General features: G+C 59.6%; 53 protein-coding genes and 2 pseudogenes (2 of these 55 only partly in view). 36 read left to right on the plus strand and 19 right to left on the minus strand.

Going from position 1 to position 57,671, the window contains the following annotated elements:
- Together IB248_RS12120 and IB248_RS12125 are read left to right on the plus strand one after the other, a co-directional pair.
- Positions 1 to 385, plus strand: the end of a protein-coding gene (locus IB248_RS12120) for a Xaa-Pro peptidase family protein (RefSeq protein ID WP_192240885.1). 890 nt of this gene lie to the left of the window's left edge; the window shows 385 of its 1,275 coding nt (coding positions 891-1,275); the start codon falls outside the window, past its left edge; the stop codon is at positions 383 to 385.
- A gap of 58 nt (positions 386 to 443) precedes the next feature.
- Positions 444 to 938 (plus strand): DUF1643 domain-containing protein, encoded by a 495-nt coding sequence (locus IB248_RS12125; RefSeq protein WP_192240886.1) that lies wholly within the window; start codon positions 444 to 446, stop codon positions 936 to 938.
- 43 nt (positions 939 to 981) lie between these two features.
- Here IB248_RS12125 and IB248_RS12130 read toward each other — a convergent pair whose 3' ends face one another.
- Genes IB248_RS12130 through IB248_RS12145 form a run of 4 tightly spaced genes read right to left on the minus strand, consistent with a single transcriptional unit; the run spans position 982 to position 5,426 of the window.
- Entirely contained in the window at positions 982 to 1,932 is a 951-nt protein-coding gene (locus IB248_RS12130) for an electron transfer flavoprotein subunit alpha/FixB family protein (RefSeq protein WP_192240887.1), read from the minus strand.
- A 25-nt stretch (positions 1,933 to 1,957) separates the two neighbouring features.
- Entirely contained in the window at positions 1,958 to 2,719 is a 762-nt protein-coding gene (locus IB248_RS12135) for an electron transfer flavoprotein subunit beta/FixA family protein (protein WP_192240888.1), read from the minus strand.
- On the minus strand, positions 2,716 to 3,351 hold the full coding sequence (locus tag IB248_RS12140; protein ID WP_192240889.1) for a dimethylsulfoniopropionate lyase: 636 nt from the start codon (positions 3,349 to 3,351) through the stop codon (positions 2,716 to 2,718). Before IB248_RS12140 ends, IB248_RS12135 begins: the two co-directional genes overlap by 4 nt.
- A gap of 38 nt (positions 3,352 to 3,389) precedes the next feature.
- Positions 3,390 to 5,426 carry an NADH:flavin oxidoreductase gene (locus IB248_RS12145; RefSeq protein WP_192240890.1) on the minus strand — a complete coding sequence of 679 codons (2,037 nt, stop codon included), beginning with the start codon at positions 5,424 to 5,426 and terminating at the stop codon, positions 3,390 to 3,392.
- Between the two features lie 144 nt (positions 5,427 to 5,570).
- On the opposite strand from IB248_RS12145, the gene IB248_RS12150 reads away from it, so the two are divergent.
- The 9 genes from IB248_RS12150 to IB248_RS12190 all read left to right on the plus strand — a co-directional run bounded on the left by IB248_RS12150 (position 5,571) and on the right by IB248_RS12190 (position 15,397).
- The gene (locus IB248_RS12150) at positions 5,571 to 6,200 is read left to right on the plus strand and encodes a TetR/AcrR family transcriptional regulator (protein ID WP_169680433.1); all 630 of its coding nucleotides are present in this window, start codon (positions 5,571 to 5,573) and stop codon (positions 6,198 to 6,200) included.
- Positions 6,201 to 6,207: 7 nt separating this feature from the next.
- On the plus strand, positions 6,208 to 7,002 hold the full coding sequence (locus tag IB248_RS12155) for a pyrroline-5-carboxylate reductase dimerization domain-containing protein (RefSeq protein WP_192240891.1): 795 nt from the start codon (positions 6,208 to 6,210) through the stop codon (positions 7,000 to 7,002).
- A 68-nt stretch (positions 7,003 to 7,070) separates the two neighbouring features.
- Positions 7,071 to 8,072, plus strand: coding sequence for an ABC transporter substrate-binding protein (locus IB248_RS12160; RefSeq protein ID WP_192240892.1), 1,002 nt, complete (start codon positions 7,071 to 7,073; stop codon positions 8,070 to 8,072).
- A 99-nt stretch (positions 8,073 to 8,171) separates the two neighbouring features.
- Positions 8,172 to 9,059: a proline/glycine betaine ABC transporter permease gene (locus IB248_RS12165; protein WP_018856124.1), complete on the plus strand. Its 888-nt coding sequence runs from the start codon at positions 8,172 to 8,174 to the stop codon at positions 9,057 to 9,059.
- Positions 9,052 to 10,128 (plus strand): glycine betaine/L-proline ABC transporter ATP-binding protein, encoded by a 1,077-nt coding sequence (locus IB248_RS12170; protein WP_192240893.1) that lies wholly within the window; start codon positions 9,052 to 9,054, stop codon positions 10,126 to 10,128. The genes IB248_RS12165 and IB248_RS12170 overlap by 8 nt, the downstream gene beginning before the upstream one ends.
- Before the next feature lie 248 nt (positions 10,129 to 10,376).
- Positions 10,377 to 12,362, plus strand: a complete 1,986-nt coding sequence (locus IB248_RS12175) for an FAD-dependent oxidoreductase (protein ID WP_192240894.1) — start codon at positions 10,377 to 10,379, stop codon at positions 12,360 to 12,362.
- Between the two features lies 1 nt (position 12,363).
- Positions 12,364 to 13,413, plus strand: a complete 1,050-nt coding sequence (locus tag IB248_RS12180; RefSeq protein WP_192240895.1) for an Ldh family oxidoreductase — start codon at positions 12,364 to 12,366, stop codon at positions 13,411 to 13,413.
- A gap of 553 nt (positions 13,414 to 13,966) precedes the next feature.
- Positions 13,967 to 14,683 (plus strand): GntR family transcriptional regulator, encoded by a 717-nt coding sequence (locus tag IB248_RS12185; protein WP_051420092.1) that lies wholly within the window; start codon positions 13,967 to 13,969, stop codon positions 14,681 to 14,683.
- Positions 14,684 to 14,722: 39 nt separating this feature from the next.
- The gene (locus IB248_RS12190; RefSeq protein ID WP_192240896.1) at positions 14,723 to 15,397 is read left to right on the plus strand and encodes a GntR family transcriptional regulator; all 675 of its coding nucleotides are present in this window, start codon (positions 14,723 to 14,725) and stop codon (positions 15,395 to 15,397) included.
- Between the two features lie 11 nt (positions 15,398 to 15,408).
- On the opposite strand, the gene IB248_RS12195 is transcribed toward IB248_RS12190, so the two are convergent.
- The gene (locus tag IB248_RS12195; RefSeq protein ID WP_192240897.1) at positions 15,409 to 17,298 is read right to left on the minus strand and encodes a sugar phosphate isomerase/epimerase and 4-hydroxyphenylpyruvate domain-containing protein; all 1,890 of its coding nucleotides are present in this window, start codon (positions 17,296 to 17,298) and stop codon (positions 15,409 to 15,411) included.
- A 248-nt stretch (positions 17,299 to 17,546) separates the two neighbouring features.
- Here IB248_RS12195 and IB248_RS12200 point away from each other — a divergent pair, with 248 nt between their 5' ends.
- The 7 genes from IB248_RS12200 to IB248_RS12230 all read left to right on the plus strand — a co-directional run bounded on the left by IB248_RS12200 (position 17,547) and on the right by IB248_RS12230 (position 22,973).
- On the plus strand, positions 17,547 to 18,377 hold the full coding sequence (locus IB248_RS12200; protein ID WP_025661617.1) for a transporter substrate-binding domain-containing protein: 831 nt from the start codon (positions 17,547 to 17,549) through the stop codon (positions 18,375 to 18,377).
- 103 nt (positions 18,378 to 18,480) lie between these two features.
- A complete protein-coding gene (aroQ, locus tag IB248_RS12205) occupies positions 18,481 to 18,924 on the plus strand; it encodes a type II 3-dehydroquinate dehydratase (protein ID WP_192240898.1) in 444 nt (147 codons plus the stop codon).
- 9 nt (positions 18,925 to 18,933) lie between these two features.
- Positions 18,934 to 19,602 (plus strand): amino acid ABC transporter permease, encoded by a 669-nt coding sequence (locus tag IB248_RS12210; protein WP_192240899.1) that lies wholly within the window; start codon positions 18,934 to 18,936, stop codon positions 19,600 to 19,602.
- 9 nt (positions 19,603 to 19,611) lie between these two features.
- Entirely contained in the window at positions 19,612 to 20,253 is a 642-nt protein-coding gene (locus tag IB248_RS12215) for an amino acid ABC transporter permease (RefSeq protein ID WP_062369081.1), read from the plus strand.
- Positions 20,254 to 20,285: 32 nt separating this feature from the next.
- On the plus strand, positions 20,286 to 21,050 hold the full coding sequence (locus IB248_RS12220; RefSeq protein WP_281419712.1) for an amino acid ABC transporter ATP-binding protein: 765 nt from the start codon (positions 20,286 to 20,288) through the stop codon (positions 21,048 to 21,050).
- Between the two features lie 19 nt (positions 21,051 to 21,069).
- Entirely contained in the window at positions 21,070 to 22,146 is a 1,077-nt protein-coding gene (locus tag IB248_RS12225; protein ID WP_192240900.1) for a Gfo/Idh/MocA family oxidoreductase, read from the plus strand.
- Positions 22,143 to 22,973: a shikimate dehydrogenase gene (locus IB248_RS12230; RefSeq protein WP_025661611.1), complete on the plus strand. Its 831-nt coding sequence runs from the start codon at positions 22,143 to 22,145 to the stop codon at positions 22,971 to 22,973. Before IB248_RS12225 ends, IB248_RS12230 begins: the two co-directional genes overlap by 4 nt.
- An 88-nt stretch (positions 22,974 to 23,061) precedes the next feature.
- Here the strand turns inward: IB248_RS12230 and IB248_RS12235 are convergent, their stop codons facing one another.
- The 5 genes from IB248_RS12235 to IB248_RS12255 form a co-directional block, all read right to left on the minus strand.
- Entirely contained in the window at positions 23,062 to 23,706 is a 645-nt protein-coding gene (locus IB248_RS12235; RefSeq protein ID WP_192240901.1) for an Isoquinoline 1-oxidoreductase subunit, read from the minus strand.
- Positions 23,706 to 25,856: a molybdopterin cofactor-binding domain-containing protein gene (locus IB248_RS12240; protein ID WP_192240902.1), complete on the minus strand. Its 2,151-nt coding sequence runs from the start codon at positions 25,854 to 25,856 to the stop codon at positions 23,706 to 23,708. The genes IB248_RS12235 and IB248_RS12240 overlap by 1 nt, the downstream gene beginning before the upstream one ends.
- Before the next feature lie 4 nt (positions 25,857 to 25,860).
- Positions 25,861 to 26,316, minus strand: coding sequence for a (2Fe-2S)-binding protein (locus IB248_RS12245; RefSeq protein ID WP_025661608.1), 456 nt, complete (start codon positions 26,314 to 26,316; stop codon positions 25,861 to 25,863).
- Between the two features lie 202 nt (positions 26,317 to 26,518).
- Positions 26,519 to 26,842, minus strand: a complete 324-nt coding sequence (locus tag IB248_RS12250) for a DUF6665 family protein (protein ID WP_062369113.1) — start codon at positions 26,840 to 26,842, stop codon at positions 26,519 to 26,521.
- Positions 26,843 to 26,925: 83 nt separating this feature from the next.
- A complete protein-coding gene (locus tag IB248_RS12255; protein WP_062369075.1) occupies positions 26,926 to 27,234 on the minus strand; it encodes an MliC family protein in 309 nt (102 codons plus the stop codon).
- Positions 27,235 to 27,500: 266 nt separating this feature from the next.
- Between IB248_RS12255 and IB248_RS12260 the strand changes: the two genes are divergently transcribed.
- The 7 genes from IB248_RS12260 (at position 27,501) to fhuB (ending at position 36,805) form a co-directional block, all read left to right on the plus strand.
- On the plus strand, positions 27,501 to 27,746 hold the full coding sequence (locus IB248_RS12260) for a DUF3302 domain-containing protein (RefSeq protein ID WP_192240937.1): 246 nt from the start codon (positions 27,501 to 27,503) through the stop codon (positions 27,744 to 27,746).
- On the plus strand, positions 27,743 to 28,684 hold the full coding sequence (locus IB248_RS12265) for an efflux RND transporter periplasmic adaptor subunit (protein ID WP_192240904.1): 942 nt from the start codon (positions 27,743 to 27,745) through the stop codon (positions 28,682 to 28,684). Before IB248_RS12260 ends, IB248_RS12265 begins: the two co-directional genes overlap by 4 nt.
- A gap of 157 nt (positions 28,685 to 28,841) precedes the next feature.
- On the plus strand, positions 28,842 to 30,560 hold the full coding sequence (locus IB248_RS12270; RefSeq protein ID WP_192240905.1) for an ABC transporter ATP-binding protein: 1,719 nt from the start codon (positions 28,842 to 28,844) through the stop codon (positions 30,558 to 30,560).
- 73 nt (positions 30,561 to 30,633) lie between these two features.
- Positions 30,634 to 31,518: an AraC family transcriptional regulator gene (locus IB248_RS12275; protein ID WP_192240906.1), complete on the plus strand. Its 885-nt coding sequence runs from the start codon at positions 30,634 to 30,636 to the stop codon at positions 31,516 to 31,518.
- A 188-nt stretch (positions 31,519 to 31,706) separates the two neighbouring features.
- A complete protein-coding gene (locus IB248_RS12280) occupies positions 31,707 to 33,866 on the plus strand; it encodes a TonB-dependent siderophore receptor (protein WP_246779232.1) in 2,160 nt (719 codons plus the stop codon).
- Between the two features lie 61 nt (positions 33,867 to 33,927).
- Entirely contained in the window at positions 33,928 to 34,815 is an 888-nt protein-coding gene (locus tag IB248_RS12285) for an ABC transporter substrate-binding protein (protein ID WP_192240908.1), read from the plus strand.
- Positions 34,742 to 36,805 carry a Fe(3+)-hydroxamate ABC transporter permease FhuB gene (gene fhuB, locus IB248_RS12290; protein ID WP_192240909.1) on the plus strand — a complete coding sequence of 688 codons (2,064 nt, stop codon included), beginning with the start codon at positions 34,742 to 34,744 and terminating at the stop codon, positions 36,803 to 36,805. The genes IB248_RS12285 and fhuB overlap by 74 nt, the downstream gene beginning before the upstream one ends.
- Before the next feature lie 151 nt (positions 36,806 to 36,956).
- Here fhuB and IB248_RS12295 read toward each other — a convergent pair.
- From IB248_RS12295 to IB248_RS12305, 3 genes and pseudogenes are all read right to left on the minus strand, one after another.
- A pseudogene (locus IB248_RS12295) lies at positions 36,957 to 37,211 on the minus strand (DUF1236 domain-containing protein).
- Positions 37,212 to 37,299: 88 nt separating this feature from the next.
- On the minus strand, positions 37,300 to 38,607 hold the full coding sequence (locus tag IB248_RS12300; protein ID WP_112644457.1) for a hemolysin family protein: 1,308 nt from the start codon (positions 38,605 to 38,607) through the stop codon (positions 37,300 to 37,302).
- 286 nt (positions 38,608 to 38,893) lie between these two features.
- On the minus strand, positions 38,894 to 39,484 hold the full coding sequence (locus tag IB248_RS12305; protein ID WP_192240911.1) for a DedA family protein: 591 nt from the start codon (positions 39,482 to 39,484) through the stop codon (positions 38,894 to 38,896).
- Between the two features lie 222 nt (positions 39,485 to 39,706).
- Between IB248_RS12305 and IB248_RS12310 the strand changes: the two genes are divergently transcribed.
- From IB248_RS12310 to IB248_RS12335, 6 genes are all read left to right on the plus strand, one after another.
- Positions 39,707 to 42,778: an AAA family ATPase gene (locus IB248_RS12310; RefSeq protein WP_192240912.1), complete on the plus strand. Its 3,072-nt coding sequence runs from the start codon at positions 39,707 to 39,709 to the stop codon at positions 42,776 to 42,778.
- Complete coding sequence (locus IB248_RS12315; protein ID WP_192240913.1) at positions 42,765 to 43,976, plus strand: YcaO-like family protein; 1,212 nt, start codon at positions 42,765 to 42,767, stop codon at positions 43,974 to 43,976. Before IB248_RS12310 ends, IB248_RS12315 begins: the two co-directional genes overlap by 14 nt.
- A 9-nt stretch (positions 43,977 to 43,985) precedes the next feature.
- Positions 43,986 to 44,741 carry a TfuA-like protein gene (locus IB248_RS12320; RefSeq protein WP_169680460.1) on the plus strand — a complete coding sequence of 252 codons (756 nt, stop codon included), beginning with the start codon at positions 43,986 to 43,988 and terminating at the stop codon, positions 44,739 to 44,741.
- Between the two features lie 40 nt (positions 44,742 to 44,781).
- Entirely contained in the window at positions 44,782 to 45,960 is a 1,179-nt protein-coding gene (locus tag IB248_RS12325) for a hypothetical protein (RefSeq protein WP_192240914.1), read from the plus strand.
- Positions 45,961 to 45,982: 22 nt separating this feature from the next.
- Positions 45,983 to 46,561, plus strand: coding sequence for a hypothetical protein (locus tag IB248_RS12330; RefSeq protein WP_192240915.1), 579 nt, complete (start codon positions 45,983 to 45,985; stop codon positions 46,559 to 46,561).
- Positions 46,562 to 46,681: 120 nt separating this feature from the next.
- Positions 46,682 to 47,467, plus strand: a complete 786-nt coding sequence (locus IB248_RS12335) for a pyrroline-5-carboxylate reductase (RefSeq protein WP_192240916.1) — start codon at positions 46,682 to 46,684, stop codon at positions 47,465 to 47,467.
- 5 nt (positions 47,468 to 47,472) lie between these two features.
- Here the strand turns inward: IB248_RS12335 and IB248_RS12340 are convergent, their stop codons facing one another.
- On the minus strand, positions 47,473 to 48,021 hold the full coding sequence (locus IB248_RS12340) for a cupin domain-containing protein (protein WP_169680464.1): 549 nt from the start codon (positions 48,019 to 48,021) through the stop codon (positions 47,473 to 47,475).
- 142 nt (positions 48,022 to 48,163) lie between these two features.
- Between IB248_RS12340 and IB248_RS12345 the strand changes: the two genes are divergently transcribed.
- The 3 genes from IB248_RS12345 to IB248_RS12355 all read left to right on the plus strand — a co-directional run bounded on the left by IB248_RS12345 (position 48,164) and on the right by IB248_RS12355 (position 52,282).
- Complete coding sequence (locus IB248_RS12345; RefSeq protein ID WP_192240917.1) at positions 48,164 to 49,498, plus strand: aspartate aminotransferase family protein; 1,335 nt, start codon at positions 48,164 to 48,166, stop codon at positions 49,496 to 49,498.
- Between the two features lie 296 nt (positions 49,499 to 49,794).
- A complete protein-coding gene (locus IB248_RS12350; protein ID WP_348648596.1) occupies positions 49,795 to 50,367 on the plus strand; it encodes a dimethylsulfonioproprionate lyase family protein in 573 nt (190 codons plus the stop codon).
- A gap of 118 nt (positions 50,368 to 50,485) precedes the next feature.
- Positions 50,486 to 52,282 carry a PAS domain S-box protein gene (locus IB248_RS12355; protein WP_192240918.1) on the plus strand — a complete coding sequence of 599 codons (1,797 nt, stop codon included), beginning with the start codon at positions 50,486 to 50,488 and terminating at the stop codon, positions 52,280 to 52,282.
- Positions 52,283 to 52,311: 29 nt separating this feature from the next.
- On the opposite strand, the gene IB248_RS12360 is transcribed toward IB248_RS12355, so the two are convergent.
- Complete coding sequence (locus IB248_RS12360) at positions 52,312 to 53,019, minus strand: L,D-transpeptidase (RefSeq protein ID WP_192240919.1); 708 nt, start codon at positions 53,017 to 53,019, stop codon at positions 52,312 to 52,314.
- Between the two features lie 214 nt (positions 53,020 to 53,233).
- On the minus strand, positions 53,234 to 53,518 hold the full coding sequence (locus IB248_RS12365; RefSeq protein ID WP_018856081.1) for an acylphosphatase: 285 nt from the start codon (positions 53,516 to 53,518) through the stop codon (positions 53,234 to 53,236).
- A 202-nt stretch (positions 53,519 to 53,720) separates the two neighbouring features.
- Between IB248_RS12365 and IB248_RS31685 the strand changes: the two genes are divergently transcribed.
- Together IB248_RS31685 and IB248_RS12370 are read left to right on the plus strand one after the other, a co-directional pair.
- The gene (locus IB248_RS31685; protein WP_083929836.1) at positions 53,721 to 54,014 is read left to right on the plus strand and encodes a hypothetical protein; all 294 of its coding nucleotides are present in this window, start codon (positions 53,721 to 53,723) and stop codon (positions 54,012 to 54,014) included.
- Positions 54,015 to 54,111: 97 nt separating this feature from the next.
- Positions 54,112 to 54,783: a hypothetical protein gene (locus IB248_RS12370; protein ID WP_192240920.1), complete on the plus strand. Its 672-nt coding sequence runs from the start codon at positions 54,112 to 54,114 to the stop codon at positions 54,781 to 54,783.
- Position 54,784: 1 nt separating this feature from the next.
- Here IB248_RS12370 and IB248_RS12375 read toward each other — a convergent pair whose 3' ends face one another.
- The 3 genes and pseudogenes from IB248_RS12375 to IB248_RS12385 form a co-directional block, all read right to left on the minus strand.
- Positions 54,785 to 55,579, minus strand: coding sequence for an aldolase/citrate lyase family protein (locus IB248_RS12375; RefSeq protein ID WP_192240921.1), 795 nt, complete (start codon positions 55,577 to 55,579; stop codon positions 54,785 to 54,787).
- Between the two features lie 19 nt (positions 55,580 to 55,598).
- Positions 55,599 to 56,462, minus strand: coding sequence for a TIM barrel protein (locus IB248_RS12380; RefSeq protein ID WP_192240922.1), 864 nt, complete (start codon positions 56,460 to 56,462; stop codon positions 55,599 to 55,601).
- Positions 56,463 to 56,492: 30 nt separating this feature from the next.
- Positions 56,493 to 57,671: pseudogene (locus IB248_RS12385) on the minus strand (amidase); it runs 190 nt beyond the window's last position.

The following is a 57,671-nucleotide window of genomic DNA, read 5'->3' on the forward strand; positions in this document are numbered from 1 at the left end:
CTGCGGCCATGTGGCAATGAATGACAGGCAAAGGGAGCTTTATTCCGCAGCACTGGACCAGATCGAGCACAACCTGTCGATCATTCGTCCCGGCATGACATTCGTCGAATTCAACGAAAGGAGCTGGCGCATTCCTGAAAAGTACCAGCCTTATCGCTATACTCTGGCAGTGCATGGGACTGGAATGGCCGACGAATGGCCCGGCATCCTGCTGCACCCCGATTTCGACCAGAACTTCGGCGGTTTCATTGAAGAGAACATGGTTCTCAATGTCGAAAGTCTGATCGCGGAGGCAGGTTCGGAGAGCATCAAGCTGGAAACTCAAGTGCTTGTCACATCCCGTGGGGCGGAGCGGCTGGACTCTTTCCCCTGGGAGGACATCTGAAGCAGTGGGTGCGCCCGGTCTGGCAACGCATCAGGATTGGCAGATGACGGAAAGGCGAATGAGCGACTTCACCATCTCGTCTGCACTGTTTTCAGAGTGTGGCTGCTACCGCTACCGGCTGGAGCGGCAGTGGGACCCTCGGAAGGAAGCTGTTGGCTTCCTGATGCTCAATCCGTCCACCGCCGACGCCCACAGCATCGATCCGACGCTTCGCAGATGTATCGCCTTTGCAAAATCGTGGGGGTTCGGTGGTCTTGTTATCGGAAATCTCTTTGCTCTCCGATCGCCAAAGCCAAGACTGATCTACGAATGGGAGGACCCCGTTGGGCCGGAAAACGATCGTTACTTGCGTAAAATGTCCGTAAGCTGCGATTGCATCGTCTGCGGTTGGGGAAGGCATGGCGCCTACCTTGATCGAGCCTCCGGCGTTTGTCGAATGCTTGCAACATCGAAGCTCTACGCGCTTGAGGTCACGGCGGGCGGGTACCCGTCCCACCCGCTCTATATTTCCGCCGCAGCCGAACCAAAGCCATTCCAAATCCTAAACTCGTGATTTCCCCAGCCGCACCCGATCGAAAAGTCGCATTAACGCTGGGCTAGACGGACTGCCCCAGCTCTGGCAGGACGTCGAAGAGATCGGCGACGAGGCCGTAGTCGGCAACCTGGAAGATCGGGGCCTCCTCGTCCTTGTTGATCGCGACGATGACCTTCGAATCCTTCATGCCGGCGAGGTGCTGGATGGCGCCTGAGATGCCGCAGGCGATGTAGAGATCAGGGGCGACGACCTTGCCGGTCTGGCCGACCTGCCAGTCGTTCGGGGCGTAACCGGCATCGACGGCAGCACGCGAGGCGCCGACGGCGGCACCGAGCTTGTCGGCGACCGGCAGGATGACTTCCCTGAACTTTTCGGCGGAACCCAGCGCACGACCCCCGGAGATGATGATCTTCGCAGAGGTCAGTTCCGGGCGGTCGGAGGCCGACAGCGCGTCCTTGACGAAGGTCGACAGTGGCGATGAAGAAAGAGCTGCCGTCGAGATTTCCTCGACGGCAGCAGTTAGGCCTTGGGGAACGGCCTGGGAGAACGAGGCGGTGCGCACGGTGATGACTCGTCTGGCGTCGGTCGCCTGCACCGTCTGGATGGCGTTGCCGGCATAGATCGGCCGCTTGAAGGTGTCAGCCGAAACCACCTCTGTTATTTCGGAGACCTGCGCGACATCGAGCAGGGCGGCGACGCGCGGCATGACGTTCTTGCCGGTCGAGGTGGCGGCGGCGATGATCGTATCATAGCTTGCGGCCAGCGAAACGATCAGGGCGGCCAACGGCTCGGCGAGGTTGTTGGCAAGGCTTGCGTCCTCGGCAACCAGCACCTTGGAGACGCCCGAGAGCTTGGCAGCCTGTTCGGCCGCGGCCTTGGCGCCGGCGCCGGCGACAAGCACGGTCACTTCGCTTCCCTGTTCCTTGGCGATCTGTGTCGCCGCGGTCAGCGTCTTGGCGGTCTGGTCGGAAAGGTGGTTGCCGTCGTGATCAGCCAGAAGAAGAATGGCCATGGATATATCTCCCTTTCTCGAACCTTTAAAGCACGCCGGCTTCGGTCTTCAGCTTTTCGACCAACTCGGCGACCGACTTGACCTTGACGCCTGCCTTGCGGCCGGACGGCTCCTCGGTCTTCAAGACCTTCAGACGCGGCGCGGTGGAGACGCCGAAGTCGGCAGGGCTCTTCTTGTCGAGCGGCTTCTTCTTCGCCTTCATGATGTTCGGCAGCGAGGCGTAGCGCGGCTCGTTCAAGCGCAGATCTGATGTGACCACGGCCGGCAGCTTGACCTCGATCGTCTGCAGGCCGCCATCGACCTCGCGCGTCACCTGGGCCTTACCCCCAGGGCCAGCAACTTCGATCTCGATCTTCGAGGCGAAGGTCGCCTGCGCCGCGCCGAGCAGCGCCGCCAGCATCTGGCCGGTCTGGTTGCTGTCGTCATCGATCGCCTGCTTGCCTGTGATGATCAAGCCCGGCTGTTCGGCGTCGACGACGCCCTTGAGGATCTTGGCCACAGTGAGCGGCTCGACGGCATCGTCGGTCTCCACCAGGATGGCGCGGTCGGCACCCATGGCAAGTGCTGTGCGCAGCGTCTCTTCGGCCTTGGCCGGGCCGATCGACACGACGATCACCTCCTCGGCCTTGCCGGCTTCCTTCAGCCGCAACGCCTCCTCGACCGAGATCTCGTCGAACGGGTTCATCGACATCTTCACATTCGAAAGCTCGACGCCCGTGCCATCCGGCTTCACGCGGATCTTCACGTTGTAATCAACCACCCGCTTCACGGGGACGAGAATTTTCATGGCTGCACCTGTCCGTTAGAGTTCGGGGTCGAACCAGCGCCTCGTTCGGGCAGGAGCACCCAGAACGCAAACAGCGGCTGATCCGTCGATCGCATGGCATGCCTTATCCCTGGCGGGTTGTAGAAGGATCCGCCGATACCAGGTGAGAACCAGCCAGAGTCCCCATGCCGGAACTCTCCCGCGGACATCACCAGATAGATTTCTTCGGGGGCATGGTCGTGATCGGGATATCGCACATTCGGCGCCATCAATGTGGCACCAAGCCAGACGTCATTGCGCTCCTCCAAGCCTCCCGGCCCGACGATCATCGCGTTCGCATGCCCGTCCTGAAAGTTTTCACTTGCGGTGCCGGACATGTCCTGACGATGCCGCCAGATAAGGAGGGGTTCAACTGCCTGGAAGCGAGCGAGGAGTTCCCCAAGCACCGGCGAATCGACGTCGACCGAAATCTTCGACAAGAACTGGCACACCGGTAGCTGTCGCCCGTTTTCCGAGAGCTGTCCGCCTGACGTCTGAAGCACCGAAAATGCCTGACCGAGCGAACGGCGGGCTTCCGGATCCCTGGCATATTCATCGAATGCCACATCGGCGGCGTCGATTAGAAGCTGTAGCTGTTCGGCCCGTTGTGCCACTGACAAACCCCCGTCTGCTAGGATGCGTCTTTCGTGGTCTAGAGATCCTTCGCGATGCGCAGGCCATCGTAGATGGCCGCATGGGTATTCCGCGCTGCGACCGCATCGCCGATGCGGAAGAGCTGGAACGTTCCCTCCACATTGCGGACGACGGACTGCCGCTCGCCTGACAGGAGTTGGTCGTACGAGGTCTCGCCGAGATTGCTCGACAGAGGCTTGAGGTCGAAATAGAGGTCGTCGAGCGGGATCGTGCCGTGGTTGACGACAATCTGGTCGACGACGCGCTGTTTCGATACGCCGCCGTAATCACTTCCGACGCTGGCAACGATCTGGTTTCCGTTCCTTTCGGCGGCCTCGAGGCGAAATGTAACTGTGAATGTCACATCCAGCTTCTGAAGAGATCGCATGTAAGGAACAAGGTTCATGGCCATGACCTCGGGCGCGAAGGAACGATCGGGCGTCATGATCTCGACCTTTGCTCCGGCCTTGGCCAGAAATTCGGCGGCCTGCAGGCCCGCGTGGTCTCCGGCATCGTCGAAGACGAGAACGTTCGAACCCGGCTTCACGTCTCCTGAGATGATATCCCAGGACGACACGACAAGATCGTTGCCCTTGGTCAGAACCTCCGTGTGAGGAAGGCCGCCTGTCGCGATGATGACGACGTCGGGCTTCTCCGCGGTGATCGTGTCTTCTTCGGCCCATGTATTGAAATGGAAGACGACGCCGTATTTTTCGCACTGGGCCATCCGCCAGTCGATGATGCTGATCATCTCTCGGCGACGTTCGCTCTGGGCGGTCAGCCGGATCTGTCCGCCCGGATTGCTTGCCGCCTCGAAGACGATCACCTCGTGACCGCGCTCGGCGGCGACGCGAGCGGCTTCGAGGCCGGCCGGGCCAGCGCCGACCACGACGATTTTCCTGCGGACTTCGGCCTTTGGGACGACGTGGGGCATCGTCTCCTCTCGTCCGGTGGCGGCGTTGTGGATACAGAACGCCATGCCGCCCTGATAGATGCGGTCAAGACAGTAATTGGCGCCGACGCACGGCCGAATGTCTTCTTCCCGTTTCTCAATGATCTTGCGCACGATATGAGGATCGGTCATGTGCGCACGCGTCATGCCGACCATGTCGACTTTCCCGGCCGCAATTGCGTGACGAGCCGTGGCGACGTCGGGGATCTTGGCGGCATGGAAGGTTGGGAAGTTGGTCGCCGCCCTGATTTCCCCGGCAAAGTCGAGGTGCGGCGAGTTGGCCATTCCCTGGATCGGAATGACATCCGTCAGCCCCGGATCCGTGTCGATATGACCACGAATGACGTTCAGGTAGTCGATAAGGCCGCTGTCACGAAGCCTGCGCGAGATTTCAATGCCCTCTTCCTTGCCGGTGCCGCCAGGAAGGCGTTCGTCAGCGGTGTAGCGAACACCGAGGATGAAGTCGTTGCCGACTCTCTCGCGCATCGCCTTGAAGACATCGAGACAGAAGCGCATGCGGTTTTCGAGCGATCCGCCGTAAGGGCCCTCAAGTTCGTTGGTCAATGGCGAAGCGAACTGGTCGATCAGATGGCCGTAGGCCTCGAGTTCAACGCCGTCCATCCCGCCGGCTTTCATGCGTTCGGCGGCGTCGGCAAAGTTCTTGATGATGCGCTCGATATCCCAATCTTCCAGCTTCTTCGGAAATGCTCGATGGGCAGCTTCGCGGTGGTGAGACGGAGCAACGACGGGAAGCCAGTCGCCCTTGTCCCAGCGCGTTCGCCTGCCGAGGTGCGTGAGCTGAATCATGATCGCAGCGCCCTCTTCGTGGACGGCGTCCGTCATCTCCCTGACCCAGGGTACGATCTCGTCCTTGTACGCCAGGAGATTGTTGAAGACCGGTGGACTGTCCTTGGACACGGCTGCGGATCCGGCAGTCATTGTCATGGCAACGCCGCCTTTGGCCCGCTCGACCGTATAGGCCCGGTAGCGCTCCTTGGGCATGCCATCCTCGGGATAGGCCGGCTCATGGGATGTCACGATGATGCGGTTGCGTAGCGTCAGATGCTTGAGTTGATACGGCTGCAGCAGGGGATCGTTCGACATCTGTCATGCTCCGAATTAGGAAGTGGTCCGAACGCTAGGCGGAATGTACACATGTGTCAACGACGAAAACACGACAGTCGAATTTTATGGACAGTCATGTACATTTTGATTGTGCGGAGCTTAACGATTTGCTAGGAATTGAACATGGACCAGAATTTGAGCGACAGTGGCTGGCGTGGATCGCAGGAGGGATGGCTCGAGGCAGCCTATGACTCCCTGCTGGAGTCCGGGATAGACTCCGTGAAGATCCTGCCCTTGGCAAAGAAGCTCAACCTGTCGCGCACCAGCTTCTATTGGTTCTTCAAGGATCGCGAAGAGCTTCTGGACGGGCTGGTCTCGCGCTGGCGGGAGAAGAATACAGGTTCGATCGTCAAGCAGTCGGAAGCCTATGCGGAGACCCTGGCGGAAGCGATGCTGAACGTCTTCGACTGCTGGCTGGACAGCCGGCTGTTCGACAGCAAGTTCGAGTTTGCCGTGCGAAGCTGGGCGCTACAGTCGGAGGAGATCCTTCAGGAGGTTCAAGAGGCCGATCGAACGCGGATGGACGCGCTTGCCAGCATGTTCAAACGCTTTGGCCATCCAGAAATCGGCGCGGATGTTCGCGCACGGACAACCTACCTCGTTCAGATCGGCTATATTTCAATGCAGTCGAACGAAAGTATCAGCGTCCGCATGAAGCGCATCCCCGAATATATCGCAATCTACACGGGTGAAATTCCGCAACAGCGCGAGCTTGACCGGTTCTTTGCTAGACATAGCTACAAGCCAGGCTAGGGATGAGATGAGCGGAAAAGCAAGGATCGGGATCATTGGTGGCGCAGGTTGGCTTGGCGGTTCCATCGCAGAGGCGATCCTTCGCACAGGCCTCGCCGATCCTGACGATCTGACGCTCTCCTATCGCCGCTCTCGGCCAGACCGCTTCGCCGCCTCACACTGGACAACGGACAATCAGCTCCTTGCAGACTGTTCGGATGTGGTGATCTTGTCTGTGCGCCCGGAAGACTGGGCTTCGGTGCCTGTGATGCTGGAGCGCAAGCTCCTGATCTCGGTCATGGCTGGTATTCGCGTCTCGGCGCTCATCGAAAGACATGCGACCGAAAGAGTTGTCAGAGCCCTCCCCAACGCTGCCGCCGAAGTCTCATGTTCTTACACACCCTGGATGGCATCGGCCGGTGTCGATACGGATGATCGCAGTCTGGTGCGAAAGATCTTCGGCGCCTGTGGTGTCGAAGACGAAGTGGGCATCGAAACGCAGATCGATTACCTGACGGGCATGTCTGGCACCGGCCCCGCCTTTCCCGCGCTCCTTGCCGCGGCAATGATGAAGCACGCGATCAGTCAAGGTTTGCCTGGGGAGATTGCCCGGCGAGCTGTCCTGACGATGCTGACGGGAACCGGACGCCTGCTGGAACGACAGCAGGACGACCCGGCCGAGATCGTCAATCGCTTTCTCGAATATCGCGGCGTGACCGCGGCGGGCATTGAAGAGATGCGCGCTTCGGGCTTCGACGATGCTGTTTCCAATGGCTTGTCCGCAGCCTTCAAGAAATCGGTGAGTATGGGAGATGCTTCCTAACGACCGTTGCAGCGGGTTTTCGCGGCGTCCCGCTCAGGAATACATGCCGCTAAAAAAAGGGAACGATAATGACCAAGTTATTGGCTTCTACGTGCATGGTATTTGGGCTGCTGGGAGTGGCCTCTTACGCAAATGCAGCAGAGTGTGGCAGCGTCACAATCGCGAGCATGAACTGGCAGAGTGCCGAAGTCCTGTCGAACCTGGATAAGATCATCCTGAACGAGGGATATGGCTGCCAGGCGGAAATCACTGTGGGTGATACCGTTCCAACGATCACGTCGATGGCGGAGAAGGGCGAACCCGACATCGCTCCCGAAGCCTGGATAGACCTTCTTCCTGAGGTCGTGAAGAAGGGCACAGATGAGGGACGAATCATCAAGGTCGGTTCGCCACTTCCCGATGGAGGCATCCAGGGTTGGTGGATCCCCAAATATCTGGCGGACGCCCATCCTGATGTAAAAACGATTCCTGACATGCTCAAGCACCCGGAATTGTTCCCGGACGCGGAAGACGCCTCGAAGGGAGCAATTTACAACGGACCGCAGGGCTGGGGCGGCACGGTGGTCACGTCGCAGCTCTTCAAGGCGTTCGATGCTGAAAAGGCGGGCTTCAAGCTCGTGGACACTGGTTCCGGCGCGGGCCTCGATGGCTCGATCGCAAAGGCATACGAGCGCAAGCAGGGCTGGGTCGGCTACTACTGGGCCCCGACGGCTTTGCTTGGCAAGTATGAAATGGTGAAGCTCGAAGCCGGCGTCCCAGCCGACACTGCCGAGTGGAAACGCTGCAATACCGTTGCTGACTGTGCCGATCCGAAGCCGAACGCATGGCCGGTCGATACAATCGTCACGCTCGTTGCAAAGCCATTCTCCGAAAAGGCCGGGCCCGATGTGATGGCCTACCTGGAGAAACGCTCGTGGAGCAATGACACCGTCAACAAGCTGATGGCATGGATGACGGACAATCAGGCGAGCGGCGAAGACGGCGCCAAGCACTTCCTGAAGGAAAACAAAGACATCTGGGCAAAGTGGGTGTCGGAAGACGCAGCAAAGAAAATCGAAGCCTCGCTTTGATTGTTGAATGGGCGGCGCGTTTTGACACGCGCCGCCACTTCAGAAGCCGGAAAACAACCAGAAGACTTGTCACGGCTCTTTCAGAGAAAGGGGAACCGAATGGAATGGTTTTACAAATTTCCGCACATGAATGACGACAGTCTTCGCGACCTCAAGAAGATGATTGACGACGGATTTCGCGCCTTCACGAGGGCATACGGCGATTCAATCGAGAGCTTCTTTTCTCCTTTGCAACACTTCCTGATCGCCGTCGACCGCTTCATGACCCAAACGCCGTGGCCGATCATAACGCTGATGGTCCTCGTTGTTGCGTGGCTCGGAAGCCGCAGCTTGAAGATCGTGCTGGGCTGTCTCGTGACGTTGCTGCTCATCGGCTACTTCGACATGTGGGAAGACACGATGCGGACCGTGTCGATGATCTTCGTCTGCACGGTCTTGTCCATCGCGCTCGGCTTGCCCATCGGGATCGTGATGGCGCGATCCGACCGGTTCCAGCGCGTCGTCCATCCGATCCTCGACGTGATGCAGACCATGCCGAGTTTCGTCTATCTCATCCCCGTCGTCATGCTGCTCGGGATTGGCCGTGTTCCCGGTCTCATCGCCGTCGTGATCTATGCAATTCCGCCGATGATCCGGTTGACCGACCTCGGCATTCGACTGGTCGACAAGGACGTGCTTGAGGCAGCTGACGCCTTCGGGGTTTCAAATTCCCAGAAGCTTTTCAAGGTGCAGATGCCGCTTGCCCTGCCAACCATCATGGCCGGGATCAACCAGACCATCATGATGGCGCTGGCAATGGTCGTGATAGCCTCGATGATCGGCGTCCAGGGCCTTGGACAACCGGTCCTGAAGGCGATCGCCAATCAGTACTTCACGCTGGGCATTTTCAACGGCCTTGCCATTGTCGGCATTGCTATCATCTTCGATCGGGTCAGCCAGGCATATGGCAAGCGGCTCCAGAAGCATCGGGAGATCGTTCATGGGTGATCACGATTTCGGCGGCATCAAGATCCGCCATCTCTTCAAGATCTTCGGTCCGAACGCGAGATCGCACATCGAAGCGGTCCAGAACGGACTGACAAAGGCCGAGTTGAACCGGAAGCACGGTCACGTACTTGGGCTTCGCGATATCAATATCGAAATGCCGTCGGGCTCCATCCAGGTCATCATGGGCCTGTCCGGCTCGGGGAAGTCGACGCTCATTCGTCACATCAACCGACTGATCGATCCGACCGCTGGCGAAGTGCTTGTCGACGGCGTGGACGTGGTCAAGATGGATGAGACCGAGCTTCGCACATTCCGCCGGCATCAGACGGCGATGGTGTTTCAGAAGTTCGCCCTCCTGCCGCATCGCAACGTTCTCGACAACACGCTATTCGGTTTAGAAGTCCAGGGTGTGGAGCGTTCGAAGGCGGTCGACGTGGCGATGCGATGGCTGGAGCGCGTCGGATTGAAGGGCTTCGAGGAGAAATACCCGAACCAGCTTTCCGGCGGCATGCAGCAGCGCGTCGGCCTGGCGCGCGCCCTTTCGAATGACGCACCCGTTCTCTTGATGGATGAGGCCTATTCCGCGCTCGATCCGCTGATCCGCACCGATATGCAGTCGGTGCTGCTCGACATTCAGCGGGAGATCAAGAAGACCATCGTCTTCATCACGCATGATCTCGACGAGGCGCTGAGACTGGGAGACCAGATCGCCATCCTGCGCGATGGCGAAATCATCCAGCAAGGCAGCAGTCAGGACATCGTGTTGCGACCGGCAGACGAATACGTCGCCAACTTCGTCAAGGAGGTCAACCGCGGCCGCGTGGTTCAGGTCAGCGCCATCATGAGTCCGATGCGACCCGGAGCTGCCGTCAGCGGTGTCACCGTCGATGCTACGACGACGGTCGAGGAGGCCGTTCGCCTGCTTGCGTCGGTTCCGGATGGCGATGTGACCGTCATCGGGCAAGGATCTCGTCCCGTCGGGATGGTCACCTTCCGCCAGCTTGCGACCGCGATGGTCAACTCGGATACGGTCCAAACGCGCGAGGATGCCATTGCACTCGCGCAGTAAGGCTCCCGCGAAGAGGTCCGGCCCTGATGTCCGCTGAACGCGTGCGCGGAATTCATCGCGAGTTCCGTGCCCACACGTCCCCAAGGGATAATCGTTCAGCCCGTCAGGCCCCCTCAAAGCAAGTTCAGTCCAGACAAAGACGCGTGGCGCCTCCCTCCGCCAGGTGTCAATGGATCCTGCCCAAGGCCACGGCGTCGATAAGACCGTCATAGCCACAACCTAGCAACGACCTACATCCGGGAGCGGCCATGCCCGAAAAGTTTCCCCGCCTCTTCAGTCCGCTTCAGATTCGTGGGCACACGCTCCGCAATCGCATCGTGTTTGGCGCTCACACCGCGAACATGGCTGTCGACGGGCTGCCGACGGAGCGCCATGTCGCCTACTACGCCGAGCGTGCTATCGGCGGCGCCGGGATGATTGTCGTCGAACCGATGCCGGTCCATGCTGCCGCGGTTCTGACGCAAAGAAACTTCCGTCATTGCGACGATAGCGTGATTCCGCACTTTGCCAGGCTTGTTCGCGCCATCAAGGAGAATGGAGCCGTCGCAATCCAGCAGCTCTACCACGTCGGGGCGCATGGCGACTCCGACAACTCCTTTCATCCCCATTGGTCGCCGTCCGGTCTGCCGAGCTACCACGATAGTGACGGCTCGCATCCAATGACGGAAGACGAGATTTGGGAGACGATCGACGGGTTTGTTCAGGCGGCGCGCCGATGTCGCGAGGCCGGCTTCGACGGTGTCGAAGTATGGGCAGCCTATCTGGGGATGGTCGACCAATTCTGGACGCCTTGGAGCAATCGACGCGAAGACCAGTGGGGAGGCTCGCTCGAAAACCGCACGCGCATGTCTCGCGAGATTTTCTCCCGAATCAGAGAGACATGCGGACCAGATTTCATCATAGGCCTCGCAGTCAGCGACGAGCCGGATGTGAAGGCCGCGCTGCAGCGAGACGAGCTCGCGGAGATCGTGAAGCTTCACGACGAGCTCGGCCTGATGGACTATGTCACATGCGGGTCTGGCGGATACCTCGACTTCTACAAGCTCATGCCGACATTCATTTATCCTGAAAAGCTCGGCGCCGATCTTGCCGCCTGCCTCAAGAAGGTCGTGAGAAATTCCGCCGTCATTGCCGAAAGCCATATCCGAACACCTGAAAATGCGGAGACAGTTCTTGGCGAAGGCGCGTGCGACCTTGTGTCGATCGTTCGTGGACAGATCGCCGACCCTCACCTGGCACGCAAGGCCGGTGAAGGCCGCCCCGAAGACATCCGCGGCTGCATATCCTGCAACCAGATGTGCTGGGGGCGCCGTTCCCGGGACTACTGGATAAGCTGTCTGATCAATCCTTCGGCGGGACGAGAATTCGAATGGAAAGGCGATCGCGTCACCAAGACATCCAATCCAAAACGCGTATTTGTCATCGGTGGCGGCCCGGCGGGGCTCGAAGCGGCAAGGGTAGCGGCTGAACGCGGCCACAGGGTCGTCCTCTCGGAAGCCGGAACGCGTCTCGGTGGCAATTTCCTGCTCGCCGGCCTGCAGCCGAGGCGTGCCCAGATCCTTGATCTGCTTGCCTGGTATGAACGCCAACTGGAAAAGCTTGGCGTTGACGTCAGACTGAATAGCTATGTGGAAGCAGATGACATCGACCCGTCGAAGGTGGACGTCGTGATCGTCGCGACCGGCTCCTATTCTCCGGAGACCGGGTTCCAGAAGGCATTGCCGACGATTGCGGCGATGCCGGGGCTAGACAAGGGCGGCGTGTTCACCGTCGAGGCAGTCATGGCAAGGCAGGCAAGGCCAGGCAAGCACGTCCTTCTCTTGGACGAGGGCGGCGGCTGGCGCGGTTGTGGGACGGCCTGGAAGCTGGCGGAGGACGGCCATCAGGTCACGATCGTCACACCCGACCCGTTCGTCGGAAAGGAGCTTCAAAGAACGGCTGCCGATGTTCCGATGCGGCAGGCTTTAAAAAAGCTTGGCGTGCAGTGGATCACGGAGGTCAGCATCACTGAATGGTACGGAAACGGTGCAACGCTTCTGGATCACAACACTGGTGAGCGCAACTTTGTAGAGGCGGACAGCCTGGTCACCGCAACGACAAATCATCCGATGGACTGGCTGATGCCAGGTCTGCTCGAACTGGGTGTTCCCGCGCGACAGATCGGCGATTGCGCGGCACCGCGGCAAGCTCCTTACGCCTTCTACGAAGGCAGAAAAGCGGGATTGGAGATCTGACATGTCCGAGGAGATCGTGCTCAAAAGGAAGGACGCCGAGGAACTTGCAATGAAGGCGTGCCTGGCCTCCGGCGCGGCTCGCGCGTGCGCACGCTCTCTCGTGGACGCCACGCTTTCGGCGGCAAGCTACGGTCCCCCTACCCTCGGGTTTCCGCACTTCGTGGATTATCTCGATGGATTTCGCGAGGGACGAATAAATCGCGAGCCCAAGCCGCGATTGGACCGCGCCTTCCCCGCATTTTTCGTTTCCGATGCAGATCGCGGCATCGCTCAGCTAGGCTTCGATCTCGCTTTTAAAGATCTGCTCGACGCGGTTCGCAGTTTTGGAGTTGCTGTTTTCACGCAAACCAACAGCTACACCACCGGCGAACTCGGATACTACGTCCGCAGCCTTTGCAATGAGGGTGTGATTGGACTGGCGGCGACCAACGCAAATGCCATGATGGTCGCGCAAGCCGGCGGACCTGTCGTCTACAGCACAAATCCGATGGCATTCGGATTTCCGCTCGGCGAGCACATGCCGCCCATGATCATCGATCAGGCGTCGAGCGCCACCGCCTTCGTCAACATCGTCAGAGCGGCCGAAGAGAAAGACCCGATCCCGAAGGGTTGGGCAGTCGACGCAAGCGGCAACGCGACTGAGGATGCGGAAGAGGCGCTGACGGGAGCTCTGTTGCCCTTCGGCGGCCGCAAAGGAGCCAATGTAGCGCTGCTGGTGGAGATGCTGTCTGCTGGCCTTTCCGGTGGCCCCTGGTCTCTGGACACGCCGGATTTCAGGTCGGGGACCACGTCGCCCGCGGTGGGGCTCAGCGTGATTGCAATCATGCCCGGTCCGGGAGCTGACGGACGGATCGAGCGGGCACTTCGCCAAGTCGAACGCCTGCAAGAAAAAAGCGTGTTCGTGCCGGGCGTTACGGGAGTTAATTCTACTCACACATCAGGAGAATTCTCCATCCCCCGAAGCGTATATGAAAAGATCGCCACCATCGCCAAGACAGCTTTAGACGGGGAGCCCTCCAACCGCAAACATTGCGACTGCTATCCAAAATAGCAGACACACTTCTGTCGCAACCAAGAAGCCCATTGCACGATCGCTCATCATCCCCTCCTCGCCCGCGCTGCGTTGAAGCGCTCACTCGGCTAAGATATGCCTTTGTCGCCAGGCGATATCGCGCTTACGCAGCAACTCGATAGACCGCTTTCAAAGAGTGGAAATGTTGATGTCTACGAGCACTCATTCCCGGCCACCCTTCGAACTCCTCACACACTTCCAGGGGACCGGACCTTTTTTTGGCACGGTTGAATGCCCCTGCTGTATGCCGAGCTTCGATCGATCTCACTCCCTCAACCGAAGCCTGCTAGAAAGGTAGAATCCAGCATGGCGCCGCACCACCAACCAGCGCGCGAATTTCGACATTGCCACACCGTTTTCGTTAAGGCGTTGCTAAATTACAGCAAGATGCGATTGCCGTTCCGGCAATGTGAAATGTTTCTTCCTTCGAGCCATGTCTTGACCGCTGCGTGCCGGCCAACTGATTGCGCATTCTAGGCGGATCCGACACCAGACGATCGGCATTGTCTTCGACCTAGTCATGCGGATATATATGACGAAAGGAAAAATATCGGAGATAGGCGTGCGGAGAGAGACTGCGGACGAAACTGTCGCTGAAAGCAGCTACAGGCAGATACGGGCGGACATAATCTTCGGCCGCCTTGCGCCGGGCCTGAAGCTCAAGCTTGATAATTTGAAGAGTGCCTACGAGACGAGCGTCAGCACTCTGCGGGAAATTCTCAACCGCCTGACGTCCGAAGGGCTCGTCGTGGCTGAAGGACAGCGGGGTTTTGAGGTTGCCCGCGTGTCGGTTGCTGACCTGAAAGAGGTTGCGGCTCTCCGTTTGCTTCTCGAAGAGCATGCGCTTGAGCAGTCGTTCGAACAGGGCGATGTAGAGTGGGAAGCGAGGCTGGTGTCTGCCCACTACAAGCTGGCACGCATGGAAGAGGTCATGGCTTCGGGCGATTCCAGCAGGGCGGAAGACTGGAAGCGCTATGACTGGGAGTTTCACCAAGCGCTGATTTCCGCCTGTGGATCACGTCTGCTCATGGAGACCCATTCGGCCGTCTTCGACAAGTACTTGCGTTATCAGATGGTTGCGCTGTCTTATCGTGGACGTGTTGCCGAGCAGGAACATAGGCAGCTCCTGGAGGCCGCCCTGCAACGCGACAGCAAGACGGCAAAGAAAATCCTGCAGCGTCACATACAAGGCGGCGTCGAGCATGCGCTCGAAAAGGGATCGCTATCGGCCCTTCCGTCACAAACGTGATCGATGCCGACCTGGCGCTTGATCAAAGCAGAGGATCTCATGCTCAAAATTGCTGCTGAAACAGCCGAGACTGTCAGCGACATCGTCTTTCGACAGATCCGTCAGGATATCATTTCGGGGACCTTGGCGCCTGGTGCAAAGATCAAGCTTGAGCAGGCCAAGGAGCGGTATTCCATCAGTGTCTCGTCACTGCGCGAGATATTGAGCCGCCTGACCACGGAGAACCTGGTGTTGGCCGAGGGCCAGCGCGGGTTCGAAGTCAGTCCCGCGACCCGCAAGGAACTCGAGGAGCTTGCCGATCTTCGCACCGTGCTGGAGACGCATGCGATCGGATTGTCCTTTTCGGCTGGAAATCTCGAGTGGGAGGGACGCATCGTTGCCGCCCACCATAAGCTGGCGGCTGCGGAAAAGAAGCTGCTTGCGGGCGATGCCTCGCGTACCATCGACTGGGTTCGCTATGACTGGGAGTTTCACCAGGCGATCGTATCGGCCTGCAATTCGGCCACGCTCCTGGCGGCGCTATCTTCGGTGTTCGACAGGTTTCTGCGCTATCATATGCTTGCCCAGAGCTTTCGCGGTCGGGCGGTTGTCGAAGACCACAAGCTCCTCTTCGAACTCGCCTTGAAGCGTGACGTCGAAGGAGCCCGCTCTGTCATCCGCCGACATGTAGAGAGCGGCGTGGCACACGTTCTGAGGAGCGGGCGCATTACCTGACGAGGCGCCGCTCAGACGGCGTCCTTCGGTATGCCCTCGGGCCGCATCTGCTTCTTGAGTGCTGCGATACGGAAAATGGCATTCGGTGCCCCATAGCCCCGATAGCCGCGTCGTTCGACGATTTCGAAGAAGAAGCCCTCACCATAGGTGCCGCTGTAGAGCTGAAAATAGTCTCCGTGCTCGTCACGGTCATAGAGGATGTTTTCTGCTTTCAGGCGCTCGGTCAGATCGGGGTCAAGTCCGAAGCGGGCTTCAATATCATCATAATAGTTGGGCGAGATATGGAGTGGCTTGAAGCCCTGGCTACGGAGCGATCTGGCGGTGACGAAAATGTCGTCGGTGGAAAACGCCAGATGCTGAATGCCCGAACCGAATTTCTCGGCGATGAAGTGCCCCGCCAGCGTACGGCGGTTTTCGGCACCATTCATGGTAATCCGCAGCGTACCGGGCTCATTCTCGACGACCTGGCTACGCACGATGCCGCTCGGGTCGATGATATCGACCATCGGCGTTTTTCTGGTTTCGAAGATCGATGTGTAGAAGAGCAGCCAGGTCAGCATTTCGTCATAGGCAACCGTCTGGGCGACATGGTCGAACTGCAGCAGTCCGGCGCCAACGATGCCGCTTTCATCCGAAACCGCCTCGAAGTCGATCTCCGGGAACCGGCCAAGCGGGCTCGTGTCGTCGATGAGGTAGATCAGGCCGCCGCCGACACCCCGGACAGTGGGAAATTCGAGCTCCCCATCGACAACAGGCTGTCGGAATGGTTCTGCGTCCAGAGCAAGGGCACGCTGATAGGCCTTTGCGGCATCCTCGACATTGAGTGCGATCGCATAAGCAAATGTGCCGTGGACCGCATAGGCTGCGCTGGCAAAGCCAAGCGGATCTGTGTTGACCAGAATGCGAATGCTGCCCTGTTCGAACAGCGTGACCTTCTTGGACCGATGGATTGCCGTCTTGCGGAAACCGAGGGTCCGCAAGAGGGAGACCAGTTCGACGGACTCGTCTATGTCCGTGGCGAATTCGACGAAGCCGACGCCCTTGACCACTGCCCGCTCCGGCATGGCGGCGCCTATCGGGGTATGGACATTGCGGTGAACCTGATCTGCCAGATAGATCAGGGAGCGATGGCCATCGGCAGCGATGGCCCGCGTCGAGCCGCCGCGGAATTGATCGTTGAAGATCTCGAGCGAGAAATAGCCGTCATACCCGGTCGAGGCGACCGCCTCGGTGAACGCTGTCACCGGCAGATCGCCCTCGCCTGGCATGTTGCGAAAATGGCGGCTCCAATAGAGCAGATCCATGTCGATCAGCGGCGCATCGGCCAGCTGGACGATGAAGATCTTCTCCTTTGGAATGGAACGGATCGAGTTGATGTCGATCTTGCGCGAGAGCGAATGGAAGCTGTCGAGGATGAGCCCGACATTCGGATGATCGGCGCGCCGCACGATTTCCCAGGCATCACGGTGGTCATTGACATAGCGCCCCCAGGCAAGCGCTTCATAGCCCACCTTGAGGCCGCGCCTGGCCGCGCGTTCACCCAGTTCGTGAAAGTCGGCGGCCGCGCGATCAATGCCGCCAAGGGCCGCCTGCGAGACATTCGAGCAGACAAGAACCATGTCGGTTCCGAGCTCCTGCATCACGTCGAACTTACGCTCCGCCCGATCGAAGGTGCGGCTTCGAAGTGTATCGGGCATGCCTTCGAAATCGCGAAAGGGCTGGAAGAGCGTGATCTTGAGGCCCAGATCGCTCGCCATCTTGCCGACATCGGCGGGGCTTCCATCAAAGGCAAGGAAGTCGTTCTCGAAAATCTCGACGCCATCGAACCCTGCTCGTGCAATGGCCTCAAGCTTGTCGGGCAGTTCACCGCTGAGCGTCACCGTCGCAATCGAGGTCTTCATTACCCAATACCTTTCCGTTGGCGCCACGAGAGCGCTGCGAGCAGCCGATTTCGCCTCACGCGCCGCCCCCGATCATGGCATTATGTCAAATGTCGTGAGCATTTCAAATCAATTGGTCAAATCAAAAGTCTCATATGATTTTCAAAAACTCGGTTGATTTGCGCCCGATCCTCTGGCAAAAAGCTAAACATGCAGTCGGGAGAGGAAGACTGTTGGGTCCAAGCGACCGTTCAAAGGAGGAGGAATCAATGTTCAAGTCGATGCTGACGCGCCGAAACGCGATGCTGGGTGTCGCTGCTGTCGTGGCTGCGATCGGGCTCGCCACCCCCGCTGCCGCAGTCACCCCCGAAGAAATCAAGGCCAAAGGAAAGCTCGTCGTTGGCATTCAGGGCGACAACCCGCCATGGGGCTTCGTGACATCAGGCGGCAAGCAGGACGGCCTCGATGCCGATATTGCAACGCTTTACGCAAAGGAACTCGGCGTCTCTGTCGAGTTCGTGCCGTTGGAAGTGAACAACCGCATTCCCGCCCTGACAACTGGTCGTGTCGATGTTCTCTTCGCGACGATGGCCATGCTGCCGGAGCGTGCCAAAGCCGTTCAGTTCAGTAAGCCCTACGTTGCCAACGCCATCGTGCTGATTGCGCCGAAGTCCATGTCGGTCAAGACGAATGATGACATGGCCAATCTTTCGATTGGCGTTGCCAAGGGTGCGGCTCAAGATACCCAGGTCACCAAGAATGCGCCCCAGAGCGCCACGATCCGCCGCTTCGACGGTGATGCGCCCAGCGTCCAGGCGCTTGTATCCGGCCAGGTTCAGGCGCTTGGCGGCAACATCTTCTACATGGACCGTGTCGAAAAGGCTCGTCCAGGCGAGTTCGAAAACAAGCTTGAGTTCCAGAAGCTCTACAACGGCGCTTGCACGCGGCTTGGCGAGAAGGAAATCAACGCTTCGATCAATGCCTTCATCGACAAGATCAAGGCCAATGGCGAGCTCAAGAAGATCTACGACAAGTGGATGAAGGTGCCGGTTCCGGAATTCCCCGCGAGCCTCGAAGGCATTCCGTTCACCGCAAACTGAGCCACAAGCGCTGAAGCAAAGGCAAACTGGCGGGCGTTTCGATGCCCGCCGACGGTGTCGCGACGCCGAAAGCACGGCTTTGCGCATTTCGAGGAGCGCAATCATGAACAAGACGATTTTTGTGCTCAACGGGCCAAACCTGAACCTGCTCGGACAGCGCGAGCCCACCATCTACGGCACGACAACGCTTGCGGACATCAAGGAAAGATGCCTCGCCAAGGCGAACGACCTCGGATTCGACGTCGACTTTCGCCAGACAAATTTCGAGGGCGAACTGGTGGAGAGCGTGCATCAGGCCCGCAACGAGGCCTGCGGCATCATCATCAACCCGGCAGGCTACACGTTCACGTCGATCGCGCTACTCGACGCGCTGAAGACCTTCGATCACCCGAAGATCGAGCTCCACATTTCGAACGTGCATGCGCGCGAGAGCATCTACCATAATTCCCTTATCTCTCGCGTCGCGACGGCAATCATGATCGGCTTTGGAGCAGCTGGTTATGAATTGGCGATCCAGGCCATGGCTGGCATGGTCGGACGCGATTGAGGAGACGCGATGAACTACACGCTGGATTTCACGCCTGTCATTGACGGCCTGCCAAGCCTGCTGCTTGGCTGTCTCGGCACGTTGCTGCTTGCAATCTGTGGCATGCTGATGGCAATCGTGATCGGCATAGGCGGTGTGGCCTTGCGGGATTCTCGCTACAAGCCGTTGCGCTGGCTGGTGATCAGCTTTGTCGAGCTCATCCGCAACACGCCGTTCCTGGTTCAGATTTTTTTCCTGTATTTCGCGCTTCCACTTGCAGGCATCAGGCTGGATCCGACGCCAACGGCGATCATTGCGCTTGGGATCAACGGCGGCGCCTACGCCATCGAAATTATCCGCGGCGGGGTCCAGTCGATCTCCAAGGGCCAGATGGAAGCCGGTCTCGCTCTTGGTCTGCACAAGACGCAGGTCTTCCGGCTGATCATCCTCAAGCCGGCGCTCAGGGCGATCTATCCCTCGCTGACCAGCCAGTTCGTATTGCTGACGTTGTCGACCAGCATTGCCTCGGCGATCTCGGCCTATGAGCTCACCTCGGTTTCGCAGCGCATCGAGTCCGAAAGCTTCCGCAGCTTCGAGGTCTATTTCACGGTGACGGTTTTCTACCTCGTCATTTCCTGGCTGATGATGCGCCTCTTTGCGTTCTTTTCGGCACGTTACTTCACCTATCCGGTCAAGTAGGAGCAATCGATGGGCAGCGAAGAATTCGTCTTCCTTCTGATCGGTCTGAAATGGACCGTCGTCTTGTCCGCGGTTGGCTTTGTCTGCGGATGCATTGCCGGGCTTGGTGTGGCGCTCGCCCGGACTTCGGAAATTCCGCTGCTGGAACGAGTGACGGCCGGCTATATCGCGGTCTTCCAAGGCACTCCTCTCCTGATGCAGCTCTTCGTGGTTTATTACGGTCTCGCCCTCATCGGCTTCAAGCTCGATGCCTGGGTGGCAGTTGCCATCGGTCTGACCCTGCATGCCAGCGCCTATCTGGGCGAAATCTGGCGCGGCTCGATCGAAGCGGTTCCGCGCGGCCAGAGCGAGGCCGCAAGAGCGCTCAGCCTCAAATATGTCTCGCGCATGAGGGACGTGATCCTGCCACAGGCACTGCGCATCTCGCTGCCGGCAACGATCGGTTTCCTGGTGCAGTTGATCAAGGGAACCTCGCTCGCCTCCATCGTCGGCTTCACGGAGCTTACCCGCGCCGGCAACATCATTTCCAACCAGATCTTCGAGCCGCTGACGGTCTTCGGGATCGTAGGCGCACTGTATTTCCTGATGTGCTGCCCGCTGACGATCTTCGGTGCCCGTCTTGAACGGAAGTTCGCCGCGGCATCGCGGTGATCTCCGGCGACGACCACGAAAGAGACGGAACCATGAACAGTCCTTCGCCCGCATCGACCGCCGAGACCATGATCACCATGAGCCACGTGGAGAAATGGTATGGCGCCTTTCAGGCCCTGCACGACATCAACCTGTCCGTTCGCAAGGGCGAGAGAATCGTGCTCTGCGGCCCCTCCGGCAGTGGAAAATCGACGCTCATCCGCTGCATCAACCATCTGGAGACCTATCAGAAGGGCGAAGTCCGCGTCGGCGGCATCCTGCTCGGAAACCAGGCAAAGGCGATCGATGCGATCCGCCGCGAAGTCGGCATGGTCTTCCAGCAGTTCAATCTCTTTCCGCATCTGACCGTGCTGCAAAACTGCATGCTGGCACCGATGCGGGCGCTTGGCATCGGAAAGGCGGAGGCAGAGGACCGCGCACGCTCTCTGCTCGCCCGCGTCAAGATCCTCGAACAGGCCAGCAAATATCCTGTGCAGCTTTCCGGTGGCCAACAGCAGCGTGTCGCGATTGCGCGGGCGCTCTGCATGCGGCCGAAGATCATGCTCTTCGATGAGCCAACCTCGGCACTCGATCCGGAGATGGTCAAGGAAGTCCTCGACACCATGATCAGCCTTGCTGACGAAGGCATGACGATGGTCTGCGTGACGCATGAAATGGGCTTCGCCCGGCAGGTTGCAAACCGCGTCATCTTCATGGCGAGCGGCGCCATCGTCGAGGAAGCGCCACCCGGGGAATTCTTCACCAACCCCCGCCATGAGCGCACACGCAAATTCCTCGGTGAAATCCTGCGCAACTAGGATCTGTGAGGGAATTTTCATGTCAGCACAATCGCAGACGCCTCCCCTGAAGATCGCGGTGATGGGTGCCGGTCTTATCGGAAGGCGCCATATCGAAGGCATTCTGGCCGAGCCGCGCACGACACTATCGGCAGTGATCGATCCCTCCGATGCCGGGCGCGACTTTGTGACAAGCAAGGGTGCTGCATGGTTTTCAACGTTTGCCGAAGCCATAGCATGCGACCGACCGGACGGCGTCATCGTTGCCACCCCGAACCAGCTTCATGTCACCAACGCCCTTAATGTCATCGCCGCAGGAATTCCGGTCCTTGTCGAAAAGCCGATTGCTGACAAGGCGCAAGCAGCGGTGGCTCTCGTCGCTGCAGGTTCAAAGGCAGGTGTCCCTATCCTCGTTGGTCACCATCGCCGCCACAACCCGATGATACGACAAGCAAAGCAAATCCTGGACAGTGGTCGGCTCGGCAAGATCCTGACCGTTCAGGGAACATTCTGGGTTGCCAAGCCGGACGGTTACTTCGATGTCTCCTGGCGCCGGGAGGAAGGTGCAGGGCCGGCCTTCATCAACCTGATCCATGACGTTGATCTCTTCCGTCATCTCTTCGGAGAGGTGGAAGCTGTCCATGCGATGGAGGCGAATTCGGTCCGCATGCACTCCGTCGAGGATAGCATTGCTGTCCTGCTTCGTTTCGCGAGCGGTGTCCTTGGAACGTTAAATGCATCCGACGCCGTCCCGTCTCCCTGGAGCTGGGAGACGACGACGGCAGAGAACCCCGCCTTTCCGCAGCAGGATCAATCCTGCTACCAGATCGGTGGGACCGGGGGATCGCTCGCCATTCCCCAGCTTGCGCTTTGGACCAATGCGTCGAAACCGGATTGGCTGGAGCCGCTTGTCAAAGAGCGCGTGCCATTTGAACCTGCCGACCCGCTGGCGATACAGCTTCGTCACTTCTGCGACGTCATTCGCCGCGAGGCCGAACCGCTTGTTAGCGGAGTGGAAGGTCTCGCCACCTTGCGCGTCATCGAGGCGATCAAGGCGTCTGCGCGCTCGGGCGAAACGATCCGGCTTGGTGAACGCAGCGTGAGGCCCCTGATATGATCACCGGAACCACAAAGCTTATCGCGCACCTCGGCTATCCAACAGAATCCTTCAAGGCGCCACTCATCTACAATCCCTATTTCGAAAAGAGCGGCATCGACGCTGTCGTCGTACCGATGGGCTGCAAGCCGGAAGACTATCCTTCGTTTCTCAAGCTTATCTTCAGGCTCTCGAACATCCATGGTGCCCTCATCACCATGCCGCACAAGATTACGACGATCGGATTGCTCGATGGGGTCTCGACCAACGCCAAGGTTGCCGGCTCCTGCAATGCCGTACGACTCCAGCCGGATGGCAAGCTAATCGGCGATATGTTCGATGGTGAAGGCTTTGTCCGCGGCTTGTTGCGCAAGGGACAATGGGTGGCGGGAGCCCAGGTGCTGATCGTGGGTGCTGGCGGCGTCGGCTCCGCGATCGCTGCCTCGTTGGCAGGAGCCGGCGCGCGACGGATTGCGCTCTACGATGACAACCCCGCGACGTCAGCGGGACTCGGCAACCGGCTGAAGACACACTACCCAATGACTGAGGTGAGCATGGGTTCAACCGATCCAGCCGGTTTCGACATCGTCGTCAACGCGACCCCCCTCGGGATGAGAAAGGACGATCCCCTGCCGCTTGACGTATCGCGCCTTTCACCCACCACTTTCGTCGGCGAAGTCGTCATGAAAGAGGAAATCACGCCGTTTCTCGCGGCAGCCCGCGAACGGGGGTGCGCCTTTCAGGTCGGGACAGACATGCTGTTCGAGCAAATACCGGCCTATCTGGAGTTCTTTGGCTTTCCCACGACAAGCGCAGAATACCTGCGGTCGATCGCACAGCTTCCGTAGGAAAGCTGCCGCAGGCGTCAGTAACGGGTGCAAACTGCTTGCAACTGAAGAGCCGAAACGGGCCCTGTCGCCGAAGAGCGGCAAGAGATCAATCGGGACATTCGGCACCTGTGTTCGTCCACGCGGCGATCAGGGCGGCAAGTGCCTCCTGTGAGCCGGGAGGTGTGCTACGTCCCGCGCCCGGATGCCATGCCCACCCTACCAGATGGTCTTCACCCATGTGGCGAACGAGATCGGCATGAGACCGATTGCCGTTCCGGCTCGTGTCTTGCACCTGCCTGCATATTTCACCCACCGTTAGCCCTTGCCATGCCATACTGGCCGGTGCCAGCGACCAGTGCGCATTGCCCGGAATGGATTTCAGGCGGCTGCCAACGATCGGACGGTTCTCGGCACCGTGGCACGTGCTGCAGGCAAGCCCCGGCGGGCCCAACGGACCTTGGCTGGCGTTCATCAATGGCACATGCGGATGTTTGTCTTCACCTTGCGTCGGGCTACGCGTCGCCGGGTGGCAGTTGATGCAGCGCGGATGCGTCAGGACCCGGCTCGCCTCTTCGAAGATGGCCTTCGAGCGCGCGCTGGTGTCCGCGATGGCATCAAAGTCGGAGACGGCCTTGAGGGCTCCGCCGTCCGGTGTTTCGGCGTAGCCGTTCAGGGGGCCGACAAGGGCAGCAATAGCTGCCGTGCCGAGAATGGCGGCCAACGGCACAGCGACGATCCGCTTCTTCACCATCACACCCTCCGCAAGTCGTTCTGGTCGATTGGCAGCGACCGCAACCGCTTGCCGGTTGCCATGAAGATCGCATTGAAAAGCGATGGCGCGACACCGGGTGTGCCGACCTCCCCTATGCCACCTGGGGCCTCGGAACTCGGCACGATATGGACCTCGATCTTCGGCGTCTCGTATATTCTGAGAACCGGAGAGTCATCGAAATTGCCTTCCACGACAGCACCATTGCGGACCGTGATGCGACCGTAGAGGGCTGCGCTCAGCCCGTAGATGATGCCGCTCTGTATCTGGGCTTCCACCGTGTCAGGATTGATCACCTGGCCGCAATCGACAGCACAAACGATACGGTCGGTCTTGAGCGTGCCGTCCTCTCCGACGCTTATCTCCGAGATCGTGGCAGCAAAGCTACCAAAATCCTCCGAAATGGCGATACCTCTTCCCTTTCCCTGCGGAAGGGTGGTTGACCAACCGGCCTTCTCCGCCGCGAGATTGAGCGCTGCGAGGAGACGCGGCTTATGCTGAAGCAGCCGCCTGCGGTAGTCGAGCGGATCAATGTTCGCGACGTGGGCCAACTCGTCAATCCCGCCTTCAATGACGGGGATGTTGCGTGTTGCGCCGACGCCGCGCCAGTTGCCCGTCAGCATTCCATCAGGCGCCTCGTGTCGGGCGAATTCCGTATATTTGTTAGGGATTGCATAGGGCGACTCCGCGCCGCCCATGCTATCGAGGTCAATACCGTCACGGGTGAAAGCCGGCAGCCAGCGCGCCATGACGGACGGCCCAATCACCCGGTGCCGCCAGGAAACGGGCATGCCGTCGGCACCGAGTGTTGCCGTGACCTTGCTGTAGTTGAGATAGCGGTAACAGTCGTGGCGGATATCTTCCTCGCGGCTCCAGGTGACCTTGACCGGGCCCTGCACCTGCTTGGCGATCTTCGCCGCCAGAATGACGCCGTCGACATCAAGCCGGCGCCCAAAGCCGCCGCCCAAAAGATGATTGTGTACGATGACCTTGTCCAAGGGCAGCCCCGTCACATCGGCGACGGCCTGCCGCGCACGTCCGAGGACCTGGGTTCCGACCCACACGTCGCAACCGTCGCTTCGGACGTGGAGCGTGCAGTTCATTGGCTCCATCGCCGAATGCGTGAGGATCGGCAGGCGGTAGATGAACTCAACGGGAGGTCCGTGCTCGGCCTCCGCCTTGGCGACGTCGCCTTCATTTATGTGTGGCAGAGCATTGCCGCTGATGGCATCGTCCATGCGCTTTTCGAGATCGGCAAGCGAGAGATCCCCGCTGACGCCCGGATCCCATTCAACGGAAAGTGCTGCCAGCCCCTTGCGTGCGGCACCCGTGTTGTCGGCCACGACCGCGACCGCATCCTCAATGCGCACGACCTGCTTGACGCCCTTTACAGCCATGGCCGGTCCGTCGTCGACCGAACGCAGCTTGCCGCCAAAATGAGGACAGATGGTGATTGCGGCGTAGGACACGCCTTCCGGACGGGCATCGATACCGAACTTCGCGGTACCGTTGACCTTCTGCGGACTGTCCAGACGCTTGATAGATTGGCCGATCAGCTTGAAGCTCGACGCAGGCTTCAATGGCATTTCCTGCGGAACAGGCTGCAACGCAGCAGCCTGAATCAGGCTGCCATAGGTACTCCGGCGGTCACTCGCCGTATGGACGACGTGTCCCGCCTCGGCTTTGCAGCTATCCGGTTCCACACCCCAACCACGGGCAGCAGCATTCACGAGCATGATGCGCGCAGCGGCTCCCGCCTTGCGCATCTGGTCGTAAACGGCGCGAATGGCAAGGGAACCGCCAGTGATCTGATCGCCCAGCAAGGGGTTCGAATACCGCGTGGGATCGGCGGGCGCATGCTCGAGAACCACCTGATCAAGAGGGACTTCCAGCTCTTCTGCCAACAGCATCGCAACCGAAGTGTAGATCCCTTGTCCCATCTCCACGGAGGGCATGACCAAGACAATCTTGCCTTCGGCAGGGATCCGAATGAAGGCGTTGGGCTCAAACGCCTCTGCTGCGTATGAGGGCGAAGGCCGCAGGCCAATGACGAGGCCCGCTCCCGTTAGCGATGCGCCGATCAGAAAGTGCCGGCGTGAGACGGAAAGGTTGATTTTGTCGTGAAGAGACATCGCATTACCCCGCCGCGGCAAGCTTGATCGCGGCGCGAATGCGCGGATACGTGCCACATCGACAGATATTTCCGGCCATGACCGCATCGATATCATCGTCTGTCGGCGATGGATTTGCCGCCAGCAGCGCTGTCGCGGACATGATCTGTCCAGACTGACAATAACCGCATTGAACGACATCGATGTCGAGCCAGGCTTTCTGGATCCGAGCGCCTTCGGCAGTCTCGCCAATCGCCTCGATGGTGGTGATCGACTTGGACACCGCATCTGCAACCGGCATCACGCACGACCTGACTGGCACGCCATCGACATGCACCGTGCAAGCACCGCACATGGCAATGCCACAGCCGAATTTCGTTCCGGTGAGACCTATGCTGTCGCGAAGAACCCATAGAAGCGGGATATCGCCATCCACATCGACGGCGTATTTCTTACCATTCACCTCGAGATCGTAAGACATACAACTACCGGCTGAAAGCCGTCCCCCAACGCACATGCAGCTCAGGCAAGCTAGCAGCAAAGCGGAGAAAACCGCCAGTTACATTCTTGTGAATGTTAGGATACGGCGCAACCACAAGGATCATGGTCGGCAGCCTCGGCCACTGCAGAGCTCGCGAGGGCGCAGCGCCAGGTTTCGCGATGAGGGTTCGACAACATGCTTGTCATTTGTGGGCTGCGCCAAGCCTTGCAAGAACCTCGCCGGGTATCTGATAAAGCCTTATGACATCCCTATCATTGTGGAAGCCGCACATCTCGCGCTGGATGAACAAGGCCCAGACGGCGTCGGAAGCGTCATCGAGGAGGGTTTGTCTGTCGGTCCCGCAATTGGTCTCCGGCGACCAAGAGGCAAGCCTGGCCAACGCGGCCTCCGTCTTGCGGCCCTGGCGGCCCAATGCGTCCGCCCGCGCGGAAGCGAGTTCGTATTCCAAGGGGCTCAACCCGGTGCTCGACTGTCCTGAGATTGATCGTGGCGGCCTGAGACTCACGATTGCCTCCAATTCCCGGATATTCAGTTCACCTTGCACCATGCGATGCGCTGCGGCGACCTTCCCCGACACCTAGCAACGGCTCAGTCGGTGTGACATGTTTCTCGCTTCCCTTCGCGCGTCAATGTGGCTTCCTTGCCCTTGATCCAGAATTCCATATCGCTATTGGCGTAACGGCCGCCATCGGCCGAAACGACCTGCGGCAGTATGATCAAGCGTCGTGCACCCGCAAAGACAAGGATGACACTTCCCGGCGAAACAGTAGGCGAGGAAAAAGTTGCGCTGAGACGCGTACCGGTCGAGCACTCGTAGTGCGCTTCGATCGGGCCGGGACTGGCCGCGAAAGCCGGAAGCGCAACAAGCGCAAACATCACGGTCGTCCTCGCGGGCATCACGCCTCCTTCGCCGGCGGACACATTTCATCTAATCGAGCCAATTTAACGCGGCGACGCTCGTGAAGGAAGAGGTGCGTCCCTAGCCTTCTCCCGAGGCCGGGTTCGGCTTTTCAGACGCACGCGGACTCTCAAAGAGCCGATGCGCTTGTCCAGACGCCCATCGCAATGGTCAGGCGAGCAGCGTTTACGAGTGCGTTTACCGTTGTGTACTTCCGTTACGGCTTGAACGAGACCAGGCTTCCGCAGGATCAAGAAGAGATGACATCATGATCATAGATATCTTCGCCTGGATCGTGCTCGTCGTGCTGACGGCCAGTACTGCTTTCGTTATCGTCTTTATGGCGATGCTTCCCGGCATTATCGCCAAGCGCCGGAACCATCCCTGGAAGGATGCGGTCACCGTCGGCGGCTGGGTTACGCTCTTTCTCGGCTTCGCGCTTTGGCCCCTCGTCCTGATCTGGGCTTATGTTGACGTTCCGCATGCCTCGAAGCCGGAGGCACTGCGATGATCGTCGTTCTTCTCAACGTCTATCTTGCTATTCTCTTTTGCCTGGTAAAATTCCGGATCGTACCGTTCAATCTGTTCTGGAAAGTCTCGCCGGTCCTGGTCCTTCTGCTGCTCCTCATCGGCTTGTTCGTCCCAATGGGCTGGGGCGCGCCGCAGGGCAAGGTGCTGGTGGTACGCAATTCGGTCGCAATCGTCCCCGATGTCGCCGGGGAGGTCACGGAGGTGCCGGTGGTAGCCAATACCCCGCTCAAGGCCGGCGACATTCTCTTCAAGATCGACCCATTGCCCTATCAAGCGAAGCTCGACGCCTTTCAGGCACAGCTGGACCTCAACAAGCAACGACTGGCAGAGACGACACGGCTGCAGACAAGCGGCGCCGGTCGAACCTACGACGTCGAGCAGCGCCAGGCCGAGGTCGAACAGCTGACGGCCCAAATAGCGGGCGCTCAATGGGATCTCGACAAGACGGTGGTGCGTGCGCCGGCTGACGGCTACGTCACCAATCTTGCGCTTCGCAAGGGAGCGCGTGTTACCAGCCTGCCGTTGTCTCCAGTCATGGCGTTCATTGACACCTCGGACACCATCATCGGCGTTGAGATTCCGCAGATCAACGCGCGCTATATCGAGCCTGGCCAGATTGTGGAGGCAACTTTCAAGTTCGCGCCAGGTAAGGTCTATACCGGCAAGGTCGAAAGCGTGATCCAGGCCGTCGCCAGCGGCCAGGTCCGAACGTCAGGCACGGCAATCGCACCCACGGCCATTCAGAGCCTGCCGTTTGTCGTTCGCATTCGTCTCGATGATCCGGCTCTTGCTGCCGCCCTGCCCGCCGGCAGCACCGGTGACGCAGCAATCTTTACCGATCATGTCAAGGCAGCGCATGTGATCCGCCGCGTCTTGCTTCGCCAGGTTGCGATCACCAATTACATCAATCCGCTGTAACCTGGCCCTTTGTGGGCTCGAACCGCTTCGTATTGCTTTTGGTCGCGCAACGCTCTATCAGCCGGGCGGCTCCACAATATGGAGAAATCCAGTCATGTTTTTACGATGCGGGCTCTTGGCCGACCAGTCCAATCCCCATTCGTTTGCGAGTATTTGAATGCTGCGTCGCTTCTTCTCCTATTACCGGCCCTATCGAGGCCTTTTCATTCTCGATTTCTCCTGTTCCATTGTTTCGGGGCTGCTCGAACTCGGCTTTCCCATGGCCGTGAAGTTGTTCGTCGACCGGCTTTTGCTCAGCCAGGAATGGCTGCTGATCCTGCTAGCGTCTGCCGCCCTTCTTGCGATCTATGTAATCAATACCGGTCTGATGGCGGTCGTCACCTATTGGGGCCATATGCTCGGCATCAATATCGAAACCGACATGCGTCGTGCGGCGTTCAATCATATACAGAAATTGTCGTTCAGCTTTTTCGACAACCAGAAGACCGGGCACATTGTCGGGCGGCTGACAAAGGATCTTGAAGAGATTGGCGAAGTCGCCCATCACGGGCCCGAGGATCTGTTCATCGCACTGATGACCTTTGCCGGCGCCTTGCTGCTGATGTTCTCGGTCAACTGGCAACTGGCGCTGATAACGGCTGTCGTCGTGCCGCTGACGGCCTGGGTGACGAGCCACTTCGGTAGCCGCATGACCCAAAATTTCCGGCGCCTCTTTGAGCGGGTTGGCGACTTCAATACGCGCATCGAGGAAAATGTCGGCGGTATCCGCGTGGTGCAGGCCTTCGCCAACGAGAACCACGAGCGAACACTTTTCGAAAAAGACAATCAGAGCTACCGGCGCGTCAAGCTCGACGCCTACAAGCTCATGGCAGCGAGCAGTTCGCTGAGCTACATGAGCATGCGGCTGACGCAGATGGTGGTGATGATCGCCGGGGCCTATTTCGTGCTTTCCGGTACGCTGACGGCCGGCGGCTTCATCGGCTTCCTGCTTCTGGTTGGCGTCTTTTTCCGTCCTGTCGAAAAGATCAACTCGGTCATTGAAACCTATCCAAAGGGAATCGCCGGTTTTCGCCGGTTCACCGAGCTTATCGATACCGAGCCGGATATCGCCGATGCGCCGGACGCCATTGCGGTTGATCACCTCAAGGGCGCAATCGCCTATGAGGATGTCTCTTTTGGATACAATCCGGAAGCGCCCGTGTTCGAGCATGTCGATCTGACGATCGATGCCGGAGAAACGATTGCCTTCGTCGGCCCTTCGGGGGCTGGAAAGACGACTATCTGTTCGCTGCTGCCGCGGTTCTACGAGGTCGGCGGTGGCCGCATCACGATTGACGGCGTCGACATCAGGGACATGACAAAGGTGTCGCTGCGCCAACAGATCGGCATCGTACAGCAGGACGTTTTCCTCTTCGGCGGCACGATTCGCGAGAACATCGCCTACGGCCGTCTGGGCGCCAGCGAAAGGGACATCCTCGAAGCCGCCAGGCGGGCGAGGCTGGAAGAGATGCTTGCGGGGCTTCCCGCCGGTCTCGATACGGTCATCGGCGAGCGCGGCGTCAAGCTTTCAGGTGGTCAGAAGCAGCGCGTCGCGATTGCCCGCATGTTCCTGAAGAACCCTCCGATCCTGATCCTCGACGAAGCGACGTCTGCTCTCGATACGGAGACGGAACGAGCAATACAGCGATCGCTGAGCGAATTGTCTGAGGGACGCACGACGCTGGTCATCGCTCATCGGCTTGCCACCATCCAGGGTGCGGATCGCATTGTCGTCGTCGACGCCAACGGAATTGTTGAGCAAGGCACCCATCAGGACCTCATCGCCAAACGCGGCGCATACAACCGTCTGCATGACGCGCAGATGAGGAGCCACTGAAAAACAAAGGCGATTGATGCGATGCAATAAACTTGATAATCACGCACATGTTTTATGCCTACAGGACATCGCCATGACATTTCAGCCGCGCATGCAGAACGCGATCGAGGGTTTCTCGGTCGTTGGCGGGCTCAGGCGTCGCAACTGGAACGGCATTACCGCCGATCTCTGGGATGTCGAGTGCAGCCCTTACGCGGGTGGTCACTACGTGGCGCGCGATCCGCGCCTCTTCATCCTTCTCGACCATCTCGGACGCGGCCGCCCCTCCGTCAAGCTCTCCTCGACCGCCGCCGGCGCTCCCCAAGACCGACGGGCGAGCCCGATTTCCTATATCCCGGCGGAGATGGAGCTCTGGGTAGACATCAGAGACGTGCAATCGATGCGCCATCTCGATATCCATTTCGATGCCGACGTCCTCGGCCAGCGGCTGATGGAGGATATCGATCCGCAGAAGCTGAAGGATCCGCAGTTGCTCTTCTTCGACCAGCGGATCATGGCCCTCGCCGAGCTTATCGCTTCGGAGATTGCAAGCGCCGCTCCACTCCACGATCTCTATGGCGACGGCCTGGCCCTTTCACTGCTGATCGACGTCCTGAAGATGGCAAAGACACCGCCGCGCAAACGCGGTGCCCTGGCTTCGTGGCAGTTGCGGCGCGCCACCGAGTTCATCGAGGACAACTGCGCCCGCAACATACGTCTCCACGAGCTGGCGGAACTGACGGGGCTATCACAGTCGCATTTCAGCCATTCGTTCAAGGCCTCTACCGGCACGAGCCCGCATGATTGGCAAATGAATGCCAGGCTCGAGCGAGCCAAGCAGCTGCTCCGCCATGAGGCGCAGGCGTTGACCACCATCGCGGTAGAGACCGGCTTTTCCGATCAGGCGCATTTCACCCGTGTCTTTCGCAAACATGTCGGCACGACACCGGCTCGCTGGCAAAGATCGCAGTGCAAGTGATGCATTTTTGCAAAGATCTGCCCACGAATTTTGGAAACGCCCAAAATCATTCAATCGCCACCGATCGCGCCAAGCCTGGCCATTAAATTTGAGTTAATCGCTCATCTTATTAAGCCGAAGCCTAACGGCCGCCGACGAATAGCATGAGTGGGGTCTTTGGAATGCATGAAGTAAAAGGTTTACAGCGGATGCGACGCGCTCTGGGCACGAGCGTGGCGATGATTGGTCTTTGCGCCGCCGGGGCGGCACAGGCAGAGAACGCCGATACAGCGCTTGCGCCGATCGTTGTTCAGGGCCAGAGCGTCGGCAACGGCGCTATCGGGCCGGTAAAGGGCTACGTCGCCAAGGAAACGACGACGGGATCCAAGACCGACACGCCGCTCAACGAAATCCCGCAGGCTGTGTCCGTCATCGGAAGGCAGGAAATGGACGACCGCGGCGTCGTCAACAAGGTCGACGAGGCGTTGCGCTACACGCCCGGTGTCACGGCTGCTCCTTTCGGTGTCGATGCCGACACCGACTGGATTTACATTCGCGGTTTCGACGCGACGCAGACTGGCGTCTATCTCGACGGACTGCAGCTCTTTACCTATGGCTTCGGTGGCTTCCAGATCGATCCCTTCATGCTGGAGCGGGTCGAGGTGCTGAAGGGTCCGGCATCGGTGCTCTATGGCGGAGGCAACGCTGGCGGCATCGTGAATTATGTCCGCAAACGCCCGACTGACGAGCCCTTCTACTACACCGAGGCAGGCATCAACACCGACGGAAATGCCTTCACCGGCTTCGACATATCGGACAAGCTTGGCCAAAGTGACACGACAACCTATCGCCTCACCGGCAAGATCGCGGGTGGCGACAACTATTCGGACTTCTCCCACGACCTGCGCGGATTCGTCATGCCGCAGGTGACCGTCTCGCCCGACGATGGAACGACGCTCACGGCCTGGGCCTATGCGGGAGCACTTAATCAGGTTCACGTCGGCAACGGATTTTTCCCCTATGTCGGGACCGTGGTCGATGCTCCATTTGGCAAGATCGATCGCGCCTTCTTCCCTGGTGAACCGGACATCGATACCGGCAGATATGACCAGCAGATGGGGGGCTACGAGTTTGAACACGAGTTCGACAGCGGCATCAAGTTCTCATCGAATGCCCGCTATGGCCACCTGCAGAAATACGAGGTGGGTCCCTACGCCTATGGCTATGTCAATACAGCGGACCCTCTCGATCCGGGCTATTTCCAGCTCAATCGTCTCGGCTTCGAAGGGCATTCCGAGGTCGACACGTTCGCAATCGACAACCATCTGGAAGGCGACTTTCAGACTGGCGCCCTCGATCACGAGGTCATGGTCGGCCTCGACTACAAGTACTATCAGCTCGACAACGTGCAGGCATCGACGCTCGCCACGTCCATTGACCCGGTCAACCCCGTCTATGGTGCCCCGCAGCCGATCAACCGGATTTACAGCAACCAGCTGATCACCCAGCAACAGCTCGGCATCTACGCCCAGGACCAGATCCGCTTCGACGACGGCTGGCTCATTACGCTCAACGGGCGCTACGATTTCGTCAATACCGACACCGACAACCGCCCGACGGCCTACAGTTCGACCTATAGCAGCTATAGCTACGACAACTCGGCGGCCAGCGGTCGCATCGGCATCGCCTACGAATTCGACAATGGTCTCACGCCTTACGCCAGCGTGGGCACCTTCTTCAATCCGACCGTCGCTCCGAGCGCCACCCCGAACAATGAACCGGAAGAAGGCGAGCAGTACGAAATTGGCCTGAAGTACGACCCGACCTTTATCGACGGCACATTCACGGCCTCGCTCTTCCAGTTGAACCGTCGCAACGTCGTCGTGACTGACCCGGCGACTTTCCTTGCCAATCAGATCGGCGAAGTCGAATCCCGCGGTATCGAGCTGGAGGCCAAGATCAACCTCAACGACAATTGGAAGCTTCTCGGCTCGTTCTCCTACACCGATCTCGAGGTGAAGGAGGACATTGTCGCAGCCTATGTTGGCAAGAAGCCCTATCTAGTACCCGATACGACCGCCGCACTGTGGGTCGACTATACCGTAACGCAGGGCGCATTGGAGGGTGTCAGCGTCGGAGGCGGCGTGCGTTACCAGGGCGAAAGCTGGGCAGATCGGCTGAACACGTTGAAGGTTCCTGATGCAACCGTGTTTGACGCGGCGATCCGCTACAAGAAGGAAGGCTGGGAAGGCTCCGTCAACGTCACCAACCTCTTCGACAAGGAATATCTGAAGGGCTGCGGCGGCGAATTCACCTGCGGCTACGGCGACGCGCGCACCGTATGGTTCAAGTTGAGCAAGACCTGGTAACCCGTTGTTCTAATGATTGCTTTCAGGGAGGCCTGGCTTGGGCCTCCCTTACTGACTGGAGATGAAATTGAGCGCAGCACGGCTCACACGCAGGACCTTTCTGGCCGGAGCAGCCACGCTTGTCGGAGGCGTAGCGCAAGGTCAGCCGTTCCAGCCGAGGGTTGCCACGCTCGACTGGGCGCTCCTGGAAACGCTGCTCGCGATCGGTGCCAATGTGGTCGCGGCAACGGAACTGCGCCAGTTCCGACAGGTCGCCGTAACGCCTGAAGTGCCTGATACAGTCGCTGACCTCGGACTTCGCGGGACGCCGAACCTGGAGGTCCTGCGCCTCGCGCGCCCCGACGTGATCTTCAATTCCAACTTCTACGCCTGGGCCGATGCGCTGATGAGCCGTATCGCCACGGTCGAAAGCCACGCGATATACATGCCGGGAAAGAGCCCGTACAGGCTGGCCGAACATGCAACGCTCGCGATCGGAGAGCGTCTGGCGCTTCAGGCGGCCGGAAAGCTGGTGGAAGGTCTCGCGGCAAAACTCGATCGCTACAAGTCTCAATTCGCCGCCAACGGCGATGGACGTTCCGTCCTGCCGATCAATCTCGGCGATGCCCGCCACTACCGGGTGTTCGGTTCCGACAGCATGTTCGGCGAGGTCTTGCAGCGCGTTGGCATTGCCAATGCCTGGGCCGGTGCCACCAGCTACTCCGCTACGGCACCTGTCGGCATCGAGACCTTGGCATCCATGCCGGACGCATGGATCATCCTGATTCCACCGCATCCGCAAGACGCGTTCGAAGCCCTCACGGGAAGTGCATTCTGGAAGGCTCTTCCGGCCGTGCGGGAGAACCGCGTCCTGACCCTCGGTTCGGTCAACCCCTATGGCGCGCTTCCAGCCGCAGGTCGCTTCGCTGACTTTCTCGCCGAAGGATTTTCCCGTGTCCGAAACGGCTAGCCTTTCCATACCGCATATATATTCACGCAAGGCGATCATCCCGGCCTTGGCGCTTGCCTTTGCATGCGTTGCAGCTTTTGCCCTGCTTTTGATCTTGCGCCCTCAGGTGCCTGGCGATCCCGAGCAAGCCAAGACGCTTGATGCCATCCTTTTCTGGAGCAGCCTCATGCCGCGGGCTGCGATCGCGCTGGTCTCGGGCGCAGCACTCGGTCTTGCAGGCGCACTTCTGCAGCGCATTCTGCGCAACCCGATAGCAGACGCCTCGACGCTCGGTATCGCTTCTGGCGCACAACTGGCGCTGACGCTTGGTTTGAGCATCTCGCCCATCCTGGCCGGTGTCTCGCGCGAACTTGTCGCCTTCGCCGGTGGCCTTTGCGCCGTTGGCCTTGTGCTCGCCTTGAGCTGGCGCCGCGGTCTCGATCCGGTCACCGTTGCAATCTGCGGCATGATCGTCAGCATGGTTGCAGCCTCGCTCAGTGTCACGCTGATACTGGCGCGGGGCGAATATGCCATGTCGATCCATATCTGGGGCGCCGGTGCCCTCAACCAGCAGGATTGGACCGGCGTGGCTTCGCTTGCACCCCAGCTTGCTGCTGGCATGCTCGCCGCTCTGCTTCTCTTCAGGCCGCTCAATGTGCTTGCCTTGGACGATGCCAGCGCCAAGGGTCTCGGCGTTTCGCTGCACGCCGTACGGTTCGCGGTCCTGATGATTGCCGTATGGCTTTCGGCCTCCGTTACGGCCACAGTCGGCATCATCGGTTTCCTCGGGCTTGCCGCACCCGCGATTGCGCGGCTCTGCGGCGCCCGCACCACGCGTCAGGTGATGACGACGGCGCCCCTTGCCGGTGCTGCTGTGCTGTTTCTGACGGATTGTCTGACGCAGTTGCTTGGTCCCGGCTTTTCCGACCTTGCGCCGACAGGAGCTGCAACCGCCCTCATCGGTGGCCCTCTGCTGTTGTTTTTGCTGCCGCGCGTGCACGGGCGGGCGGTGCCCACGTCAACGTCGAACGGCACCGCGCGACGTCTGTCGCGACGGGCATTGGTGCTTCTGCTCCTCGGCGTCGCCCTTCTGGTTGTCTTCCTGGCTGCTCTTGTCGTTGGACCGACCGATGGCGGCTGGAAAATTGCCGTCGGCTCGCTACTCTCAGATCTTTTGCCGTTCAGGCTGCCGCGGATTGTCGTGGCCGCCGGAACAGGCGCAATGCTCGGCGCGGCCGGCTTCGTCATGCAGCGCGTGACCGGCAATCCGCTCGCAAGCCCCGAAGTGCTCGGTGTCTCTTCCGGTGCCGGGGCTGGACTGACGGTGACACTGTTCGTATTCGCCTTCCCTTCTCCGGCGATCATGATCGCCGGCATGTCGCTTGGCGCACTCGTCTCGTTCCTGGCCATGATCGCTATTGCGCGACGCGCTGGCCTATCAGCGGACATGCTCCTGCTTTCAGGCGTCGCCATCAGCGCTTTTTGCCTTGCAATCATCAGCGTGGTGCTTTCGCAAGGCGACATGCGAAGCTACATTCTTCTGACCTGGATTTCGGGCTCGACCAACCGCGCCGGCACGTTCGAAGCCTGGACCGCGATCATCTCACTGGCTGTTCTGACAGCACCGCTTTTCCTGATGACACGCTGGTTCGCCATCCTGCCGCTTGGCGCGGGGCTGGCGCGCAGTGTCGGACTTCGCGTCACATCGACACGGCTTTTGCTTGCCGCACTCGCCGCTGCAATGACGGCGATCTCTTCCTTCCTCATTGGACCGCTCAGTCTGACCGGCCTGATCGCACCCCACCTATCGCGGTTGATCGGCTTTCACCGGAGCCGCGACCATCTGCTCGCAGCCATGCTTACCGGCACCGGTCTGTTGGTACTGGCCGACTGGTTATCCCGCGTCATCATATACCCCTACCAGGTGCCCGTCGGCCTGTTCGCCGCGCTGATCGGAGGGCCATATCTTCTTTGGCTTCTCGGTCGAAAGGAACCGCTTGCCTCATTCTAAATCGTTGCGGCGCTCCAACTGCGCCAAGAAGATCACTTGCACACAGCAACATCGACCAAGGCTACATTGCGTAACGGCAGGGCCGATGTATCCGCGTGCAAGTGTGGTGTCAGCAGTCCTCGCCAACCGATTGATTACCTGATGACTTCGATCACGCGTGGGTATGCGGATCAACGATGACACGTCGCTTGTTGACCACGGTGTAACCGTATGCATCGTTGCTGGGGTTGGTGCGGATTTCTACCGAAGGCGGCAATTCCGTCCCGACGACGATGTCGCCATCATAAGCGACTGACGGAACCTCTTGTTCGGTTATGTAGGTCCTCACCTCGCCAGGCGCGGTCACGACCGTGGTCTGAGCCGAAGCGGGAGCGGCCTACACAAGTCCTGTGAATGCTGCTGTCATGAGAGCTTTGATATCTACCTCCATGTGTGAAAAGGGGAACTCCCCTTTCACGTGAAGGTTCTCTCACGACGAGCAGCGCCGATCGGCCTTATTGAAGCGTTCGGCTGGCGTCCCCTGGGGGCACTTCGGCGGTCAGGAGGAGCTTGTCGATCCTGCGCCCGTCAAGATCGACGACCTCGAATCGCCAGCCGTTCATGACAAAGCTTTCACCCACTTCCGGCAGATGCTTCATCTCCTCCAGTACGAGTCCGGCAACCGTCTGATATTCCCGGTCGTCCTCGACCTGGAAGCTCATGAAGTCGGCAAACTCGTCGATCGGCGTCCAGCCGGATACGAGATAGCTGCCGTCGTGGCGGCGAACGATGGCCTTCTCTCCAAACGCGTCCTCCTGAACGGCGCCCAAGATTGCTTCCAGAATGTCGCCAGAGGTAATCACGCCTTCGAAGTGGCCGTATTCGTCGTAGACAAGCACCATGTGGCAGGGTGAGCGACGAATGGCCTGAATGACATCAAGCGAGCCCGACAAGTCCGACACAATCGGCACTTCCTTGGTGAGGGTGGCGACGTCTGCATAGCCGGACGAAGCAATTGCGTCGTAGAAGTCCTTGGCCAAAAGCACCCCGATGATCTCATCGGAGCTGTTTCTGCGCACCGGCAATCGCGCCTGAACGCTCCTGCGGAGCTGATCTCGGATCTCATCGAAACCGTCCTCGACGTCGATCACCTCGACATCCCGGCGAGGTGTCATCAAGGCTCTGGCACTTCGGTCCGCCAGCCTCATGACACCGGAAATCATCGCCGACTCTTCCGTCTCAATCACACCGGCGCTCTGCGCTTCTGCCAGGACGGTCTTGATTTCCTCGTCGGTGACCATATCGGCGGACTTGCCCGATTGACCAAGAACACGAAGGATCAGGCGACCGGAAGCGTCGAGGAACCAGACGAGTGGGGCGGCCAGGCGAGACAGGAACATCATTGCCGGGGCGACTTTGCTTGCCACTGTCTCCGGTGCGCGAAGCGCGATCTGCTTCGGCACCAGCTCACCGACAATCAGCGACAGGTATGTGATTGCGACAACGACCGAGCCGACCCCAAGCGCATCGGCAGCGGCCGGTGAAAGGCCATGCGTGCCGAGCCAGCCGGCCAGTCTCGCACCAAGCGTCGCACCGGAGAACGCACCGGACAGCACGCCGACAAGGGTAATGCCGATCTGCACGGTCGACAGGAACCGCCCTGGCTCCTCGCCCAGCCGGATGGCAATGGCGGCCCCACGACTTCCCTGGTCGGCCAGCACTTTGAGGCGTGCGGGACGCGAGGATACGACCGCGAGTTCCGACATGGCAAGGACGCCATTCAAGATGGTGAGAATGGCAACGATTGAAATTTCGAGAAGCAAAAAAGGAACCCTGTAATTTTCGAAACTACGGGAAACATAGGCATTCTCCCACAGAACACCAGCTGCAAGCCACGCGTAATGACGGTTTCTTCGCTTATTCCGGGATCGCTGGATTGGAGAATCCCCGATCGCCGGTTCGCAGGTACGGAAAAGGTGGTTCGTTGGCCACAGAAACCTGAGGCCGCCAAGGCTGGCTTTCATCTGTAATATGAAGCATCGCCAACAGATTCGACGCCGAGACACGGTCCACGCGGCTCGACGAAGCCGAGCGTTTCGGCTGAGACCGTCACCCGCGTCTCCAAGTGCCCGAGCGCGCGGAGCGTCGCGCCATTTCGCGCCTGACTGCATAAGCACTGACCGCGACGAGGATTGCAGCCAAAGCCAGCGCGATCAACACGTGCAAATGAAGTTCCAGCCGGCCGATCAATATCTCAACGGCGTGTCCGGCCAGGAATCCAATCGCCGTTATCGCAACGCCCCAGATCAGCGCGGCGATCGCATTGAGTATAATGAACTTCCGTGCCGAGACGTTCGAGACGCCAATTGCAACGGGGCTGATCGTTCGCATGCCGTAGATGAAGCGAAAGGCGAGGATAAAGCCTGTCGGATGCGCTTCGAGGAGCTTTGTCACTCTCGCGATCGGGTCCGATTCCAGCAACTTTTGAACATAGGACCACTTGGTGGCGTAGCGACCTGACAAGAAGAAGAACTGGTCTGCAGCAAAGGATCCGAGACACGCTGCCAGAGCGACCTGCCAATATGGAACAAGCTGCCGATGAGCGAGGACACCACCCAGAAACGCTGCCGTTTCCCCTTCAACACCGGCCCCGATAAAAACGGCCAAGACGCCGTACTCGCCAATCAGCCTCTCCAGCAATGCCTAGCCTCCGGCCGCCCTACAACCCGCAATCTGCCCTGAATTGCGTCGTGCAGCAACGTCCGCAGGCGTGTTCGAGGCGTGAAGAGCGCCAAGCTGCCATTTCCCCGGTTTGTTGCGAAAGTAGTTGCCCTGAGCACAACGACACACTCACGCAACACGCCAAGAATGTGTTAGCCTCGTCAGTAGGCGGCTTTGGCCTAGCGGCTTGGGGAAAGCGCGATGCAGGACAAAGATCCGAATGGCGCCAGAAAACCACCGGCCGGAAACGTCCGGAGGAATCCAGAGGTCGTATCCAGCGCGATCGAGCGCCGGATTGTGACGGCGCTTTGCTACGATCTTGTCGATTCAACGGAACTCTTCCACCGCATGGATCTCGAAGATTATCGCGAGTTGATATCCGCGTTTCAGGCAGCCGCCAACAAATCAATCGTCGCCCAATCGGGCGTAGTTCGGGTGGAGGCTGGCGATGGCGGGCTCGCCTTGTTTCCGATTGATATCGGAGCGCGGGATGCCGCTTCCCTTGCCATTCGTGCGGGCTTGCAAATCATCGAGACCTGCAGGCGCGTCGGGGAGACGGCCGGTCGTTCGGATCTGCAAGTTCGTGTGGGCATTGCCACCTCCGTCGCCCTTGTTCAGGAGCCTCAGAAGCAAAGCTGGACCCATGAGCCTGTTGTCGGCGTGGCACTTGCGCTCGCCACCCGTCTTGAGACCGTCGCTGCTCCCAATACAGTCTTCGTGTCTGACGAAACCTGCAGGCTGGCGGGCCGCTCGCATGCGTTCTCCTTCGAGGGCATCTGGAACCTCAAGGGATTCGAGGCGCCGGAACGAGCATGGCGCGCACTCGGTCATAAGAATGAAGTGGACAGGTTCTATGCCTTCGGGAGGCTCGGCAATCCTTTCGTGGGCCGCGTAGAGGAGCTCGGCACGCTATCGAAAGCGTGGAAAAGCGTCGTTGCCGGGAACGGACAGACGGTCATTATCGAGGGGGACGCCGGCATTGGAAAATCACGCCTTCTGCATGAGTTCCGCAGACTGACCCGTGCAGAGCGATCGAAATCCTTCTTCTTCCAATGCGTGCCCGGCGGCTTTCACTCGACGCTGCATCCTTTGGCCAACAGCCTTACCGGCATGCCCGAGACGGGTGGGCAGACGAAATTGACGGCATCCGCAGTCGCCAGCCGGTTTCGCCGCCACGGCATACGGGACAATGACATCGCCGAGCTCTTCTCCTATCTGCTCGGAGCCGAGGGGCAGAGCGAAAACCTCGCCGGCAGCAATCCCAGACTGATCCGGGAGAGAGCGCGACAAGCAATCCCGAAGGCGATGCAGGCACTCTGTGAAAACGGGCCCCTTCTCTTTGTCGTCGAGGACGTTCACTGGATAGATCCGACTTCTCGAGAGTTTTTGATTGAGGCGGCCCGCGCCATCCTGGGGCTACCGATCCTCCTGATTGCGACCACACGCCCTGAGGCGACCATGGAATGGCCAGAGGACGTCCGTCCATCGCGACTGCCTCTAAACCCTCTCGATGCAGACCAGACGAGGCTTGCAATCGAGCGCAACTGGCCACAGCACAGAGCGGCGGAGTTTGAAGACCTGGTTGAGGTAACCGAGCGGGTTTCAGGCGGCGTGCCGCTTTTCATCGAGCAGATATGCCAATGGATGTCCGAGACCACGATTGCGGGTGTCACGATCCCGGAAAGCGGAGCGTCGGCGCATATCTCGACATTTGAAGAGATCCTCGAAGCACGGCTCGGCAATCTCGGCCCAATTAGAGACGTGGCACGCGCCGGAGCCGTTGCTGGCTCCCGCTTTACCTTGTCACTTCTTCAGACTCTGCTTCCGGACTATGACAGGAAGGCGCTGGCAAACGCGGCGGATACACTGTGTAACACCGGTTTCGTAACGCATGTGCGAGCCGGCGGAACGGTTACCTATGGCTTTCGCCATTCACTGATCCAGGAGACGATATACAAACTGCTGCTGCGGCGACAAAGCCAGGCGCTTCATCGCCGGCTCTTCGAAGCACTGACCGAAGACCCCACGATCGCACCGTGGATCGATGGCGGTGCGCGTGCCGAGCATGCGGAACGTGCGGGTCTCAAGGAGACCGCCGTGGAATTGTTCATTACGGCCGGCCAGGAGGCCGCACGTCGGTCGGCCCTGGTCGAAGCTCGCCATCATCTCGAGCATGGCCTCTCAATCTGCGACGAACTCGGCATGAACGAGCGGGTCGATCGGCTGCGGCTATCGGCCGTCATTGCTTTGGGACCAGTGCTTACCGGGACAATCGGCCTGAATTCGCCGCCAGCGCGAAAGCTTTACGAAGATGGGGTGGAAATCGCCAATCGACAACCGCTGGAAGAGAAGTCGCGATGGTTTCCAATTTACTGGGGTTGGTGGCTGACGGGTTCCGATTTTTTGACGATGCACGAACGCGCCATGGAGGTTCAGGTCATGCTGGCAGGCATCCGGGACCCGGAGGTACGCCTGCAGATGAACCATTGCATCTGGGCGATCGACTTCAACCTCGGACGTCACAGGGAAACGCAGAATGCTGTGCGGGAAGGCCTGGCTCTCTACGACGCACAAAGGGCGACCGAAGCGCGAACCATCTACGGTGGGCACGATGCCTGTGCCTGTGGCCTGGGCCAACTGGCCCACTCGCTGTGGCTGACAGGCCAAACGCATGAATCAGACCGCGTACTGAAAGAGATGATCCGGTTCGTGAATGGCATTTCCCACCTGCCGAGCAAAGCACACTCTCTCGACGTGGAGGCTGTCGCGGCATTCTATCGCAATGATTACAAACGCTTGACAGCCATCTCGGAAGAGATGTCTGAATTCTCCAGACAGAATGAAATGCAATCTTTGGCCGGACTTTCGCTCCTTTTCGGCGGATGGGCCGAAGCACATCTTGGAAACGTCGCAGGCGGTTATGAGAGGTTCTGCAAGGGATTTGACCTTCTGGGAGAGCTCGGCACGGTCATCGACCTGCCGATCTATCTCTCGATGCAGGCCGCAATGCTCGGCCTTGACGGTAAGGTCGATCGCGCCATCGAGGTCGCCAGCCAGGCGATCGTCAAAGCAAGGGAAACAGGTCACGCCTATTGGCTTGCGGAATTGTACCGCGTTCGGGCCATGCTGCGCGCCCGCTCCGGCGCGATGCGCGAGCTCGTCATGGAAGATTTGCGTCTTGCTGCAGAGATCGCCCAAACGCAGGGGGCGGCCGCACTCCAGGACAGAATAAGGCAGTCGCTCGAGGAGCTTGGCCTTGTTGTCGACCGATGAACCCAACGGCGCCATTTCAGGGGGCGACCTCCTCGACGAGTTTGCGGCAGAGGTCACCGCCAACCGGGGGGCATCGTTGGGCAGGGCCGAGGTCGATCCGCCAGATGATTACCTGCGAAAGCTCCTGCCAATCTGCCGGCATGCAGGAATAACACGCGTCGCAGACCTCACCGGCCTTGACCGGTTGGGGCTTCCCACGGTCCAGGCAATCCGTCCAGCTGCCCTTTCCGAGGTGACCTCGCTTGGCCGCGGCCGATCCATAGTTCATGCCGCCATCGGCGCGATCATGGAGACACTTGAGCGCCATTACGCCGAGTTGGTTCCCGCCACCAGCGCCGTCCTTGGAAGCGCCGATGAGCTCGCCATCCCGGAGGGCCTCTTCGATCGTCAGCTTGACAACCACGCAACATCGGCCTGGCGGTCGAAACCAACCCTCTGGATCATGGGCTATGACCTTTGCCTCCGACACAGCCAAATGGTTCCTCTTGAACTCGTGCACACACGCTATACGGATCCGCCCCCGGATTTCGACGGGCTCTTCCTGCGTACCACCACCGGGCTTGCCTGCCATTCAACCTGGCATCAAGCGACCGCACATGCGCTCCTCGAGTGTATAGAACGCGACGCAATTGCCCGGGCATTCGACACGCACGGCTTCTTCGACAGACACCGGCTTTCCCCCGAGAGCCTCGGTCCCGCCGTCGATCACCTGACCGGTCTTCTTGCGGAACACAATGTGTCGGCCGGGTTCTGGCATTCCCCCTCCCCGACTGGCGTTAGCGTCGTCTGGTGCCAGACGATCGAGCTCGGTGGCGGCCATCCCCTGCTCGCATTGCCGACGGAAGGTTATTCGGCTGGGCAAGACCTCGCCGAGGCGGCAGAAAATGCCTTGTGCGAGGCGCTGGCGGCCCGTGCCGGAGCCATCTCAGGCGCTCGCGACGATCAGACGACGCGACACTATCACAAGCGAGTCGACAGCATTGTTGCAAAGGCCCGGCAGCTCATCCTCAATCCAGTTTCTTTCACGCAAATCGTTGACGCCCCTCCTATTTCGAGCCTCCAGGATCTGCTCGACCGCATCGAAGACGCCGAGCTTGGACCCGTTCTTGCGGTTCCCCTGGGTTCACATCCAGGCGGGCCCGTTCGTTGCGTCAGGATGCTGATGCCCCGAGCCCGCCCGTTCAACGTCGTGCGCTAGGAGGTCAAAATGAGTGCGGCAGATCTAGCCGGACCGATACTGGTTTTTCTGGGGCCGACACTGCGACTGCCTGAGGCTCAGGCGGCACTTGATGCCGTTTACCTGCAGCCGGTGGCACAGGGCGACATCCTGCTTGCGGCCCATGCATTTCGTCCAAGAGCGATGGTCATCATCGACGGGCAGTTCGAAGACCGCCCATCGGTCCGGCACAAGGAGATTTTATGGGCGCTGGCGCAAGGGATCGTCGTGATCGGAGCAGCAAGCATGGGCGCACTTCGGGCTGCGGAGTTGGGTCCATACGGCATGATCGGCGTCGGATTGATTTTCCGGTGGTACAGGCGCTGGGTGCTGACCCCAGACGATGCCGTCGCCGTTCAGTCGGGGCCGGCCGAATTGGGCTTCCCGCCGGTGACAGATGCATTGATCGATCTGCAAAGAACGTTTTCCCATCTGATGCGGCTCGGCCATATAAGCGCCGCTCAACGCGACAGCCTTACCGAAACTGCCCGGCGAATGAATTTTCGCGATCGATCCATTGAGAAGATACTTCGCGCAGAGGGGTGGCCGCGAGAAGAAATCGGCCGCTTGCGTCATCAATTCGTCCGACAGAAGGGTCTTGACGCACTAGCGGCACTCAAATTCGCGCCAGAGTTGTCTGAGAGATTTTCCGGCCGTCGCCCAGCTGAAGCCTGGGTTGCAACGAATACTTTCATTCGCGATCTCGAAGCAACCAATATTGACACCGATCTAATTAATATTTACTAAATAAACGTAAAGTTGCTTTTACATATGGGGCGAGACCAACATGGATTTGCACCCGCATGTTATGGCGGCCTCTACCGAGGCCGGCACAGGAACTCGATTCTGGATTTTTCCTCAGCCTCCGTTCATCCCTGGCTACGAGCAGCCAGATCGCGTCTGGCTGTCGATTCTACCCAACGAGATTTTCCCTGGGCCGAGCGATGCCCGCATGTATGTGGCCGATCCGCTCTACAGCAAGCAGCCCTACGGCTATTCGCGCCTGCCACCGTTTGACGGTATCAGGCGTCCACCAGTGCATGCCGGCCCTGACGGTAATTTCGACAGTCTCGATCCACTATCGCGGCCCTATCTCGGCGTACATGCCTATGCCTGCATTCACCGTGTTCTCGAGATCTGGCAGAGTTACCTCGGCCATCCAGTTCAATGGTTTTTCGATGCCACGCTTCCCAGACTGGAGATCATCCCTTTGGTCGACTGGGACAACGCCCAGGCAGGCTATGGCTTTCTGGAACTCGGACGCTCTGATGCCGGTGGAACACCCAGACCCTACGCGCTGAATTTCGATGCGATCGCCCATGAAGTCGGCCACCTGATCATCTTTTCGGAAATAGGCATTCCGGTCGGAGCCTCCCGCGAGAGCGATTTCTTTCCCTTCTCTGAGGGCTTTTCCGACTGTGTATCGCTGATCACCTTTCTCTCCTTCGATTCCGCTATCGACCGTCTTTTGCGAAGGACACAGGGCAATTTGCTGCTCTACAACGAGCTCAATCGTTTCGCCGAAACCAGCCCGGAAACCCAGATCCGCCTCGCGACCAACTTCAGGCGGATGTCGGAAGTCACACGCGACCCGCATGACCGGGCGCTACCTTTCGTCGGGGCCATGTTCGACACCATCGTCGAGCTTTATCATCGCAATCTTGTGGCCAACGGTTCTGCCGAACCGCGCCTTCTCCACGACGATTTGCGAAATCTGGCCCTCGACGAATTTGATCGCTTCCGCGCGCTGACGATGCAGTCCTTTCGTACAAGACCCCTGTTCTTCCAGCTGGCCTTGGAGAAGGCACGCGACGACGTGGGACGTGCGCTCGGCGCTTCGCTAAAGACACTTGACGCTCGGAATTTGACATTCAACCGAGCCGCAAGGTCGATCGTTGACGCCGCCGACGGTGCCGTTGCGGAAGCTCTCAGAGCAAATTTTGCATGGCGTGAAATCATCTATTGAAGCAACCCGAAAGGAGAGGGCAATGAGCGACTGCTGCAGAAATCCAGACGTCGGAAAGTCTGGCCCGTACGACCCGAGTGAGGTGCGACTATACGGACGTCCTGCAACCGACTGCACCAAAGTAGAGGTCCCTGAAGATCCTTCTCCTGACGAGGGGACGGACTGCACCGACAAGAGCAAAAGCGCGCCGAGCGTGAACATTTCGCTGCAGTATTGCCAAAAGACAATATGCCTGCCGATAGCGATAGGGCTGCCGTGGCGCGGCTTTGGAGACGGATGCCAAGGCTATCTCAAGAGCATCGGCGTTATCTACGGCTACGCTTACGAAGGGCATTGTTACAAGATGCCGAAACCGGTGATCATGCTGCTGCCGGAGATGCCAAAGACGATCGCATGGGACGATTGCGGCTGTGACTGCGGCTACTCGCCGGCGCTTGGCTACCACGTCTGGCAATTGGACAAAAGACAAAGTGCGGTCACGCTCGATGTCAAGACGGACGATCTCCAGGCGCTCGTACTCGATGAAAACATGCCCGGAAACAGATCGCCGCAGGCCTACTCGCACTCCATGTCCTTGGCACCCATGCGTGCGCGAGAGTAGTCATTTCGGTTTGCGGGTCGATCGTCCGAATGGCCCGCCTGCCTTGCCACCTCGTCCGCGGAACGCTATTTCGCGGTGCGGGCTATGTCCGGCCTGACCATGCAGCATGGGGAGAGTGGCGTGCAGACAGAAAAAATCGGCTTCATCGGGACCGGGGCAATCAGCGACGCCATGGTCAGGGGCCTGTTGACGAAGCCAGCCGCCGTCGCGCAGGTGACCATTTCGCCTCGCAACGCCGCGATCGCCCAAAAATTGGCTGCGGACTTTTCAGAAGTCTCGATTGCCGCCGACAATCAGGCCGTCATCGACGCGAGCGACTTGATTGTCCTGGCGGTGCGCCCGCAAATTGCGAAGGAGGTTCTCGGCGGACTGACGTTCCGAAAGGGTCAATCCGTTCTCAGTGTCATTGCAGCGACCGATCGCAAGACGCTTCTTGAATGGATCGGGGCTGATGTTCACCTCGTCCAGGCCATTCCACTGCCTTTTGTGGCCGACCGCGAAGGCGTGACGGCCGTTTTTCCGCCGGACTCTCGCATTGCGGCGCTCTTTACCGTTCTGGGTACCGCGGTCGAATGCGAGACCAAGGAGGAGTACGACCTATTGGCGGCGGCCAGCTCCCTGATGTCGACCGTCCTCGGAATCATGGACATTTCGGCTGCGTGGCTGGAACAACGTGGCCTCACCAAAGGCAAGGGACGCGCCTATATCGCGCCGCTGTTTACCAATCTCACGCAGACTGCGCTGCGCTCGAAAACCGTTCCGCTTAAAGAACTCAGCAGCGAGTTTGCGACGAAGGGCGGCCTCAACGAACAGGTGTTGTCCGACTTTGAGAAGAACGGCGGGCGCGATGCCCTGATCTCGGCGCTTGACCGCGTCCTGGCGAGGATACAGGGCGCCAAAGCCTGAAAGGTCTAGAATGTCGGCGGTGTGCAGGCGCTGATGACCTCGCATGCAATCGGCCCGACGCATCGGAACCGGTGCGGTCGCCGGCTTTCGAAATAATAGGCATCGCCCGGTCCAAGGATCCGACGCTCGTCGTCAACCGTCACTTCGAGCCGCCCGGAGAGAACGATACCGCCCTCTTCTCCCTCGTGAACGAGGAGGACCTTGCCGGTGTCGGAGCCTGGCTGGTAGCACTCCTTCAGGATCTGCAGGCTTCGCCCAAACAGGCTTTCTCCAACCTGCCGATAGGAGATCGGCCCCTTGCCGATCTCGACGAGCTCCTCGGCTGCATAGAATGCCTTTCGTGGCCGCTCCGGTTCGAAGGCAAAGAATTCCGCAAGACCGATGGGGATGCCGTCAAGTATGCGCTTCAGCGCCCCGACGGAAGGGTTGGAGGTGTTCGACTCGATCAGCGAGATCGTTGAATTCGTGACACCGGCGCGCTTGGCCAGTTCGCGTTGAGAGAGATTGTGCATCATCCTCAGATGACGAAGGCGGTTGCCGATATCGACGGACATGGGGCGCGTTTCACCTGTTGCGAATATCGAACATATTCAACTCGTGGCTATACATTTCAAGTGCTTACACACGCAAAGAAAAGGACTTGTCCCTTGACGCAAATCACCGAACATGTCGCCACGCACAATGGAGACTATAGCGGTGGACCAGATCAACATTTCCAACCGGCCTTCCCTCGATAATTTCTGGATGCCGTTTACGGCAAACCGCCAATTCAAGACCGCACCCCGGCTGCTCGCCTCAGCCGAAGGCATGTATTACACGGATATTGATGGCAACAAGGTGCTGGACGGCACGGCTGGCCTCTGGTGTGTCAATGCCGGCCACGGTCGCCAGCGCATCGCGGATGCCGTTGCTCGCCAGCTGCAGACGATGGACTTTGCCCCGACCTTTCAGATGGGCCATCCCGTCGCCTTCGACTTTGCCGAAAGGCTCGCAAGGATCGCGCCGGGCGGCCCGAGCGCAAAACTCGATCGCGTATTCTTCACCGGCTCCGGCTCGGAATCGGTCGATACGGCGTTGAAGATTGCAATCGCCTACCAGCGCGCCATCGGCCAGGGCACCCGCACCCGCATCATCGGTCGCGAGAAGGGATATCACGGCGTCGGCTTCGGCGGCATCTCGGTCGGCGGTCTTGTCAACAACCGGCGCGTCTTCCCGCAGATACCGGCCGACCACATGCGCCATACGCTCGACATCGAGCGAAATGGTTTTTCCAAGGGGCTCCCGCAGCATGGGGTCGAGCTGGCCGACGATCTGGAGCGGCTGGTTGCGCTGCATGGCGCAGAAACGATCGCCGCCGTCATCGTCGAGCCGATGTCCGGATCCGCCGGCGTCATCCTGCCGCCGAAGGGGTATCTGGAGCGTCTGCGCGCTATTGCCGACAAGCATGGCATCCTCCTGATCTTCGACGAGGTCATTACCGGCTTTGGACGGCTTGGAACGCCATTTGCGACCGACTATTTCGGTGTCGTTCCCGATCTCGTCACCACCGCCAAGGGTCTGACGAACGGCGCCATTCCGATGGGCGCGGTCTTTGCGAGCCGGAAAGTGCACGACGCCTTGATGGCGGGACCGGAGAGCCAGATCGAACTCTTCCACGGCTATACCTATTCCGGCCACCCGGTTGCCAGTGCTGCAGGCATTGCTACGCTTGAGATCTACGAGGAGGAAGGCTTGCTGACCCGTGCCGCCTCCTTGACCGACACCTGGCAGGACGCCCTTCACTCCTTGAAGGGGCTGAGGCATGTCATCGACATCCGCAACCTCGGGCTCGTCGGTGCAATCGAGCTTGCCTCACGCGACGGCGCGCCAGGTGCGCGTGCCTATGACGTCTTCGTCGACTGCTTCCAGAAGGGGCTGTTGATCCGTGTCACGGGGGATACGATCGCGCTTTCTCCGCCGCTGATCATTGAGAGCGACGAGATCTGGAAGATCGTCTCGGTTCTGGGAGATGCACTGAAACGGGCAGAATAAAGGATCGGCGCGGCGTCGTTTCTGTTTGGCGGTCAACCGCCAAACAGAAACTCAAAGCCTTCGAGCAAAGGATCCCTGGCAACCGCATCCAGCCGCGGTCAGCATGTTCGCAAAAGGCGCTTCGAACAGTTTGCTTTTTGATCCGGCCGGGATAAGGATCGCCTCATGTGATCAAGGAGCGTTCCATACCGATGTCGAAATCCCGGTTGAGAAGGGAAGCAGATCTCCTTCTGCATCGTGGGACCAGGGCTGCCAGCGGCGACTATCCCGTAAGCCGCGCGCGCAGGCCTGTCGCCGTGCAACGCCTGATCGGCGCGTTGGGAAACATCATGCTGTCCGACGCTGCTCCTTTCATGGAGAAATTTGTTGCGGGGAAAGTATTCCACCTGCTGCAGGAACCGGGCGCCATCGCAAACAAGCCGGCCACCTCCCTGCCCCTGGCTCCACAATTGCAGTTTGCGCTGCGCAATTTGGCTTCAAAGGGTGAGCCTTTCGCAGAAGTCGCTGCGGCCATCAACGACATCGCCAAGAGCCTCGAATGGGTTGCGAGCAAAACCGGCCCATTTGCCAGCATCAACATAGAACATACGCATGCGCATGCGGTCGTGGCCGGCATATCCGGCGTGGAAGAGCGAAGCGACGTGGCTCTCGGCCTCACCATCATGGCGCCTTACAGCCGTTTCCCTGACCACATACAGTATCGCTCCCGGGTTTTTCTGGCGCTCTCCGACTGCGAATTCTCCTGCGACGACAAGGGCTGGCAGCGCGGTTCCATCGGTTCGATTTTCTTCAACGAAGCGGGGCACAATGTCGCGATGCGGTGCACCGCACGTCCGCTTCTCGCCGCCTGGTGCCATGTTGAGCGATAACTGACCGCTCCCTTGCATTGCCTCTTGACGTCTGCGCGCCAAACCTTTGAATTACAAGGGCACTCTAGAGAGGACGAGACCCCTGCGCAGCAGCGATACATATACCGCATCGGGCGAGATGGCCGGTCGCATTTTCGGCCACGACTGGGAAGCAAGCGGCCTCGGCCCCTTTTCCTCGTGGCCGGCCGGACTGAAATCGGCCGTCGACATCATGCTGCCCGCCAAGGCGCAGATCGTCATATTCTGGGGCCGGGATTTTATCGCTCTCTATAATGACGCCTATGCCCCTACAATCGGGCGCAAGCATCCTCAGGCGCTCGGCCGCCCCGCCCGCGAGCACTGGAGCGAATTGTGGAGTGATCTGGAACCGCTCCTGCGACGTGTTCTTGATCACGGAGAGACAGTGGTTGCCAAGGACCGCCCATTCTATATCGAGCGACACGGCTATCCTGAGACTGTCCACTTCGACATCTCCTATTCACCGATCAGGGACGAAGCGGGAAAGGTCGGCGGCGTCTTCTGCATCGTCAGCGAGACCACAGAACGCGTCAGGTTCGAGACCGCGTTGCGGGAGAGCGAGGAGCGGTTTCGTGCCATATTCTCACAAACGGCCGCAGGCATAGGCCAGTCTGATCTCGCGGGCCGTCTGCTCTTGGTCAACAGCCGTTTCTGCGACATCGTCGGATACACGGAAGCCGAGCTTCTGAAGATGCGAGTGCAGGACATCACCTTTCCCAAGGATCTGGACAACTATGTCCAATCGTTCAGGAGGATGGTGGAAACCGGCGAAAGCTTCGACATTGAGAAACGCTACGTTCGCAAGGATGGTAGCCTCGTATGGGTAGCGAGTTCCGTCTCGCCTCTTCGCGACAAGAATGGAGAGATACGGCAAACCGCAGCGGTTGTCGTCGATATCACCGAACGCAAGCGGGCCCAGGAGGTTGAACGCCGCCTTGCCGCGATCATTGCTTCGTCCGACGATGCCATTCTCGGTACCGACCTGAACATGAGGGTCACGAGCTGGAATATCGGAGCAGAAAAGCTCTACGGCTATTCAGCCGAGGAAGCGATCGGCCGCTCGGTCATCATTCTGGTTCCGGATGACAGGATTGAAGAGGAGCCTGCGATCATCAGGCAGGTCAGTGCCGGCCGAAAGGTAGAGCCCTATGAGACCAAGCGCCGCCGCAAGGATGGCGGGCTTGTCGACGTCCTGCTCAGCGTTTCGCCTATTTTCGACGCCTATGGCAGGATTGTCGGAGCGTCAAAAATAGCGCACGACATCAGCGCCCGAAAGGAGGCCGAGCGGCTCCAGACAGTTCTCGTGGGCGAACTGAACCATCGTGTGAAGAACGTGCTCGCGACCGTGATGGCGATTGCGCGACAGACGCTCGGACGCGAGGAGGCAACCCGGGCCGGCGTGGACGCTTTCGAGGCCAGACTGGCCTCGATGGCCAAGGCACATGATCTCCTGACACACGGCAACTGGGAGCAGGCCGAACTGGAAGCCGTCATCAAGCAGTCTCTGTCTCACTATCAGCGTGACAGGTTTTCGATCTCGGGCCCGAGCATCCAACTGGCGCCGCGGGCGGTTGTGTCAATCTCGCTGGCTCTGCATGAACTGGCGACGAATGCAGCCAAGTATGGTGCCTTGTCCGCACCGGAAGGTCACGTTACGATTGAATGGTCGCTTGGCGGCGATAACAGGCTGAGGTTGCGCTGGCAGGAAATGGGGGGGCCGGCCGTTACTCCTCCATCGCGAAAAGGCTTCGGCTCGCGCCTGATCGAAAACCTGCTGGCGGCCGAGTTGAAGGGTGACGTAACGATCAGCTACGACCCAGCCGGCGTCATCTGCGAGGTCGACGCCGCTGTCGGCGCCGGATGGGATCATGATCGTTCGAGCGATCCAGCGCCGTAGTGGCGAACACCGCCTGCGTCAGGCGGTGTTCACTTCACAAGCAGTGGCGCCTTGCCTCTCACACGTTCGTAGAGGTCGATGACGTCCTGATTGAACATCCGTACGCAGCCAGACGAGGCGTTCTTGCCGATCGTTTGCCATTCCGGAGAGCCGTGGATGCGATAGAGCGTGTCCTGGCCGTCCTGAAAGATGTATAGCGCGCGTGCCCCGAGGGGGTTGTTCACGCCGGGCTGCATGCCTTGCTTCCACTGTTCGAGTTTCGGATTGCGACTGATCATCGACGGTGTCGGTGTCCATGTCGGATACTTTCGCTTCCACTGAATGATTGCACGCCCCTTCCATGCCCGGCCCTGGGCACCGAGGCTCACACCGTAGCGAATGGCTCGTCCATCCTTCAGCACCAGGTAGAGAAACTTTTTCTCCGTCTCAACCACGATGGTGCCCGGCGGCTCGTCCGTCGCATAATCGACTTCCTGGCGCAAATAGTCGGGATGGACCGCCGTGTGATCTATCGCGGGCCAGCGAAACTCACCCTCGTCGACTTCGGCATAAGCGAGGGAGTAGTCCGGCTTCTCGGAAGCCCGCTCCACGGGCTGGATCGCAGGCTGCGGCTCTTGTTCGGGCGCAATCGTCTCAATGGAGGGAGCCGGAGCAGTTGCGACAATTCGTTCTGAAGGAAGTTGCGTACAAGCAGCAAGAAGTGAGGCACCGGCCGCTGCCAACAGCGGTCGGATCATGGAGGTGGCATGCAATTTCAAAGATTCCGATTCATGTTTCAGTCAGGCAAGACATGTCTACTCGCTCATACCATGGCTGAAATGTGTTTTCGGTCATCAGAAATGCAGGACGAGGTCGCGTTACGGCGAGACTGTTGAAAGAGGACAACAATTGGCTGTTGCCCATAGCCGCGTTCCGGTTCGGCGAGGAGCTCGCGGTTTCTCCCAATCCGCGCTATGCCGTAATCCGAAATCCGGAGGGGACGCTGTCCGGGGATACCGGTAAGGCCTCGACAGCTTGCACCGACGCGCCGGGGGGGCCTTTCCAAAATTCCTTCAGCATCGCCGAGACAGCCGTCTCCGGCCCCGCAATAAGCGCCGTCACGGATCCATCGGTCTCGTTGCGGACCCAGCCCGCAAGGCCGAACTCCTCAGCCCGGACCCGTGTCCAAACGCGAAAACTGACGCCCTGGACAAGACCGGATATCCGCACCCGAACGGCTTTGGAATTCTCGCCCATGCTTGCCTCCGTTGGTCCGCGCCTTCTAAGCAATCTGGCGCACAAGGAGAGAATTCAAGCACTGCCGGCGCAGCCGCTTGCGGCGGCTGTTAAGCATCATTTGCTATTGCGCGATTTTCAACGCCATAACTGCTTGTTCCGCTGGACTGAATCGAATGACGCGCTACATTGGTAAGTGCTTCAACTTGAAGGGATCTCGATCATGCGCAGGCTTATCGCAGTGACTTCAGTGCTCCTCCTCAGTTTCGCCGGTTCAGCCTTTGCGCAAGCAAATATGGGGATGGACAGCAGCGGCCGCCTCGACGGGTCGCCGCCGCTTGGAACCTCGCCTGATACTGAAGGAACAGGTGGAGGCGGGCTCTCGATACCAATCGACTTTGGCACCACGACGACGAGCACCAACTCCATACAATGGACCGGTTGCCCCGAGGGCCAGCACCGAACGGTGCGTGGAACCAACACCCTTACCAATCAGGCGTGCCGGAACAACAATTGAGCCATCACGTCGAAACCGTCCCCCGCGCGCCTCGCTGGCGGTTCGCGGGGAACTTCTTTTGTGCTAGGGGAACCGCGCAACGCGAGGCACGACAGACATGCTCCCCTGGGTCCAACTAGATTCCGCGCCCATCCCCGGAGAAAGCGGCGAATTGCGCCTCAAGCAACGAGGCAGCGAATTTTCGATCATGCTGGGCTCGAACGAGCTGATGAACAGCCGCCTGAGTGGCTCGGAGGAGGCGCTCGCAACACTTTCCCGTGATAAGATCGCGGGACATCCTCGCCCGAACATGCTGATCGGTGGTCTCGGAATGGGCTTCACGCTGCGTGCCGCCCTCTCGGCCCTGCCGGCGGATGCATCCGTCACGGTTGCAGAGCTGGTGCCGGCGGTGGTGCAATGGGCACGCGGTCCGATGTCGGCGGTTTTTCAGGGGTGTCTCGACGATCCGCGTGTCGCCATCCATCAAGGCGATGTTGGCGTACTGATCCGGCAAAGCAAGGCGAAATTCGACGCCATCCTGCTTGACGTCGACAATGGGCCGGACGGCCTGACGCGTCGTTCCAACGACAGCCTCTACGATTTCGCTGGCCTGCGTTCCGCACGCGATGCCTTGCGACCCGGAGGTGTTCTTGCCGTCTGGTCATCCGGGCCGGATGCCGGTTTCACCCGTCGGCTTCGTGACTGCGGCTTTGCCGTCGAGGCCGTCAATACGCGCGCCAACGGAAAACGCGGAGGCGCGCGTCATGTCATCTGGCTGGCCGTCAAGTAGTTCAGCTTGACTGAACGCGTCGCGCGGCGGCAATCGCGCTGGCGGCGCCCGAGCGTAGCTGTTGCGTGTCGGCCCCGGCAATGACGAGATCGAAGCCCATCTTCAACAATTCTCCGGCCCGCTCGCCGTTGCTGCCGAAGACACAGCCGAATTTGCCGTGAGCACGGCAACGGGCGATGAGGTGCTTGAGAACGCCGTCGACCTCCGCCGTGTCAGGTGCCAGCTTCGTTCCATTCGACAGGGCAATCGAGAGATCGGACGGGCCGACGAAAATGCCGTCAATTCCCTCAACACGCATGATTTCATCCGCAGCATCAAGGGCTGCACGCGTCTCGATCATGGCAATGGCCACGGTCTCTTCATTCGCGGTCGCGAGATACTCAGCGGCCGAAAGTCCCGTGTGGTTGATCGCCAGCGTCGGCCCCCAGCTGCGCTCGCCGACCGGCGGATACTTGGTGGCCCTGGCGAAGGCCTCGGCATCAGACACCGAGTTGATCATCGGCGCAATGATGCCCGAGGCTCCAGCATCGAGAAGACGCGAGGCCGATGCGAAATCACCGACCGGAATTCGGGCGAGCACCGGCTTGCCGGCAAGCCGCCCCTGGCCAATGCCAACGGCTGCCGATCCGATATCCCAGACGCCATGCTGCATATCCAGCACGATGGCATCGAAGGCCTCTTGCGCCAGATGATTGACGAAAAGCGGATCGGGAATGCCGATCCACGCGGAAATCAATCCGCCCCCACCGCCTCTGATCCGCCTTGCGAAGCCGTCGATCGTCGTTGCGCCAGTCATGCCATGCTCCTTTCGCGGTTTAGCCAGCCGCGCGCTGCTTTTCCTGATGGAAGTCCTCGATGAATGCCTTTTCAAGCAGGATGCCGTCCCACTCATCGGCAAAGAATGGTGAATCGTAGATCAAGGTATACGGTCCGTCGTAACCTGCCGTCCGGCACGCTTCCAGGCACTTGCGGTAGTCGGCGCTGTCAAGCCCCGCTTCATTGAAATTGGCCTTGGCGTGGCAGAGTTCCGCACGGCGCATGATGTCGGAAAGCCCTGCGTATTTTTCAGGCGCAGCCCAGTTTCCGAGGTCGCCATTCAGGCCGACTTTGCCCTGCAGTGTATCGAGCAGCCAATTGGTTTCCTTCGGCGAAGGCAGAAGGTCGAACCAATTCTCCGTGACAATGCGAACGCCGCTGTTCTCGGCCTGCTTTCCAAGCCAACCGAGATGGCCCGCGGCCCGCTCAAGGTTTTTTGCGGTCGGCATCTGCTTGCCGGCGATCACACGCATGTTCCTGGCGCCAAGCGATTCCGCGACGCCAATCCAGCCGGCAATCCACTGAATGTCGCGTTCCGCGGTCTCTGGATGGCTGGGATCGCCATCTTCGACGAGGAGTGTCTGAAGCAGGATGCCGGCGTCGTGAAGCGCTGAGCGCATCTCCGCGAGATAGGCCGCTTCGATGCTTGGCAGATGGAACGAGCATATCTCAAGCCGTCCGATACCATGTTTGGCAAGTTGCCCCGGAATGTCGGTCAGCGCGGAACGCCCCGGCCCATATGGCTCCTTGGGTGCCGCACTTTTTTCCGGATCGGGGCTGTAGGGATAGACGGCCCCCAGGAGCCGATGCAGCGACCACGTCGAAACTGCAAAACGTCCATTCTGCAAATTGCTTTCAGTCATGTTCTCCTCCCGGGAGCAATGCTTACGATCTCAAGTAAATTCTCCGCGGATAACTGTCTCCGCCGAAAGCGCCGCGCCAAGGAGCGCTTCGTCCCGCTTGCCCACGGCAGAAAGCAGGAAGCCGACCGGCATGTCGGCATCTCCCGTCCCGCAGGGGATCGATACGCCGCACCAATCGAGGAAGTTGCCGAAAAGCGTATTGCGCAAGGTCTTCCCGTTGGTTGCGAAAAACAAATCGTCGTCGGCCTCCAATGGCGCGATCGGCGGCGCCACATGGGCGACCGACGGAAACGCAACGAAGCTGTTACCGACAAGGCGGTCGACATCGGCGATCAACCGCTCGCGGGCTTCAAGGATCGCCAGATAGGCCGCAAGCGTGGTCTTCTCGCCCAGTCGAGTGCGCACGACCACGCGGCGATCCATGTCGTCAGCCGCAGGCCCAGCCAATCGCTCGCGGTGAAGCACATAGGCTTCGGCCGTGACCAGGGCACCATATCGAGCCATGAGCGCCAATATCTCATCAAAAGCCGGAATCTTGATCCGGCTGATCGATGCACCCTCCGCCTCCAGCCAATCGACCGCCGTCTCGAAAGTTGCGACCACGCCAGCTTCAGCACCATCGAAAACGATATTGTCAGGGATAACGATATCCAACTCCTTGAGTGGGCAAGCGGCTATTGACGGCGCTGACGCGCCTCGCATTCCCGCGTCGATCCACACCGCATCCTGAACGGTCCTGCAGAGCGGACCAAGCGAATCCAGGCTCTTTGCCAGCGGGAAGACGCCTGCCATCGGATAGCGACCGCGCGTTGCCTTGTATCCGACGATACCGTTGAGGGCAGCCGGGATGCGCACCGAACCTCCCGTGTCCGTCCCCATCGCCACCGGCACGAGGCCAGCTGCCACCACAACGCCAGCGCCGGACGATGAGCCACCCGGAATGCGCGGAACATCTTTGCTGCGTGGATTGCGCGGCGTGCCGTAGTGTGGATTTAGGCCGAGCCCGGAGAAGGCGAACTCGCTCATGTTCGTGCAGCCAATCGAGACCATGCCCGCCTGTTTCAGCGTTGCCACGACAGCCGCGTCCGCCTGCGCAGCCGGCTCTCTGGCCAGTACTGTCGACCCGGCCGTCGTTGTCCGCCCCTTGATGTCAAACAGGTCCTTCCAGGCGATCGGTATGCCGTCCAGCATTCCGCAAGAGCGACCCTC

The organism is Rhizobium sp. RHZ01 (assembly GCF_014851595.1).
In the GTDB taxonomy this organism is placed as follows: domain Bacteria; phylum Pseudomonadota; class Alphaproteobacteria; order Rhizobiales; family Rhizobiaceae; genus Rhizobium; species Rhizobium altiplani.

Coding starts and splice junctions, on each gene's coding strand:
- IB248_RS12125 (WP_192240886.1), top strand. CDS start 444: ATGAGCGACTTCACCATCTCGTCTGCACTGTTTTCAGAGTGTGGCTGC.
- IB248_RS12130 (WP_192240887.1), bottom strand. CDS start 1,932: ATGGCCATTCTTCTTCTGGCTGATCACGACGGCAACCACCTTTCCGAC.
- IB248_RS12135 (WP_192240888.1), bottom strand. CDS start 2,719: ATGAAAATTCTCGTCCCCGTGAAGCGGGTGGTTGATTACAACGTGAAG.
- IB248_RS12145 (WP_192240890.1), bottom strand. CDS start 5,426: ATGTCGAACGATCCCCTGCTGCAGCCGTATCAACTCAAGCATCTGACG.
- IB248_RS12150 (WP_169680433.1), top strand. CDS start 5,571: ATGGACCAGAATTTGAGCGACAGTGGCTGGCGTGGATCGCAGGAGGGA.
- IB248_RS12155 (WP_192240891.1), top strand. CDS start 6,208: ATGAGCGGAAAAGCAAGGATCGGGATCATTGGTGGCGCAGGTTGGCTT.
- IB248_RS12160 (WP_192240892.1), top strand. CDS start 7,071: ATGACCAAGTTATTGGCTTCTACGTGCATGGTATTTGGGCTGCTGGGA.
- IB248_RS12165 (WP_018856124.1), top strand. CDS start 8,172: ATGGAATGGTTTTACAAATTTCCGCACATGAATGACGACAGTCTTCGC.
- IB248_RS12170 (WP_192240893.1), top strand. CDS start 9,052: ATGGGTGATCACGATTTCGGCGGCATCAAGATCCGCCATCTCTTCAAG.
- IB248_RS12175 (WP_192240894.1), top strand. CDS start 10,377: ATGCCCGAAAAGTTTCCCCGCCTCTTCAGTCCGCTTCAGATTCGTGGG.
- IB248_RS12180 (WP_192240895.1), top strand. CDS start 12,364: ATGTCCGAGGAGATCGTGCTCAAAAGGAAGGACGCCGAGGAACTTGCA.
- IB248_RS12185 (WP_051420092.1), top strand. CDS start 13,967: ATGACGAAAGGAAAAATATCGGAGATAGGCGTGCGGAGAGAGACTGCG.
- IB248_RS12190 (WP_192240896.1), top strand. CDS start 14,723: ATGCTCAAAATTGCTGCTGAAACAGCCGAGACTGTCAGCGACATCGTC.
- IB248_RS12195 (WP_192240897.1), bottom strand. CDS start 17,298: ATGAAGACCTCGATTGCGACGGTGACGCTCAGCGGTGAACTGCCCGAC.
- IB248_RS12200 (WP_025661617.1), top strand. CDS start 17,547: ATGTTCAAGTCGATGCTGACGCGCCGAAACGCGATGCTGGGTGTCGCT.
- aroQ (WP_192240898.1), top strand. CDS start 18,481: ATGAACAAGACGATTTTTGTGCTCAACGGGCCAAACCTGAACCTGCTC.
- IB248_RS12210 (WP_192240899.1), top strand. CDS start 18,934: ATGAACTACACGCTGGATTTCACGCCTGTCATTGACGGCCTGCCAAGC.
- IB248_RS12215 (WP_062369081.1), top strand. CDS start 19,612: ATGGGCAGCGAAGAATTCGTCTTCCTTCTGATCGGTCTGAAATGGACC.
- IB248_RS12220 (WP_281419712.1), top strand. CDS start 20,286: ATGAACAGTCCTTCGCCCGCATCGACCGCCGAGACCATGATCACCATG.
- IB248_RS12225 (WP_192240900.1), top strand. CDS start 21,070: ATGTCAGCACAATCGCAGACGCCTCCCCTGAAGATCGCGGTGATGGGT.
- IB248_RS12230 (WP_025661611.1), top strand. CDS start 22,143: ATGATCACCGGAACCACAAAGCTTATCGCGCACCTCGGCTATCCAACA.
- IB248_RS12235 (WP_192240901.1), bottom strand. CDS start 23,706: ATGGTGAAGAAGCGGATCGTCGCTGTGCCGTTGGCCGCCATTCTCGGC.
- IB248_RS12240 (WP_192240902.1), bottom strand. CDS start 25,856: ATGTCTCTTCACGACAAAATCAACCTTTCCGTCTCACGCCGGCACTTT.
- IB248_RS12245 (WP_025661608.1), bottom strand. CDS start 26,316: ATGTCTTACGATCTCGAGGTGAATGGTAAGAAATACGCCGTCGATGTG.
- IB248_RS12255 (WP_062369075.1), bottom strand. CDS start 27,234: ATGCCCGCGAGGACGACCGTGATGTTTGCGCTTGTTGCGCTTCCGGCT.
- IB248_RS12265 (WP_192240904.1), top strand. CDS start 27,743: ATGATCGTCGTTCTTCTCAACGTCTATCTTGCTATTCTCTTTTGCCTG.
- IB248_RS12270 (WP_192240905.1), top strand. CDS start 28,842: ATGCTGCGTCGCTTCTTCTCCTATTACCGGCCCTATCGAGGCCTTTTC.
- IB248_RS12275 (WP_192240906.1), top strand. CDS start 30,634: ATGACATTTCAGCCGCGCATGCAGAACGCGATCGAGGGTTTCTCGGTC.
- IB248_RS12280 (WP_246779232.1), top strand. CDS start 31,707: ATGCGACGCGCTCTGGGCACGAGCGTGGCGATGATTGGTCTTTGCGCC.
- IB248_RS12285 (WP_192240908.1), top strand. CDS start 33,928: ATGAAATTGAGCGCAGCACGGCTCACACGCAGGACCTTTCTGGCCGGA.
- fhuB (WP_192240909.1), top strand. CDS start 34,742: ATGGCGCGCTTCCAGCCGCAGGTCGCTTCGCTGACTTTCTCGCCGAAG.
- IB248_RS12310 (WP_192240912.1), top strand. CDS start 39,707: ATGCAGGACAAAGATCCGAATGGCGCCAGAAAACCACCGGCCGGAAAC.
- IB248_RS12320 (WP_169680460.1), top strand. CDS start 43,986: ATGAGTGCGGCAGATCTAGCCGGACCGATACTGGTTTTTCTGGGGCCG.
- IB248_RS12325 (WP_192240914.1), top strand. CDS start 44,782: ATGGATTTGCACCCGCATGTTATGGCGGCCTCTACCGAGGCCGGCACA.
- IB248_RS12330 (WP_192240915.1), top strand. CDS start 45,983: ATGAGCGACTGCTGCAGAAATCCAGACGTCGGAAAGTCTGGCCCGTAC.
- IB248_RS12340 (WP_169680464.1), bottom strand. CDS start 48,021: ATGTCCGTCGATATCGGCAACCGCCTTCGTCATCTGAGGATGATGCAC.
- IB248_RS12355 (WP_192240918.1), top strand. CDS start 50,486: ATGGCCGGTCGCATTTTCGGCCACGACTGGGAAGCAAGCGGCCTCGGC.
- IB248_RS12360 (WP_192240919.1), bottom strand. CDS start 53,019: ATGATCCGACCGCTGTTGGCAGCGGCCGGTGCCTCACTTCTTGCTGCT.
- IB248_RS12365 (WP_018856081.1), bottom strand. CDS start 53,518: ATGGGCGAGAATTCCAAAGCCGTTCGGGTGCGGATATCCGGTCTTGTC.
- IB248_RS31685 (WP_083929836.1), top strand. CDS start 53,721: ATGCGCAGGCTTATCGCAGTGACTTCAGTGCTCCTCCTCAGTTTCGCC.
- IB248_RS12370 (WP_192240920.1), top strand. CDS start 54,112: ATGCTCCCCTGGGTCCAACTAGATTCCGCGCCCATCCCCGGAGAAAGC.
- IB248_RS12375 (WP_192240921.1), bottom strand. CDS start 55,579: ATGACTGGCGCAACGACGATCGACGGCTTCGCAAGGCGGATCAGAGGC.
- IB248_RS12380 (WP_192240922.1), bottom strand. CDS start 56,462: ATGACTGAAAGCAATTTGCAGAATGGACGTTTTGCAGTTTCGACGTGG.